The sequence below is a fragment of the Moritella viscosa genome, assembly GCF_900120065.1.
In the GTDB taxonomy this organism is placed as follows: Bacteria; Pseudomonadota; Gammaproteobacteria; order Enterobacterales; family Moritellaceae; genus Moritella; species Moritella viscosa.
Map to the genome: position 1 here is coordinate 1 of NZ_FPLG01000120.1, position 42,784 is coordinate 42,784.

At 37.2% G+C, this 42,784-nt stretch carries 40 protein-coding genes, 1 pseudogene and 1 riboswitch; of the genes and pseudogenes, 11 read left to right on the top strand and 30 right to left on the bottom strand.

Translation table 11 applies throughout. From position 1 onward, the window contains the following. On the bottom strand, positions 1 to 2,147 hold a 2,147-nt coding region (locus BT797_RS20190; RefSeq protein ID WP_075473277.1), incomplete at its 3' end, for a sensor histidine kinase. A 95-nt stretch (positions 2,148 to 2,242) separates the two neighbouring features. On the opposite strand from BT797_RS20190, the gene BT797_RS20195 reads away from it, so the two are divergent. Further along, positions 2,243 to 2,722, top strand: coding sequence for a hypothetical protein (locus BT797_RS20195; protein ID WP_075473278.1), 480 nt, complete (start codon positions 2,243 to 2,245; stop codon positions 2,720 to 2,722). Between the two features lie 3 nt (positions 2,723 to 2,725). After that, positions 2,726 to 3,778 (top strand): hypothetical protein, encoded by a 1,053-nt coding sequence (locus BT797_RS20200; RefSeq protein WP_075473279.1) that lies wholly within the window; start codon positions 2,726 to 2,728, stop codon positions 3,776 to 3,778. A gap of 98 nt (positions 3,779 to 3,876) precedes the next feature. On the opposite strand, the gene BT797_RS20205 is transcribed toward BT797_RS20200, so the two are convergent. Continuing rightward, positions 3,877 to 4,533 carry a hypothetical protein gene (locus BT797_RS20205; RefSeq protein WP_075473280.1) on the bottom strand — a complete coding sequence of 219 codons (657 nt, stop codon included), beginning with the start codon at positions 4,531 to 4,533 and terminating at the stop codon, positions 3,877 to 3,879. 8 nt (positions 4,534 to 4,541) lie between these two features. After that, a complete protein-coding gene (rluF, locus tag BT797_RS20210) occupies positions 4,542 to 5,738 on the bottom strand; it encodes a 23S rRNA pseudouridine(2604) synthase RluF (RefSeq protein WP_075473281.1) in 1,197 nt (398 codons plus the stop codon). A 262-nt stretch (positions 5,739 to 6,000) separates the two neighbouring features. On the opposite strand from rluF, the gene BT797_RS20215 reads away from it, so the two are divergent. After that, positions 6,001 to 6,849, top strand: a complete 849-nt coding sequence (locus BT797_RS20215) for a CvfB family protein (protein WP_045110290.1) — start codon at positions 6,001 to 6,003, stop codon at positions 6,847 to 6,849. Between the two features lie 112 nt (positions 6,850 to 6,961). Here BT797_RS20215 and BT797_RS20220 read toward each other — a convergent pair whose 3' ends face one another. From BT797_RS20220 to clpS, 3 genes are all read right to left on the bottom strand, one after another. Beyond that, positions 6,962 to 7,327 carry a hypothetical protein gene (locus BT797_RS20220; RefSeq protein ID WP_045110289.1) on the bottom strand — a complete coding sequence of 122 codons (366 nt, stop codon included), beginning with the start codon at positions 7,325 to 7,327 and terminating at the stop codon, positions 6,962 to 6,964. 87 nt (positions 7,328 to 7,414) lie between these two features. Next, positions 7,415 to 9,691, bottom strand: coding sequence for an ATP-dependent Clp protease ATP-binding subunit ClpA (clpA, locus tag BT797_RS20225; RefSeq protein ID WP_075473282.1), 2,277 nt, complete (start codon positions 9,689 to 9,691; stop codon positions 7,415 to 7,417). Positions 9,692 to 9,739: 48 nt separating this feature from the next. After that, positions 9,740 to 10,054 (bottom strand): ATP-dependent Clp protease adapter ClpS, encoded by a 315-nt coding sequence (gene clpS / locus BT797_RS20230; protein WP_045110287.1) that lies wholly within the window; start codon positions 10,052 to 10,054, stop codon positions 9,740 to 9,742. A gap of 263 nt (positions 10,055 to 10,317) precedes the next feature. Here clpS and cspD point away from each other — a divergent pair, with 263 nt between their 5' ends. Next, positions 10,318 to 10,539, top strand: coding sequence for a cold shock domain-containing protein CspD (gene cspD, locus BT797_RS20235; protein WP_045110286.1), 222 nt, complete (start codon positions 10,318 to 10,320; stop codon positions 10,537 to 10,539). A 66-nt stretch (positions 10,540 to 10,605) separates the two neighbouring features. On the opposite strand, the gene tamB is transcribed toward cspD, so the two are convergent. The 3 genes from tamB to BT797_RS20250 all read right to left on the bottom strand — a co-directional run bounded on the left by tamB (position 10,606) and on the right by BT797_RS20250 (position 16,907). Continuing rightward, the gene (gene tamB / locus BT797_RS20240; protein ID WP_244534261.1) at positions 10,606 to 14,376 is read right to left on the bottom strand and encodes an autotransporter assembly complex protein TamB; all 3,771 of its coding nucleotides are present in this window, start codon (positions 14,374 to 14,376) and stop codon (positions 10,606 to 10,608) included. A 26-nt stretch (positions 14,377 to 14,402) separates the two neighbouring features. After that, the gene (locus BT797_RS20245) at positions 14,403 to 16,136 is read right to left on the bottom strand and encodes an autotransporter assembly complex protein TamA (RefSeq protein WP_075473284.1); all 1,734 of its coding nucleotides are present in this window, start codon (positions 16,134 to 16,136) and stop codon (positions 14,403 to 14,405) included. A gap of 132 nt (positions 16,137 to 16,268) precedes the next feature. Further along, positions 16,269 to 16,907, bottom strand: coding sequence for a deoxynucleoside kinase (locus BT797_RS20250; RefSeq protein ID WP_045110283.1), 639 nt, complete (start codon positions 16,905 to 16,907; stop codon positions 16,269 to 16,271). Between the two features lie 208 nt (positions 16,908 to 17,115). On the opposite strand from BT797_RS20250, the gene BT797_RS20255 reads away from it, so the two are divergent. Beyond that, positions 17,116 to 18,456, top strand: a complete 1,341-nt coding sequence (locus BT797_RS20255) for a DEAD/DEAH box helicase (protein ID WP_075473285.1) — start codon at positions 17,116 to 17,118, stop codon at positions 18,454 to 18,456. A 124-nt stretch (positions 18,457 to 18,580) separates the two neighbouring features. On the opposite strand, the gene BT797_RS20260 is transcribed toward BT797_RS20255, so the two are convergent. Next, entirely contained in the window at positions 18,581 to 19,444 is an 864-nt protein-coding gene (locus BT797_RS20260) for a LysR family transcriptional regulator (protein WP_045110281.1), read from the bottom strand. A gap of 168 nt (positions 19,445 to 19,612) precedes the next feature. Between BT797_RS20260 and gshB the strand changes: the two genes are divergently transcribed. Together gshB and BT797_RS20270 are read left to right on the top strand one after the other, a co-directional pair. After that, positions 19,613 to 20,641 (top strand): glutathione synthase, encoded by a 1,029-nt coding sequence (gene gshB / locus BT797_RS20265; protein ID WP_075473286.1) that lies wholly within the window; start codon positions 19,613 to 19,615, stop codon positions 20,639 to 20,641. Then, complete coding sequence (locus tag BT797_RS20270; protein WP_075473287.1) at positions 20,625 to 22,604, top strand: flavohemoglobin expression-modulating QEGLA motif protein; 1,980 nt, start codon at positions 20,625 to 20,627, stop codon at positions 22,602 to 22,604. Before gshB ends, BT797_RS20270 begins: the two co-directional genes overlap by 17 nt. Positions 22,605 to 22,703: 99 nt before the next feature. Here the strand turns inward: BT797_RS20270 and moaE are convergent, their stop codons facing one another. From moaE to moaA, 12 genes are all read right to left on the bottom strand, one after another. Further along, positions 22,704 to 23,159: a molybdopterin synthase catalytic subunit MoaE gene (gene moaE / locus BT797_RS20275; protein WP_067048730.1), complete on the bottom strand. Its 456-nt coding sequence runs from the start codon at positions 23,157 to 23,159 to the stop codon at positions 22,704 to 22,706. Further along, the gene (gene moaD / locus BT797_RS20280) at positions 23,160 to 23,405 is read right to left on the bottom strand and encodes a molybdopterin synthase sulfur carrier subunit (protein ID WP_045110277.1); all 246 of its coding nucleotides are present in this window, start codon (positions 23,403 to 23,405) and stop codon (positions 23,160 to 23,162) included. Between the two features lie 18 nt (positions 23,406 to 23,423). Continuing rightward, positions 23,424 to 23,900 (bottom strand): cyclic pyranopterin monophosphate synthase MoaC, encoded by a 477-nt coding sequence (gene moaC, locus BT797_RS20285; protein WP_045110276.1) that lies wholly within the window; start codon positions 23,898 to 23,900, stop codon positions 23,424 to 23,426. Positions 23,901 to 23,930: 30 nt separating this feature from the next. Continuing rightward, positions 23,931 to 24,437 carry a molybdenum cofactor biosynthesis protein B gene (gene moaB / locus BT797_RS20290; RefSeq protein WP_045110275.1) on the bottom strand — a complete coding sequence of 169 codons (507 nt, stop codon included), beginning with the start codon at positions 24,435 to 24,437 and terminating at the stop codon, positions 23,931 to 23,933. Between the two features lie 159 nt (positions 24,438 to 24,596). Then, positions 24,597 to 25,115, bottom strand: a complete 519-nt coding sequence (locus BT797_RS20295) for an RNA methyltransferase (protein WP_045110274.1) — start codon at positions 25,113 to 25,115, stop codon at positions 24,597 to 24,599. A 148-nt stretch (positions 25,116 to 25,263) separates the two neighbouring features. After that, a complete protein-coding gene (locus BT797_RS20300; protein ID WP_065826298.1) occupies positions 25,264 to 25,398 on the bottom strand; it encodes a TIGR02808 family protein in 135 nt (44 codons plus the stop codon). Between the two features lie 21 nt (positions 25,399 to 25,419). Next, positions 25,420 to 25,992, bottom strand: a complete 573-nt coding sequence (locus tag BT797_RS20305; RefSeq protein WP_045110273.1) for a NapC/NirT family cytochrome c — start codon at positions 25,990 to 25,992, stop codon at positions 25,420 to 25,422. Between the two features lie 28 nt (positions 25,993 to 26,020). Beyond that, positions 26,021 to 26,488 (bottom strand): nitrate reductase cytochrome c-type subunit, encoded by a 468-nt coding sequence (locus BT797_RS20310; protein WP_045112512.1) that lies wholly within the window; start codon positions 26,486 to 26,488, stop codon positions 26,021 to 26,023. 89 nt (positions 26,489 to 26,577) lie between these two features. Continuing rightward, on the bottom strand, positions 26,578 to 29,064 hold the full coding sequence (napA, locus tag BT797_RS20315; RefSeq protein WP_075473288.1) for a periplasmic nitrate reductase subunit alpha: 2,487 nt from the start codon (positions 29,062 to 29,064) through the stop codon (positions 26,578 to 26,580). Continuing rightward, entirely contained in the window at positions 29,061 to 29,333 is a 273-nt protein-coding gene (locus tag BT797_RS20320; protein WP_045110271.1) for a chaperone NapD, read from the bottom strand. Before BT797_RS20320 ends, napA begins: the two co-directional genes overlap by 4 nt. A gap of 46 nt (positions 29,334 to 29,379) precedes the next feature. Beyond that, positions 29,380 to 29,862, bottom strand: a complete 483-nt coding sequence (gene napF, locus BT797_RS20325) for a ferredoxin-type protein NapF (protein WP_045110270.1) — start codon at positions 29,860 to 29,862, stop codon at positions 29,380 to 29,382. Between the two features lie 347 nt (positions 29,863 to 30,209). Beyond that, complete coding sequence (moaA, locus tag BT797_RS20330) at positions 30,210 to 31,187, bottom strand: GTP 3',8-cyclase MoaA (protein WP_045110269.1); 978 nt, start codon at positions 31,185 to 31,187, stop codon at positions 30,210 to 30,212. Then, a riboswitch (molybdenum cofactor riboswitch) is annotated at positions 31,175 to 31,320 on the bottom strand. Its footprint overlaps the gene before it by 13 nt. Positions 31,321 to 31,476: 156 nt before the next feature. On the opposite strand from moaA, the gene narQ reads away from it, so the two are divergent. The 4 genes from narQ to BT797_RS20350 all read left to right on the top strand — a co-directional run bounded on the left by narQ (position 31,477) and on the right by BT797_RS20350 (position 35,593). Beyond that, a complete protein-coding gene (gene narQ, locus BT797_RS20335) occupies positions 31,477 to 33,195 on the top strand; it encodes a nitrate/nitrite two-component system sensor histidine kinase NarQ (protein WP_075473289.1) in 1,719 nt (572 codons plus the stop codon). Then, positions 33,188 to 33,835, top strand: coding sequence for a two-component system response regulator NarL (gene narL, locus BT797_RS20340; protein WP_045110267.1), 648 nt, complete (start codon positions 33,188 to 33,190; stop codon positions 33,833 to 33,835). Before narQ ends, narL begins: the two co-directional genes overlap by 8 nt. Positions 33,836 to 33,958: 123 nt before the next feature. After that, the gene (locus BT797_RS20345; protein WP_045110266.1) at positions 33,959 to 34,534 is read left to right on the top strand and encodes an LON peptidase substrate-binding domain-containing protein; all 576 of its coding nucleotides are present in this window, start codon (positions 33,959 to 33,961) and stop codon (positions 34,532 to 34,534) included. A 147-nt stretch (positions 34,535 to 34,681) separates the two neighbouring features. Continuing rightward, positions 34,682 to 35,593 carry a gluconeogenesis factor YvcK family protein gene (locus tag BT797_RS20350; protein ID WP_045110265.1) on the top strand — a complete coding sequence of 304 codons (912 nt, stop codon included), beginning with the start codon at positions 34,682 to 34,684 and terminating at the stop codon, positions 35,591 to 35,593. On the opposite strand, the gene BT797_RS20355 is transcribed toward BT797_RS20350, so the two are convergent. From BT797_RS20355 to BT797_RS20390, 8 genes and pseudogenes are all read right to left on the bottom strand, one after another. Then, positions 35,565 to 35,909 carry an Hpt domain-containing protein gene (locus tag BT797_RS20355; RefSeq protein WP_045110264.1) on the bottom strand — a complete coding sequence of 115 codons (345 nt, stop codon included), beginning with the start codon at positions 35,907 to 35,909 and terminating at the stop codon, positions 35,565 to 35,567. The two genes, BT797_RS20350 and BT797_RS20355, sit on opposite strands and share 29 nt — an antisense overlap. A 34-nt stretch (positions 35,910 to 35,943) precedes the next feature. Further along, positions 35,944 to 37,434: a SpoIIE family protein phosphatase gene (locus BT797_RS20360; protein WP_045110263.1), complete on the bottom strand. Its 1,491-nt coding sequence runs from the start codon at positions 37,432 to 37,434 to the stop codon at positions 35,944 to 35,946. Beyond that, a complete protein-coding gene (locus BT797_RS20365) occupies positions 37,434 to 38,153 on the bottom strand; it encodes a tyrosine-protein kinase family protein (protein ID WP_045110262.1) in 720 nt (239 codons plus the stop codon). The genes BT797_RS20360 and BT797_RS20365 overlap by 1 nt, the downstream gene beginning before the upstream one ends. Then, positions 38,150 to 40,246: an SLBB domain-containing protein gene (locus BT797_RS20370; RefSeq protein ID WP_075473290.1), complete on the bottom strand. Its 2,097-nt coding sequence runs from the start codon at positions 40,244 to 40,246 to the stop codon at positions 38,150 to 38,152. The genes BT797_RS20365 and BT797_RS20370 overlap by 4 nt, the downstream gene beginning before the upstream one ends. Further along, a complete protein-coding gene (locus BT797_RS20375) occupies positions 40,243 to 41,376 on the bottom strand; it encodes a hypothetical protein (protein ID WP_045110260.1) in 1,134 nt (377 codons plus the stop codon). Before BT797_RS20375 ends, BT797_RS20370 begins: the two co-directional genes overlap by 4 nt. A 22-nt stretch (positions 41,377 to 41,398) precedes the next feature. Next, positions 41,399 to 41,734 (bottom strand): STAS domain-containing protein, encoded by a 336-nt coding sequence (locus BT797_RS20380; protein ID WP_045110259.1) that lies wholly within the window; start codon positions 41,732 to 41,734, stop codon positions 41,399 to 41,401. A gap of 427 nt (positions 41,735 to 42,161) precedes the next feature. Next, a complete protein-coding gene (locus BT797_RS20385; protein ID WP_075473291.1) occupies positions 42,162 to 42,359 on the bottom strand; it encodes a hypothetical protein in 198 nt (65 codons plus the stop codon). 1 nt (position 42,360) lies between these two features. Next, positions 42,361 to 42,784 (bottom strand): annotated as a pseudogene (locus BT797_RS20390) (hypothetical protein); the annotation flags it as partial.

Below are 42,784 nucleotides of genomic sequence, written 5' to 3' on the forward strand. Positions count from 1 at the left end.
ATTCTTAGTGGTTCTATACAATGTGACTGCACTAAAATAAAAGTATGTTTAAGCGCTAATTTACCTAAAGAATCTATGTCTTTTAGTGTTAATTGAACGCTATTCTGGCAATAAATGATTAACGGATTAAGGTTTTTTTCCGTAGAATCATTCATCGTCACGTTATTCGCGAGATCTTGTGTATAGACTACAGTTGTTATATCAGAAAAATTATTACGTGATAGTTCTGTACAAATGTCATGACTAAAATCCATTTCATTCGTGATAACTATTACATTCGTATTTATAGGAACCACCTGCTGAACGCGAATATCAGCAAATGACTCTACGTAAATAGTAAAATAGAAATTACTCCCCTCACCTTTTACGGAATCAATATCGATTTTTCCACCCATTAATTCAACTAATTGGCTACTAATCGCTAACCCTAATCCAGTCCCACCGAATTCTCGTGTAATTGAACCATCTTCTTGAGTAAAAGGTTCGAAGATTTTCTGTTGTTTATCATCTTCGATACCAGTACCAGTATCAGCAACAGAGAACGACAATTCCCATCGCTTATTTGAGAGTAATGTACAACTAAGTGACAAACTAACTTGACCACTATTGGTAAATTTAACAGCGTTGGATAATAAGTTCATCAAGACCTGACGTAATCTATGCTCATCTAATAATAAGTCTGTCGGTAATTCAGAGGAAATATTGACGATAAGATCTAAGTTCTTGGATGCTGCAGTTGGGATGACAATTGCCACAGTATCGTAAATAACTTCTCGTAAATTACAGCTATGATTAGAGATGGTAAGGTGACCGGATTCAATTTTAGAAAAATCCAAAATATCATTAATTAATATGAGTAATGTTTGCGAGGAATTTTCAATAATAGCAAGATGCTCCTGCTGTGAAGGTGTTAACTTCGTGCTAGCTAAAATATCGGACATGCCAATAACACCATTCAACGGGGTTCTAATTTCATGTGACATATTCGCTAAAAATGAACTTTTCGCAACGTTTGCCTGTTCGGCTAACTCCTTCGCCTGAATTATCTGACTTTCGTTTGTATAACGTTCTTCAATTAGCTTATTTAACATTTTGGCGAACGCACTAAATTCATCGTTACCATCGATTTTCACTTTTAGTGAATAATCATGGGTATCTTCAATACGCGTTAACGTGGCGATAATTTCTTTTAAGTTGCCAAGAATACGTTGAATCAGCATCCAACCTAAGTAAGATGCACAAAGTAATAATGCAGTAATGAAAATGCTCGATGCTATTACATGCATTTTAGCTTCAGCAACCTTTGTTTTAATCTTGACTGATAAGTTCGCACCTACATTTGACACAACTTGACTAATTAATGCTAAACGTTTGTCTAACACTGATATGTCATAATTACTTGCATTCATTTTGAAGTGCTCATTTTGAATCAAATTACGTAATGCATAACTGTCTATAAATGCCTTATCAGAGAATGTACTTTGCAAAAGAGATATTTGGCTGTTATCAGCACCAATCGCAATGAATCGTTCAATAAACAGCTGCTGCCTTTCAACAATGGCGGGTAATAAAGATTTAGCATCAACACCAGTATCTGAAACAATAAGGTTTATATACCAATTTTCTTCATTAGCCCAAAAATAAAGCCACTGTAATTGATACAAAACCTCAATATTAGTTTCTATGGCTTTATCATTAATATCAAGATTGTTTTTTTCTAATATAAGGAGTAATTGACTCGTTGTATCCGAGATCCAGCTAGACCAATCATTAACATCTTCAACGTTAAGACTAGTAAGTTCTTCAGCTGCACCTTCTAAATCCGATAATAAATCAATCGCGTTGTTACTATTTTGTAAGGCTAAAGGTGCTAATTCTTTTAATTTATTTACAGCGTTCGTGAACGAAGTAAGTTCATCTTCATTTGCTACTGTGTTATTCGAGAGTTTGTTGACTCTTATACTATGCAGTAATGAATTTAAGTGTAACGACTCAGTAAGCAGCTCAATTCTATATTTAAGCTTATTTAATTGATTTAACGTAAACACAGAATCACTGACTCGATCTCCAACCAACAACGTGAGTAACAATAATGGGCATAATAATAAAATTATTAGTCGTTTTTTGATCGATAACGTATTAAGCATAAGTTTTTGACTTCCATGTAAAAATTAATTTGTTATTTGCTCTTTTTCTTACTAACTTGAATGATAGGTAACAGAACTGAAATTAGCAGGTAAACATGTTTAAAGGATTAAACTTACGTAATTTTTGCGTTGGACTACTCATTTTTTCACTCTCCCCCCCATTTTATACCTCAGCTAAAGAGGAAACGGGAAAAGATGAAGGAAGACGTTTTGCCGTATTTTCATTAAATGATTCTTTTCCTAAGTTAAGTAAAAGCAAGGTAAGAATGATATATAAAGGAAAGGTAAAACGTATTAATAATAAAAATATTGAACTTATTGATTTAACAGAAGATAACGATGACAAGGCCTGTTTTTATCGAAAACTACTTGGTAAATCGCTCTCGCAAATGAATGGTTATAGAGCAAGTTTAGCATTTTCGGGAAAAGGGAATCTACCAGTCACCATATCAAATAATGATATTGCATCCATACTCGATTGGTTGGAAGAAAACCCAAACGGTATTGCTTACGCCACCATAAAGTCATTACCAGAAGATGTTAATGTTTTATTCGTTTTAGATTCGGAGGAATAAAGCATGTATATATCAAAGATTTGCTTTATAGCAACAACACTATCAATAAGTACATCCGCAGTAAATGCAAAACTAAACCTTACCGATAACATTTCGTTAAGTGGCTTTGGCTCGACTTCCATAACCCAGTCTAACAATGCAACACCACTCTATGTCAACCGAGAGATCACAGATAACACTTGTTACGATTGTGATACAACTTTAGGGTTACAAGGTGATATCCGCTTTAATGATAACTTCAATACTTCGATTCAGATCGTAAAACGCCCTCAAGATAGCTGGTCATCACCAAGGTTAGAATGGGTCTACGTAGGTTATAGCGTATCCGATTTCAACTTAAAAGTTGGACGATTACGGTTACCCTTGTTTCTAAGCTCTGAATACTATTATGTTGGACAAGCATATACGTCAGCCAGACCTCCACAAGAAGTATATAACTCGACCTTAGGCCTCACGTCTTATGATGGACTTTCTGGGACTTGGGATATCGAAATAAATGATGAGAGTTATTTAGCGGTAACACCCTATGTTGGTATAGAAAGTAATGGTGAGGTTGACATAGGTGACAATCAATATGGTTTTAATATAGAGAAAACTGTAGGTATACACAGTGAATTAAGCGGATTTGATTATCGCATTATGTTTAATTATGCGTATTTCGAATATGTCGTCGATGTAACAACACCACAAGGAACTATGCAACTCCCTGCAGACAACATTAGTATTTACACATTAGGCACAGAATACTCACTTGACCAATGGCTACTGACGGCTGAAGTACTTATCGATACGATGCATTTCAATTGGTATTCAAGCTTAGCCTATAATATTGATAAATATACCCCTTACGTAACCTATGCTGAATCACACCATAGCCAAAAAAATAATTCTCTGTTAATCGGACTACGTTATGATTTAACGACAACGGTATCACTTAATGCTGAATGGAAATATACAAATGCAAAAGATGGTAGTAATGGTGAGTTGATCAGTGCTCCTACCGATGGGGATACAGATGCTCAACTGTATACTATAATGCTTAATGTTATCTTCTGATAAACAGTGTAATTTGAATAGAGGACTGAATAACTCAAAGTCGTTATGAAAAAGGATCAAGCACGGCTTTGAGTTATTATAATTATTAACAACAGAAATTAGGACTGGTTTTCTACTATATCGGCGATTATCTGCGTTCGCTCTGCTGGCGATATATTTAAATAAAGACGACTAACGCGAACAGCATAACCAAACTTATCTGTACCCAATAATTTAACGAGTTCGGGTAATAAAGCATCGTCAAGATGAAAGGTTTTGATGTAATGTTCAATTGCGTGTTCAACACTGACAAACTCTGTACCATCAAACGTAAATCCACCAGCTTCATCATCGGCAGCAAGTGGAACCCCTTCAAGACATAAAGGCCAACCAGAGTAGTTAACTCTTTCCTTTGCAATGGTAAACATCATCCACGCACTACGTTTAAAACCTTCAAACGCAGCGCCTTCAAACTCAGATTCTTGCAATTCTTGTTCTGTCCAATTTGAACCAATACTTAATGCTTTTTGATATTTCCGTGTTAACGCTGCTTTTACGGCATTACGATATTGATAGATAGAGTGGCAGCGGGCTTTTTTTACAAAAGACAGGCACTCTGTGCATGCTGGTACAGATAAAGGCTCATGGGGAGCTTTATTCATATCATCCACAGAGAACGGTATGTTGATCGTAGCATCTGATGGTTCGCCACAAAATAAACAGGTGTAGCGAACATCAAAAGGTATATCGATCTGGGGGTAATTATCGACAGACATTTATCGAATTACTTCTTTTTCAACGAAAGAGTACCTTTAACACGAGGCGCAGTTGGGCTAGCCTTGGCATTAGCCAGTTTCGCTTTTTCGCGTTCAGCAATAATACTAAGTCGAGTAGCCGGTTTTTTTCGTTCTTTTCTCTTTTCTGCAGAGTCGAAACGTGCTCTTGATGAAATTTGTTCATCAGAAAAAGACGCCGGTTTATCTTGCTGAACCTCATCTCGTGAAACATCAGCATCAGACGATGCTGTATTTTGCGTCCAGAAATTAGATGTCGGTTCATCGTCCTTATCTAGATCAGCGGTTGTTTCATCTTTATCCCAAACATTTGAACTCGCTTCTTCATTCAAAACTTGTCCAGGTGTTGCTGCATAGTCACCGTAGCCGAAACGCTTCTGACGTGCAGCACTGTTAACACCACGTTTTGAATGTACACCTTTTGTTTTTGGCTTTTCTTGACCATAGTCAGACGCTTCTTCTGTACTGCTTGAGCCTTCAACCATACTATTGATTGCAGCCATTTCTTTATCAGTCAGTAAACGCCATTGACCCGTTGCTAAACCTTTCATATCAATATTCATAATACGCGTACGTGTTAGTGATTTTACTTGGAAACCAAAATGCTCACACATGCGTCGAATCTGCTGATTTAGACCTTGTGTTAAAATAATTTTGAATTCAAAGCGACCTTCACGCGTGACTTTACACGGTTTAGTCACAGTGTCTAAAATTGGAACACCGCGTGCCATACCCGTTAAGAACTTATCTGTTACCGTGCTATCAACTTTAACAATATATTCTTTTTCATGCGCATTACCAGCACGTAAAATTTTATTAACAATATCACCGTCATTGGTTAAAAAGATAAGCCCTTCTGATGGTTTATCAAGACGACCTATCGGGAAAATTCGAGTGTTGTAGTCAATCAAATCAATCACATTACCTTGAATGTGACGTTCTGTCGTACAGGTAATACCCGCTGGCTTGTTTAGGGCAATATAGATACGTTTTTGTTTTTCTTTAACGGGTTTTCCATTAACAGAAACCATATCGCTATCTGACACTTTTGTTCCCATTTCTGGGATTTTACCATTAATGGTTACGCGACCTTGCTCAATCAAGCGGTCTGCTTCGCGGCGAGAGCAGTAACCTGTATCGCTGATATATTTATTAAGTCGTGTTAGTTTGATGTCTTGTTGCGTCATGATAATTTATACTAATATTAAAGGAATTAGGAATTGCGAAAAGGTTTTGAGAATTTATACTTCAGAAATACCGCAATTAAGTGGCCGGAGTATAACAGAAGGCATTATTATCAAGCAATATTAGTGCATATTTTTAACCTTTCAAGTAATTAATATTAATTCACCCGCAAATATTGGGTTTTTTTCACGCTTCGTGGTACATTGCCCACATTATTGGGTTAACTATAATAACCCTCATTATTTCAATACAGAGCAAAGAAACATGGCAGAATTAGGTAAGTTAAATACCTTAGAAATTATCAAAGAAACTGGATCAGGCTTCTACCTGGACGGTGGTGTATTAGGTGAAATACTTTTACCTTTTACAAACTCACCATTAAATGCAGAAATCGGTGAAGATCTTGAGGTATTTGTCTACCTTGATTCAGAAGACCGTATCATTGCAACAACGCAAAAAGTATTTGGTGCAGTTGGCGAATTCGTCATGCTAAAAGTAAAACAAGTAAACAATGTGGGTGCATTCCTTGATTGGGGCTTAGACAAAGATCTTTTAGTTCCATACAGTGAGCAACGCATCCCATTACAAGTGGGTCGTGAATACCTTGTCGCTATTTATTTAGATCGTATTCACGGTCGTATTACAGCAACAACAAAACTAGATCGTCATGTGGATAACATCCCTGCGCGTTACAAAATACACGAAGAAGTTGAGATCACCCCTGTAGATCCAACAGATCTTGGTTATAAAGTAATTGTAAATAACAGCCATTGGGGCGTTGTTTACAAAAATGAAATGTTTAAGAAATTAAACCGTGGTGAAAAACAAAAAGCATACATTCAAAAAGTACGTGAAGACGGTAAAATTGATATCTTACTTAATGAACCTGGACATGGAAAAGTATCCGACTTTAGCCAAGTACTACTATCAGAACTGAATAAAAATGGTGGTTTCATGGCAGTTACAGATAAAACTGATCCTGAAACAATCTCGCGTTTATTTGGTGTGAGTAAAAAGACGTTCAAAAGCGCTGTAGGCCAACTATTCAAGAAAGGTATCATTGATATCGTTAAGACTGGCAACGTTGGCTTACAAGTTAAAGACAGCGAGTAATACATACTATCAGTAGTTGATTACCATCAATAAGATATAGAGAATCATCAAACTAATAGTAATAAAAATGGAAGCCAATTGGCTTCCATTTTTTATGCTTAGTCATTTTAGATTAATGAACAATTTGCGAGATAGCAACATTAGCTTGTTTATCCATCTCAGCAGAGCCCAACATCATAATTAACTCATCGTCAGAATAAGCAGATAAATCGTTAGCTTGTTCAATAATATCTTCCATGACTGCGTTGATGTCACCATTCTGAACTCTGTGCCACTGATAAAAACTGATAAGTAATACTTGTAATACATAGTCTTCATCTAATAAAGCTACATCAATACCACTTTCTAATGCCACTGCTTCCAATGTTTCAATATCAAAGGAAATACTGCCATCATCATCAAGTTCAAGTCCTAATGAATCAAAACTAATCCCATCTGGGATGCTAATTTCGACCCTAGTTAATGCGGAAATATCCATTTTGCATTCCCTCTTTAAGTCAAGCATAGATACAAAGTAACACTAATACGAAAAAAAACAACCTTCTAACACTATTCAAAAATTAACTTATTCTGTTTCTGTCGCTGTCACTTTCACATCAGTAAACGTAAATGCGAGCTCATCACCCTTCAATTGAATATCAACAGCGCCACCATTTAACAATTTACCAAACAAGATCTCATTGGCAAGATTACGTTTAATTTTATCTTGAATAACACGTGCCATTGGTCTTGCGCCCATTGTTTTATCGTAGCCTTTGTCAGCTAACCATTTACGAGCATCGTTTGATACATGCAAGGTAACTTGTTTGTCATCTAGCTGTGCTTCTAATTCAACCAAGAATTTATCAACAACCATATGGATAACACTCATATCAAGATGATTAAACCAGATAATGTTATCAAGACGATTTCGGAACTCAGGCGCGAACAGTTTATTGACTTCGCCAAGCGCATCACTGTTATTGTCTTGTTCTTTAAAACCAATGGATTGACGAATAGTTTCAGTAGCACCAGCGTTAGTTGTCATCACTAAAATAATATTACGGAAATCTGCTTTACGACCATTATTGTCCGTTAATGTACCATTATCCATGACTTGTAATAACAAGTTAAATACGTCTGGATGGGCTTTTTCAATTTCATCTAATAGTACAACAGCATGTGGTTGTTTGATAACCGCATCCGTTAACAGACCACCTTGATCATAGCCAACATAACCAGGAGGCGCGCCAATCAAGCGAGATACTGTATGACGTTCCATGTATTCCGACATATCAAAACGGATCAGATCGACACCCATGATTTTTGCTAAACGCTGAGTCACTTCTGTTTTACCAACACCTGTTGGGCCAGCAAACAAGAAAGAACCTATTGGTTTTGTTTCAGCGCCTAAACCAGAACGTGATAAACGAATTGCATCAGTAAGAACTTCAATCGCAGGGTCTTGCCCAAACACAACCATTTTCAAGTTACGTTCTAAGTTTCGCAGTACATCACGATCATTAGAAGAAACTGATTTTTCTGGAATTCGAGCCATTTTTGCAATGATAGATTCAATTTCACCAATGCCGATCGTTTTCTTACGTTTATTTGCCGGCAGCAAGCGCTGTTTAGCCCCCGCTTCATCCATGACATCAATCGCCTTATCAGGTAATTGACGTTCATTAATGTACTTAGCAGACAACTCTGTCGCAGCTCGTAGCGCTTTAGCCGTATAACGTACATCATGATGATCTTCGTAGCGTGACTTCAAGCCTTGCAGAATTTTAACCGTATCATCAATAGAGGGTTCAACAATATCTACTTTTTGGAAACGGCGCGCTAACGCACTGTCTTTCTCAAAGATTTGGCTATATTCAGAATATGTAGTCGAACCAATACAACGTAACGAACCATTACTTAATAATGGCTTAATTAAATTTGCTGCATCAAGTTGACCACCTGACGCTGCACCAGCCCCAACAATAGTGTGTATCTCATCAATAAATAAAATCGCATCGTCATGTTTTTGTAACTGTTTCAGTAATGATTTAAAACGTTTTTCAAAATCACCACGGTACTTAGTGCCAGCAAGCAGAGCACCTAAATCGAGTGAGAATACCTGCGTATTTTTCATCACATCTGGTACTTCTTCATTGACGATTCGGTATGCAAGGCCTTCTGCGATTGCCGTTTTACCCACACCAGCTTCACCAACTAATAATGGGTTATTTTTACGACGACGACATAATATTTGAATTGTACGATTTAGCTCTTCATTGCGTCCAATTAATGGATCAATTCGCCCTTCGACAACAGATTTATTGAGATTAGTAGAAAAGTTCTCAAGTTGAGTTGATTGATCTTCACCATCATTAATTACTTGTTCCGAAGCGTCATGACTGTCTTCAACACCCGGTTCTTCATCATTTTTACGAATCCCGTGCGAAATGAAATTAATTACATCTAATCGACTCATACCTGCTTTTTTCAATATATAAGCAGCTTGTGATTCTTGTTCACTGAAGATAGCAACAAGTACATTAGCACCTGTCACTTCGTTATTACCTGAAGATTGCACATGGAACACAGCACGCTGTAACACACGTTGAAAGCCGAGCGTAGGCTGTGTTTCTTTCTCTTCATCTGATTCTGGTAAAATAGGTGTCGTTTGTTCTAAAAAAAGCAATAGTTCATCGCGAATAGCATCGATATCACCTGAACAGCCTTTAATCGCTTCGCAAGCAGATTTATTGCTCAATAGTGAAACCAATAAATGTTCGACCGTCATAAACTCATGGCGATTTTCACGTGCAGTTTTAAACGCTTCATTTAGCGTTACTTCAAGATCTTTGCTTAACATAGGCATCTCCCTATAACTACGTGTTGCGTAATATTGTCAGCATTACGTTTATGCTTGTTCCATGGTACATAATAAGGACTGTTCGTTGTCTTTTGCATATTGCATTACCTGTGATACTTTTGTCTCGGCTATATCAGCCGTAAATACGCCACAAACACCTCTGCCCCGATAATGAACAGTTAGCATGATTTGGTTAGCCTTATCTATATCCATAGAAAAAAACTTTTGTAATACATCTACAACGAAATCCATTGGAGTATAGTCATCATTATTCAAAAACACTTTGTAAAACGAAGGCGGTTTAAGTTCTTGCTCACTTTCTATACTTGTTTTGAAATCAATCAGTTCATCTAACTTACTCATAATTCTATCTTAGTACCTATCACAGATTTGGGCTAATAACTTTCAACCTTTCGTCTAAGTTTACCTCATTTTAATCATTTTTAGGAATATTAACTTGACTATAGTAGCGAATAAACTAAATTTATTAACAAGATGCGTTGAAATGATTAACATTTCAGTTACCTTGGTATGTATTATTCTAACCATCTTATAACCCATGAGTTAAATGGGTAATGTAAGTTCAGTAATCAAACAATTTGCAATTACAGAAAGGATGCAGAGGTATGGCAACCGGTACGGTTAAGTGGTTCAATAACGCGAAAGGATTCGGCTTCATTTGCCCTGAATCTGGTGGTGATGATGTGTTCGCTCATTTTTCAATTATACAAATGGATGGATATCGTACATTAAAAGCAGGACAAGTCGTTGACTATGAAATAGACGAGGGCCCAAAAGGCTCCCATGCTGTTTCTATTTCAGCTCATGAAACAAGCGAAATAAAATAGCTTGTCAGCCTATTTGATAAAAAGCAGCTTAGCTGCTTTTATTTTTATGGCGATTAATTAAAGATCTTAACGACTAAATTTATAATATAAATCGACTGCACTATCAACACCAGTTGCTAATTCTATATAGAGTTTCGGAATAATTTCATATCGCACCACAACCTCACTCAAAGCCGAGAATAAACCAATACCATAACGGATTTGAACACCTGGTAATACATAGCCACTCACTTCAACTCGAGTATCATTTCCCTGTCCTCTCGTATCGATGGCAAAATCTTTAACTCCGAGTGTATCACCTAAGAAACTAATGACATCTTTACCTTGACCAAGACTAGAACCAACAAGCATTGTTGTTATCACAACGTCTTGACTTGTTTCATCTTCCGAATTTATATCTCGCCCACGTAATAAATAGGAGATCATACGAGTTTGCGGCATTTCAGGCTCTGAAAATATCGTAAATAGTGGTTTTTTAACTGGGCCAATTAAACGAACGCCGACAATAACATTATCTTCGGTTAGCTCAGTATTACGGATTGCTTCTACATTTATGTAAGGGTTATCGATTGAACCAGAAAATATAATCTGTCCTTTTCGGATATAGAGATCTTGGCCAAACGAACGATAACGGCCCTCTTTAAATTGCAGCATACCATCAGAAAATAAATTGCCATCTTCATCAAGAATTAGATTTACATCACCTATAATATTCGATTCAAGACCAAAGGAGTCAATTTTAACATCATCTAATAGTTTTATATTCACTTCGACATCGAGTGGGTAGTTCTGTTTTTCGTTGACATGCTCAGCATCAACAATAATAACATCTGTTGAAACTTGGATTGCAGTTTGTGGTAATTGTTCGACTTTAATTCGTGCATAAGGTATGACGATATCACCCGAAATCTTCGCGCCAACTTTGTTACCTTTAATTTTTATTTTAGGACTAAAATGTAATTTAACCCCCTTATTATCATCGAATTCGAAATTATCACCGTGAAAAAGCATTTCGTAGTAAAATTCATTACCCCAAGTAACATTACCGACAACTTTAGCGAGTCCTTTCCCCGAATTAGCACTACCTGTAATATTCGCTTTTTGGCCACTAGATTCAATATTAAATTGAAAATTTTCTAGCGTGACAGGAAGTTCATCTCCAGCTAAATAACCATTATTTACGTTGAACTGCCCGATGACCTCTGGCTTGTCTAATGTCCCATCCACAATACCTGCACCGGAAACAACACCGTTGAGTACATCAACCTGATAAATAAGCGGTTCGATAAACGCAAGATCAATATCAATAATGTGAATATCACCACTTAATTCTCGTTTACCAAAAATATCATCCACACGAATATCACTTGTCATTCCACCCAATTCATGAGAGTTGATATTAATATCCGCTATTAATCTCGATTCATCTAACCCTACATCCATTGTTAACGTATCAAAGTTAGCAATACTACTTTCTTCTTCATTATAAATAAGTAATGATGCATCGGTTATTTCTACCTTCGATGTTAACTGTAATGGTGTCCCCTTACGCCACGTTACTTTACTGATAATATTAAGCAAACCTTCAATCTCAAGGTTTTTTTCCTTTTCTAGACCTAATTTATTTATGTCATAATCTTGTAATTTAAATTCGAAATTGTCCGTTTTCTCAAGGTTACCTTCAAAGCCTAAGCACAGCGTGGCCACTTTTTCATTCCAGCAGTGCTGTGCAATAGAAAGATAATCATCTTGATTAGAGAACGTAAAATTCACATTAGGGTCAATTATCCAGTTACCATATTCAGAATTAATGCGCCCTTTAGTCACCTTTCCCTGCCAAATATTGTCTTGCAAAAAACTGTTTATTTCTAATTTCGCATTATTTTTTTCATTTTCAATATTTACACTAATACTATTGCTATTTAGGCCCGCAATATAATCCAGAGCAACCTTATTAATGACCTGTTCACCAATCATTAACTCTTCACCTGTGAGCGATATAGTACCCTCTGGACTTTCAGATAAGCTAATTTTCCCAGTAAGGTCTGCACGTTGCAATTTATTACCTTTAAATAAAACATCATCAATGAATAAATCAAAGTTAAACCAAGGTTTGGTTTTCTGTCCTATAATAGTAAAATAACCGAATGCACTGCCCTTACTCTCAGCAAGATAAGGCGTTAGGGCTTTAATATCAATTTCACCCGCGATCTTAAACTGTTCGTTAATAATACCATCAAGTTTGACAGCGTCGTTTCCACGAGAAAGTGAAAAACCATCTAAATTCCAATACAGATCCTGATCTAACGTTAGCTTGCCCTGTAAAGTAAGTGGGTAACCTTTAAAATCTGCGCCTACGTCAATATCGTAAATGGCAAGTTGCCAATCATTATCAGCTTCAGGCATAAGGTTAAAATCAACCGCAGCATTTCCATTTGGTTGTAATTGAATGTCTGGCCAAAATTTATCTAATTGTATGCCTTTTGCTGCGACTTTACTTTTTACCGTAATACCATCTGTCCATTTTAGTTGCCCAGATGCTGATACTTGTCCACTCAGCGTTTTAGCGTTAATCCGAGAGAATGATAAACCTTGTAGAGTCCCTTTTCCTTTTGCATCAAGATCCAACAGCGGTGTATTATTAATATCTAACAGCCCTGAAACAGCTATGGTGTAATCATCAAGATTACCTTGCATTGACAGTTTTCCATCCGCTAAATTGATATATGCCGGCGTCAGTAATGGCCAACTTAATTGTTGCCAATTAGCATTGATAGTAAAGGGTAAGGCTGGACGTAACGGCGCGAGTAATGCATCAACATGGGTATTAACCGGCCCTGATGTATCAATAGCTAAAGTCATACTATCAAGGCTACCCGTCGCGTTGACATCGACAGCAAGTTGCTTTAACAACGCTGGTTGTTTTAATGTTGTGTTAACCGTCGCATACAAGGGGTAATCTTTTTGTAATACAATTTGCCCTTTAATACTGGTATCAGCTTGTGGCATATCAACGATAAGCTTATCGATCCTCACTTCTCCAGAATCAATAAAACCGGTCAAATCTATGGAATTAAAATCAAGAGATAAATCATTCACGTGCAGTTTAGATTGAATAAGCTTTGCATCATTCACATCTACACGTAGTGGAATTGAAACCTGATAAAGTTCGAACTCATTTAAAAGATCAGTAACGATATCTAATTGTTTATTTGTTTCTTCAGCAGAGGTCATTGGTTGCGAGTTTATAACACCCTTTGTTACTTGTTTTCCTGATGATGCGGTAAGTACTTGAACATAAGCGTTATGCGTCACTAACTTGATAACCGTAATATCTCGCCCTGATAAATTAACCGCACCTTCAAGACGATCGACAGTCACGCTCGTATTAGCAACCACGACATTAATATCTCTAATATCAATATTTGAAACACTAATTAAACCAAGGATATCTAATTGCTCGTTATTCTTGGAAGTACTATCATCGAATTTCGCAATACGTGTTAGAGCCTCACCCAAATCGATACCAAGCAGTGTTTGAGGTTTATTGTCCAGCGCCATAGAATAACTGACAGAGCTTGCATTCAATTTATTGACACAAACCTCAGCACTCAATAAACAAGTGAGATCGATATCATAAGCTAAATCCGTAATCGAAAACTGAAACAGCTCTCCTTGCCAGTCAATTTTTTGCCAACGCGCTTGATGAAATAAAGAACCTTCTTCTAGCACTAAGTGTAGCGGTAATTCAGCATTATTTAGTTTCTTAATTATGTACTGGTTGCCAACGTGGCTACCGAGTAAGGCAATAAAAGCACCAATAATAAAAATAAACAAAATAAGACAACATTGAAAAAACCGCATTACAATTCAGGTCCAATATACAAATGAAAAGTATACTTAGTATCTCTATCTGAATTTACAGGTACAGCAAAGTCAACCTTGACAGGGCCAATAGGTGTCATCCAACGGATACCAGTACCAACACCGACGCTGAGAGGTTCAGAAAAATCATTGGTTGATGTACCCGCGTCAGCAAATAGCCCAACACGCCATTTTTCAGCAAATTGATAACCGTACTCAAACGAACCAACCGTTAAATACCGACCACCTATATATTTTTTATTGTCATCAACAGCTGTCACAGTTTCATATTGATAACCACGAATACTTTGACTACCACCAGCAAAAAAACGCATTGATGCTGGCACACTCTCGATTTTATCGACATAAATAGCGCCTAAATCAAAACGCGTTGTGAAAAAATGAGTTCTATCGATAGAGCGTAGATACTTTGTCCGGCTCTGTATTTTAGCCATATTAATGTCAGCCCCCCAATCACGATTCGCAGCCTCAAAACTAAATAGCTGTTGATTCCCCCAATAAGGATCAACTCCCCCACGTTGCTTCGTCTTTGCAAAACTAACCCCAGGTAATATCATTACACTATTACCGACTTGACTCGCCTGTACAAAATTTTCTTGTTCTACTCTAATAAACCAAGTGCGCAGCCACTTAGATTCAAGCTCAAACTGACGTTGTAACTGCAAAGTAAACAGCCGACTCTTCGTATCTTTATTCTCTTTACGCTGAAAACCAAATTGGATTTTGGCAACATTCGTAATTGGGTCTTCAATAGGTATGTCATAGTTAAAGGTAAACTCTTGTTGTACTGTTGAATATTCAAACTCAGCAGAAACACTATCACCACGATTGTTAATCCAAGGTTTTTTCCAGCCTAATGTACCTCTAACACCAACATCACTGAGATAACCAACACCGACTTCATACGTATTGCTAGGATGATTTATAACTGTGATTACCATCGGTATTTTACCATCGGATCTACCATTAATATTAGGCACAACAGATGCAGACAGGAAATATCTACTATTAAATAATGCTAAACTATATTCAGCGACCAAGTGGGACTCATACGCTTGCCCTTTTTCAAATGTTGCTAGCTCAGAAACTATCAATGCCGATTTAGTTTGGTTGGATAAAACGGACTCACCAAATACATAGCGCTGTTTACTATCAAAGATAAGATCGATTTCTGCACTATTTTTTTTAACACTAACCCGGACTTCACTTTTTAGCCATTTACCATCAAAGTAACCCCGTGCTAACGCAAGTTTACTGATATCAGCTTTAAATTTGTCGTAGTCCGCATGTGATAAATAGTTACCTCTGTGCAATGGTATTTCATTCAATAAATGAATAAAATCCGTATCATTTTTTGCATCACCATTAATTTCAACATGAACAACGGATAACGTTACCCTTTCCCCTAATTTAATATCAATAAATACGAGAAGTTCATCATCATCAACGGTCAAGTGAACCGTGATTTCGGGGTGATAAAAACCAAAAACTTGAACTGATTCGATAAGATTTTTACGAACCTTGGATTCGAAATAACTGTAATTCTTACCTTTAGGAGGAGAAATCGTCGATAAATAAGCACTGACGTTGTCTTCGATATCACCTGAGACGCCTTTAATTTCGAAATCAATACTTGAAACAGCAAACACGGAAGGAGAGAAGATTGAAGAATATAAAAATAGAATAAATGTGAATAAAACGGGTAATTTCACTAACTGATACCTTACTTAGCACAGTTCAAATATAGAATCGTACTTTCCATAAAAGAAAATGATGAATAACAGATTAGTCTAATTAGAATCGAAATTCAATGACGCAGTATCTACCACGCCATTGAATAGCAACTAAATACCTTCGCTAATGATACGTTTCGCTAATGTCGTTGGGCAGCCAAAGTCCGTCCAATCTTCAGTTAATAAAACGGTGTTATATTTACGGCAAATATGCGGTAAAAATGTATCGTGGCAGTCCGATATTAATTGTAGATAATCACGAGGTGTACCTTGCTCTGCATCACGAGCACGTGAAAGCATACGTGTATACGCCGTTTCCGCATCGGAACGTAAATAAACAACGGCAGATACACGTGGGTAATCTTTTAATTTAGTTTGAATATCATAATAATAATCAAGATCTTTACCATCTGGGCGGCATGCTTCAGCTAAGTTGGCTTGACAGAAAACAAGATCAGAGAACAACGAGCGTTCAATAATGTAATTAAATTTAGGATCTAAATCTTTACAGATATCCGCTCTTTTATTGGTAATGTAGCGTTGGAATTCAATACGGCGTGTCGAGTCTACCGTAAACGCTTGTAACAATCGTTTAAACTCAGGATCTGAATCAACATCTTCTAAAATTAATTGCCACTCAGAATTATCATGTTCAGTTAATTTCGCAGCGAGTAAGGGCAGTAATGTTGACTTACCAACACCAATATTGCCTTCAATTGCGACTAGCTTAAACGTTTGCTTATTACTCATTATGAAACCTATGATGCTAATAAAAGCAGACGATTATAGCATATTGACCGCTCTATCCAAGATCAGGCGCGTTTAAAATATAAGCAATTTAATAAATTAAGTCTTATTTTTTTACCTGTTAACGTAAATCATACATTCACCTAAGTTATTTATTACTGTATAATATGCCGCCTTAATGAGGCATATTGCCGAACTGCTAGGATATCCAATGAAATTTTCATCATATAGTTTTACTCCCGAAATTTTACGCGCGCTAGATGCTTGTAATTATGACCAAATGACGCCTGTACAACAGCAAGCTATTCCAGCAGCTGGTCGCGGTAAAGATATTCTAGCAAATGCACAAACAGGTACTGGTAAAACAGCTGCGTTTGCTTTACCTATCTTGCAACAAATCGCAGATACACCAAAAGACATTCACTCAGGAAGCGTGCGCGCACTAATCTTAGTACCAACGCGTGAGCTTGCAGCGCAAGTAACAGAGAACATTCAAGCGTACAGCCAATTCATGTCGCTTAACATAGTGAGTGTATACGGCGGCGTTAAAATGGAGACGCAAACTAAACAGCTTAAACAAGGTGTTGACGTTTTAGTTGCTACGCCAGGTCGTTTATTAGAACACCTACAGCTTAACAATACCAACCTTGCTAACGTTGAACACTTAGTACTAGACGAAGCCGATCGAATGCTAGATATGGGCTTTATCACCGATATTCGTAAGATCTTAGAATCGATATCGAATGATTTCCAAACAATGCTTTTCTCTGCAACGTTATCTCAACAAATGAAGCACCTAGCAAATGAATTACTGTCTAGCCCAGTGATTGTTTCTGCTTCAAAAGAAAACTCGACAGCGTCAACAATTAAACACGTTATTCACCCTGTTGAGCAGCGCCGTAAACAAGAATTACTTTCTGAGTTAATCGGTACTAGAAACTGGAAACAAGTATTAGTTTTTGTTAACACTAAAGAAGCGGCTAATAACATCGTTAAGGAATTAAAACTTGACGGTATTAAAGCTGACGTTTGTCACGGTGATAAAGGCCAAGGCGCACGTCGTCGTGCATTAGGTGAGTTTAAAGAAGGTAAAATCCGCGCGCTAGTTGCAACAGATGTTGCTGCACGTGGTCTTGATGTTCAAGGTCTTAAGTATGTAGTTAACTTTGATTTACCATTCCTAGCTGAAGATTATGTTCACCGCATCGGTCGTACAGGCCGTGCAGGCGAGACAGGTAATGCTGTATCATTTGTATCGCGTGAAGAAGAACATGGTTTGGCTGATATTGAAGCGATGATCGGGTATAAGATTGAACGCCAAGTTGTTAAAGGCTATGAAGTAAGTAACCGTGATCGTCTAATTGCAGACATTAGTGGTCGTGCTTCGCATGAGCGTCGTCAGCCTCGTCGTAACAAAGCGGTTGGTGAAGAAAAAGTTGAGCATAAACCAAAAACAACTGCGCCATCGAAAAAAGCAAGTAAAGGTAAGCACCGTAAAACAAGTGCTAAGCTACACCGTAAAGGTAATGTAGCAGCGCCAAAACAAAAATAACAATTAGCTTAGCTATTCGTTAAAATAGCAAAGGCCCTATTAAAAACCAACTTGGTTTGTTTAAATAGGGCCTTTGCTATATCTGTAATGACGCCATTAACTCGGCTATTTAAATACCATATCGTTAATCAATACCTTCAATAATGTGATTGAAAGGTACTGCAAGTAAGCTATCAATAATATGTTGTTTTTCATGATCTGCACGACATACAATATATAATGCTTGCTCCATTACTGGCGCACCTTTCACTAAATACAATAGACCACTATCAATACTCTGTGCAATAACCGGTGATGGTAAATACCCGACACCGCCATTACCAATAATATGGTCCAATGCAAGACGACAAGAGTCGGTATGTATCACTGCGGTTCGTTGTAATGCCTCAATTTTATTGTGTTGGATTGAAAATCGAGTGCTCCAGTCCAAATAAATTAGAGGCAAATCATTGATATTATCCATATCACGATTCGGCTTATGAGTAACTAATTGTAACTGATAATCACGTACTTTTGTCGTATTTAAAAGTTCATGAATTGGCGGTTCACTGGTAATTGATATATCAATACTCTTATCAATTAGACGCTTAGACATATTTTGACGCGGTACTGATTCTAAACGTAAAGCAAGACCAGGGACAGCTGTAGAAATTCGATTAATCCAGTCTGAAATACCATCAAACTCCCAAAATATTGCCGATGCACCTAGGGTTATTTGCACCACCAAATTTTCAGATAATGCGATATCATGTTTAGCCAGACCCCACATTTGTAAAATAGATTCAGCATAAGGTAGTAAACGTTCTCCAGCACTTGTCAGCTGCAAATTACCACGCTGACGTGAAAACAGTTGATTAGCTAATTGTGATTCTAAATGACGGATCCTAAAACTTACTGCAGATTGTGTTAAAAACAAATTATCTGCCGCACGACCAAAATGTCGAGTTTTAGTAACCTCTAAAAATGTTTTAAGTAGTTCAGTATCCAAGATTTAATCTTCATTTGATAAAAATAAACACTCATATAATACAATATTATTCATATTTCCAATAACAAAATTTTCTTATCGTCATCACCAAAATTGTTCGTTTTACACAATCTCATTCTCCCCCTACCATCGCCGAAAAATAACCTCTAACCATATTGGTAAATGACGATGAAAATTTGTTTTATTATGTACCCATGGGAAAATATTTCCCCAGAAACAGATTCAACATTACGTATAATTCATGAAATTGCTAATCGTGGACATACTGTAGCTTTAACAACGCCAAATAATTTAACCATGCGTGACAGTATGTCGATCGCTTTTTGCAAAGTGCTAAAAAAAGACAACGTATCTCAAAATATTCCTATTTTTTATCGTAATGCTAAGTTTAGTGAAGCACAGCTACCACTGGCAGGTTTCGACGCAATTATTATGCGTGCAAACCCACCACTAAACACAATGGCATTAAACTTTTTAGACTCTGTCCGTAATGATACTTTTATCATGAATGACATTGATGGTTTACGTGTGGCAAATAACAAACTTTATACCGCATCACTACCCGACACTAATAATGAGTTTATTCCAGTTACCCATATATCAAAAAAACGTGATTACTTAGAGTCAGTATTCGCAGAAAACCAAAATCAATGCATGATCCTTAAACCATTAAATGGCTACGGGGGGAAAGGCGTTATTCTGTTAGATAAAAGTGCAAAATCGAGTATTAAATCATTACTGGATTTTTATATTGGAGAAGACCAAAACTATGTAATTCTACAAGATTATATTGAAGGTGCAGAACAGGGAGACGTTCGCATTATTATGCTAAACGGTCAACCGATTGGAGCAATGAAGCGAGTTCCAGCTGAAGGAGACATACGTTCAAATATTCACGCTGGCGGTAAAGAAGTAAAACATGTATTAACTAAGCAAGAATTACGGTTATGCAAATATATTGGGCCTAAGTTAGTTCAAGACGGTTTATACCTAGTTGGCTTAGATGTAATTAATGGAAAGTTAGTCGAAGTAAACGTATTAAGTCCAGGTGGCATCACCCGAATTAACCGTTTAAATCGAACTAAGCTACAAGTTGAGATTATTGATTTTGTTGAAAGTGTTGTAAACGCTAAAAATATCAGTGTTGCCCGTAAAAATGATTTTCGTAAAGAAATTGAAGATGCAGAGGCTTACTGAGAAGGCAATACTCAATAAAATTCGTAAACAGATCCCATTCACAGCACAATTAGAAGATGGGAGCTTAACATTACGGATCAGTGAGTATCAGCCACATATAGCAACAGCGATTCATCATGGTCATCAGTTACGTGAATCATTAAATGCACATATATTACTAACAGAGGAAGAACGCTACTTCGAGGAAGATCCATTTACAGGTGACTTTATTTCTTCGCAACCAATTGTTTTGCAAGTTGAAGATTCACGTTATGAATATGATCTTAACCGGCCATTAATTCATTGTGTCTATAAGACTGCGTGGGGTAAAGATATATGGTCTCCATCCTTACCTGAAAGCGAAATTGCATTAAGTAAAGCAAAGCATAATCGTTACTATCGTATTTTAAAGTGTTTAATTAGCACAATTGAAGCAAAATTTGGACTGTGCTTACTCTATGATATTCATGCTTATAACTACCAGCGGATTGAAAAGAAAACACCGACATTTAACATTGGAACGGAACAGCTTAACAGTCGACACTGGCGAAAAGAATTAGATAACCTACAATACCAATTAAAGCATATTGAGTTACCTAATCTATCGGTATCAGTAGCAGAGAACGTTGTTTTTAAAGGCATGGGTTATCAAGCTAGTTTTGTGACTAAACACTTTCGTAACACATTAATTATGCCGATTGAGATCAAAAAGGTATATATGAATGAAATTGGTGGTGAGCATTTCCCACTTGTTATCGAAAAGCTAAAAGAAGGTATAAAAAAGGCCATAAATGAACATGCCGCGGCTACGATCACACGCTTTACAAAAGGAAATCATAAACTAGTAACCCATGTTTTATCTTCCGATTTACCAGCTCAAGTTGTTAAGCTGGATAAAGATCTATACTCACTAGCTCGTGGAATTAATACACTTAATTATATTACACCGAAAAACTTAAAACAGGAAAAAAAGCGTTTCTTACATAATTCGTTTTCATATAAACCCAGATTTACGTATCGGCAATTAGACATTGATCCGTATAAGTTCAAGGAACGCTTATACCGATTACCTGTTGAAGATGTGCTAGATGTGGATATTCAAAAATTATATCGCACCGTTATCGAACAGCTAGCTATGCGAATTGAGTTATTAACGAGTATTGGTACGGACAAATTTTTATATAACTCTCTACGTTATTATGGGGCGCCAAATGAAGAAGATATTAGCAATGCAAAATTCATTTTACATGCAAGTGAATACTTTTCTACTGTAAGTACGACCGTTGATGCAACAAGTGCGGTAATGTCATTCCAACAAGCCGCCTCTGAATATGGGGTAAAATGTAAAGTTGTTGAAGCTAAAAATATGATTGCCAGAGCAATGGTAAGTGGGCGTACAATTAAAATTAATACGAACTGTGTATTTAATCAAACGGACCTCAATGCACTTATTCATCATGAACTCGGCGTCCATTTGCTAACAACAGCAAATGCAGAGGTGCAACCACTGAACATATTTAGACTAGGTTTACCTGGTAATACTCATGCACAAGAAGGCTTAGCTATTTTATGCGAATATTTATCCGGTAATTTACCACTACACCGGTTAAAAACACTCGCACTGCGTGTGATTGCAGTGGCAAAAATGGTGGCTGGTGAGTCATTTAACCAGTGTTATCTTGATTTGGTTAATGATTATACGGTTACGAGTGATGATGCTTTTACTATTACACTAAGAGCATATCGAGGTGGTGGTTTTACAAAAGATTTCTTATATTTAAGAGGTTTAAAAGAAGCACTACATATCTATAAACAAGGTGATATTAGTAGCTTATTTATTGGTAAGACTGGATTTGATTCAAAAGGATTATTAGATGAATTAATCGCCAGAGGAATTCTTAAAAAGCCAATGTACTTACCTAAAGCGCTCAATATGAAAAATAAGGAAGATCCAGTAATGAATTTTATTCTTAGTTCTATTTAACCTAAATTAACAACAGCAACGGTGTTTCAATAACAGCCATTTCCGTCAATATACAAAATGTACATTGACGGTTATTATTACCAACCCACGCTGGCTATGCTATTTCCAACGATCAGCAGCTGTAGTGTCAGTTTCTCGAGCATCGACCCAATGAGAACCCGCTTCCGTTGCTTCTTTTTTCCAGAATGGTGCTTGGGTTTTTAAATAGTCCATAATGAACTCGCATGCTTGAAACGCATCACCACGGTGCATACTTGCCACACCAACAAAAACAATCTGGTCACCTAATGCTAATTCGCCAACACGGTGAATAACTTTAACACCTTGAATTGACCAACGAGTTTCAGCTTCAACCAATATCTTAGCCAGTGACTTTTCAGTCATGCCAGGATAATGCTCAAGTGTTAAACCGGATACGCTATCACCTTGGTTAAAATCGCGAACCTTCCCGATAAAAGTAACAACAGCACCAGTACTGTGACTTTTACCTAATGCCGCATACTCTGCTGCGAGGTCAAAATCTTCAGTTTGGATCTGAATCATATCTGTATTCATTTAACCTCCAGTAACAGGTGGAAAAAATGCGACCTCGACACCGTCGTTAAGTGGTGAATCTAAACTACAAATTTCTTGATCAATAGCCACCAGCAATTTATCAGAATCAAGCGCTAGCGCCCACTTATCGCCTTTAGCAGCGAGTTCGGCACGTAATGCATTCACAGACTCAAACTGGCCAGCCACGTCTAACTCCGCGCATTCAACCAATTCTCTAATTTGTGCAAAAAATAATACTTTAATCATCATAATACCCTGCGCAATCTAAACTTTAAAATGACCTGACTTGCCACCTTTCTTCTCAAGCAGCTTTACACCATCAATAATGATATCTTTTTGGACTGCCTTGCACATATCATAAATCGTTAATGCAGCAACAGATGCGGCTGTTAACGCTTCCATTTCGACGCCAGTTTTACCCGAAAGCTTACAACAGGTTTCGATACGTACGAGGTTATTTTCAGGCTCGGGCGTTAATTCAACCGTTACCTTAGTTAACATTAGCGGATGACAAAGTGGGATTATATCGGATGTTTTCTTTGCAGCTTGGATGCCAGCAATTCGCGCTGTTGCAAATACATCACCTTTATGGTGGTCGCCCGACATAATTAGCGCAAGCGTGTCCGCAGACATCCGCACAATAGCTTCAGCTCTTGCTTCACGTTGCGTTACTGTCTTTTCGGTAACATCAACCATATTTGCTTCACCAGAAGCATTTACATGAGTAAATTGTTGAGACATTAATAATTCCTATTACTTAAATACTATAGCTTAAATATGTGGCATGAAATTGCATGGGCGATGAGAATTATTTAACTGCTCACGTAAAATCTTATTCCAACCCGTTTTGCACGCACCAGTTGATCCTGGCATACAAAAAATAACAGTTTTGTTTGCAAAGCCACCAACAGCACGACTTTGAATTGTCGACGTTCCAATCTCATCATATGAAACCGCACGAAATAATTCACCAAAACCTTCAATCGCTTTATCAAACAATGGCTGTACCGCTTCAGGCGTTGTATCGCGTGCAGTAAAGCCTGTGCCACCGGTAATTAGAACACCTTGAATATCTTCGTCAGCAATCCATTGAGATACAATGGCACGGATCTTATATTTATCATCAATGACGATCTTTTTATCTATTAAAATATGACCGTCAGCAACAAGAGCTTCTGCAAGAAAGCGCCCTGAAGTATCTGTTTCTTCATTACGGGTATCAGATACGGTTAATACGGCAAGTTTTGCGGCTTTAAACCCTGATTCAGCATGGCTCATTATCTTTCCTTTCAATTCAGTCATGTTAATTAAGCAATTATAAGACATTGAGCTCATCGTTCGTTGATCTTGATCAGCTAGTAAATAACGTAAGTGCTAGCTGCACCATAATTAAACAAGCCCAACGCTAAGAAGATGTTTACACGTCGTTATTAATTGTTATTTACTACTTACAGCCACTTTTACTTTGTTGTTATTATCACGGCTGTCGCGTATCAACGCATCATTAGCAATAGTATCTGCAGATTTAGCAAGACGATCGTATAAAAGTACATTCACAGTCGCAGCAAGATTCATACAGCCAACGGTAGGCACATAAACAACCGCAGATGCACGATCAATCACTTTTTGATCTATGGTGCCGTCTTCAGGACCAAAGATATAGATAACGTTATTTGGATGCTCAAACGCGGGTAACGGGATTGCGCCTTCAGCTAATTCAACACAAACAATATTGGTTGATTCAGGAATACTATCAAGCCAATTATCAACACCCGTTAATGGTGTTTTAGCCGCGATGTTCTGGGTGTCGGTTTGAAAGGCTGAAGCACGATCATATCTTAAACCAGTATAATAAACCGCATCCGCTTGATAACAACCAGCTGCGCGCATTACGGCTCCGACATTAGTAGGACTTTTAGGATTGGTTAAACCAATAGATACATTTTTATTTTTCATTCAATGCTTATTTTTATCAATAATAAACGGGATCTTGTCGGGTTATAATACAGGGATATGTGCTCTACCTCAAGGCTACACTAGAGAACAAAAAAGGCCGCATTATATAAATACGGCCTTAACATTACTCATTTAGTTTACGCAGCTATTATTTATTTTTATCTGCAGTAAGCGCCAATGCCCATACCGAAAACCCTGCTACTCCAAGAAAACCAGCAAGTAAAATAACCGGTATTGCTGTGTAGCCTAGGATATGCCAAATAACGTATTCTAACGTACTCATAATCGTGTTTCCTTTTTCTATCTACCAACCAGGTACATCAGACATATCTGGTAGTTGATGGGCAATACCCTTATGGCAATCTACACATGTTTTTTCACCATTCGCTAATGCTGTAGAGTGTTGCTTTCTACTACGCGGGCCTTGCTCAGAGAAATCCATGTATTCAAAGTTATGACAATTACGACATTCCTGTGAATCATTTTCTTTCATTCGTTGCCATTCGCGAACAGCTAAGTGTTTACGACGCGCTTCAAATTTTTCTTGAGTAGAAATTTTACCCATTAAGAACGCAACAATTTCATTACTCGCTTGTACTTTACGTACAATTTTGTCTGTCCAATTATGTGGTACGTGACAATCAGAACAGATTGCACGAACACCTGAACGGTTCGAATAGTGAATTGTTTCCCTTAACTCTTTAACAATAGGCGCGTGACAAGCAGAACAAAACTCTTCTGTATTTGTCGCTTCCATCCCCATGTTAAAGGCACCCCAAAAAATAATACCACCGATAAATCCCATCGCGAGGACAGTACCAACAGCCGCTTTACTTGGTGTAGTTAATTTACGCCAAAAATTTAAAATTAGTTTCATTTTATCGCCTCTTTTTGTTTAGGCTAAATTAGCGCAATGAATCTACACGTTTAAAATCATTGTCGATTAACGGTGATGCGTCTGCTTGTGTAACATGGCACTGTAAGCAGAAGTAGCGACGTGGTGACACATCAGATAATACTTCGCCTTCACGTGATTGATAATGCGTTACACTAATTTTAGTCGCTCCCATTTCACCCGCGTATTTCCAGCTATGACACGACAAACATTTGTTCGCATTTAAAGACACTTCATAATGGCGTGTTTGATGCGGGATCAGTGGTGGTTGGTATACATAATCACGATCGATCGGACTACGATCTTTGATCACTCGTTTCAACTCATCCGCTTTACGAGTGGTGTCTAATTCAGTGATACCACGTAATGATGCAACACCACCGTTATTTACATTTTCAATTACAGCAGTTTCTGTACTTTGTGCTGATACAGAGAATAACGTCCCTGCAGTTAGCAGCACAGCCAATAATTTTCTCATATTATGTTCTCCGCCTATTGGCAAATAAATCTGTTGTTTACCAGTATCATTTACTGGCAAACTCATTCAGTAAGATATGCAATTTTTAATTACACTTTGGTAATTTTAATTGCACATTTTTTATAATCCGTTTGTTTTGATAACGGATCCGTAGCATCTAGACATACTTTGTTAATTAATACTCGCGCATCAAACCAAGGTACAAATACTAAGCCTACTGGAGGGCGGTTACGGCCACGTGTTTCCACACGACAGCGCACTTCACCACGAACAGATTCAATTAGAACTTCATCACCACGACGAACATTACGTTTTTTAGCATCATCGGGATGGATATAACAAAGCGCGTCCGGCATTGCACGGTATAATTCAGGAACACGACCTGTCATCGTACCTGAATGCCAATGCTCTAAAACACGGCCTGTACATAACCACATATCGTATTCTTCATTCGGTTCTTCAGCTGCTGGTTCATAAGGGGCAAAAATAATGTTTGCTTTACCATCCGGTTTTCCATAGAACTCAAAGCCTTTACCTTTGCCTACATACGGGTCACTACCTTCAGCAAAACGCCATTTTGTTTCAACACCATTTACAACAGGCCAACGTAAACCACGCACTGTATGGTAAACATCATAAGGGGCTAGATCATGACCATGACCACGACCAAAACTAGCATATTCTTCAAATAAGCCTTTTTGTACGTAGAAACCTTGATCATGTGCATCATCATTTAGCTCTTGCGCTTCGCTTAATGGGAATGCATCAACATTACCGTTACGATAAAGCACATCGTACATCGTCTTACCACGATGCTCTGGCATTTTAGCTAAAAGATCTTCACCCCAAACTTCTTCAATTTTGAATCGTTTAGCAAATTCCATTAACTGCCAAAGATCCGATTTCGCACCTTCAACAGATTTAACTTGCTGGTACCAAGCTTGCGTACGACGTTCTGCGTTACCATATGCGCCCTCTTTTTCTACCCACATTGCTGTTGGTAAAATAAGATCAGATGCTTGAGCAGTTACCGTTGGGTATGGGTCAGAACAAACAATAAAGTTAGCTGGATTACGGTAACCTGGTAAGCCCTCTTCCATTAGGTTTGGTGCTGCTTGCATATTGTTATTGCACATGGTCCAGTACGCATTTAAGGTACCGTCTTTTAATGCTCGATTTTGAGCAACGGCATGCAGACCTGGCTTAGGTGGAATAGTCCCTTCTGGAAGTTTCCAAATTTTTTCTGCAATAGCACGATGCTTAGGATTTTTAACCACAAGATCAGCTGGCAGACGATGTGAGAATGTTCCCACTTCACGTGCAGTACCACATGCCGATGGTTGACCCGTTAGCGAGAATGGGCCATTACCCGGTTGTGATATTTTACCAACAAGTAAGTGAATGTTATAAACAAGGCTATTCATCCACACGCCACGAGTGTGCTGGTTCATACCCATTGTCCATAAAGACATTACTTTGATGTTTGGATCTGCGTATTGCTTCGCTAGCGCAATCAGTTTTTCAGCTGGTACACCTGAAATTTCAGATGCTTTTTCAACCGTATATTCAGCAACAGACGCTTTGTACTCGTCAAATGTCATTGCAGACAATTTACCCGAGTTAGGATTTTTCGCTTTTTGTTGTAGCGGATGCTCGTCACGTAGACCATAACCGATGTCAGTTGCAGTACGTTTAAAGTGAGTGTGTTTGTTAACAAAATCCCAGTTTACTGCATCGTTTTGGATAATGTAGTTAGCAATAAAGTTAGCCATTGCTAAATCAGATTGAGGGTTGAAAACAATCCCCATATCAGCAAGTTCGAAAGAACGATGTTTATAAGTAGATAATACATTAACTTTAACATGCTGATTACTTAAGCGGTGATCAGTAATACGCGTCCATAAAATCGGATGCATTTCTGCCATGTTTGAACCCCAAAGTACAAACGAATCTGCATTTTCGAAGTCATCATAACAACCCATCGGCTCATCAATACCAAATGTACGCATAAAACCACCAACAGCAGAAGCCATACAGTGACGTGCATTCGGGTCAATATTATTTGAACGGAAGCCTGCTTTCATCAATTTAACTGCAGCATAGCCTTCCATAACAGTCCATTGACCAGAACCAAACATACCAACAGATGTAGGACCATTAGCTTTTAGTGATGCTTTCCATTTATCAGCCATGATATCAAACGCTTGATCCCATGAAATTGGAGCAAACTCACCGTCTTTAGCAAATTTACCATCTCGCATACGCAATAAAGGCGTTGTTAAACGATCTTTCCCGTACATGATTTTAGATAAGAAATAACCTTTAACACAATTAAGGCCTTTATTTACAGGTGCTTCAGGATCACCTTGAGTTGCAACGACTTTGCCTCCTTGTGTTCCCACTAATACAGAACAACCTGTACCGCAAAAACGGCATGGCGCTTTATCCCATTTAATTTTAGTCTCATCACTACTTGCAATCAGGTTTGTTGCACTTGCAGGAAGAGTAACGCCAGCAATTGCAGCCGCAGAGACTGCAGCATTTGCTTTAACAAACGCACGTCTGGTTAATTTCATAGATCATCCTCACATGATAGATCGATAGTTTCAATTTGGTGAAAAACAAGAGAAGTACTTAAGACATGTTCGAAATTATTAATTTTATCAATAATATCGGTAACAAATTTTTGATTACTGGTTTCTAATACGACGATAATTTTACCCTCTTCACTATCACCGTAAATTTCAGCATCTGGGAGAGCTGAAATTTTATGCTTCACGTCGACCAAAGACTCTGGTTTTACGTGAATAATTAGACTCGAGATATGAACTTCTTGTTTTGCCATTTTATGACCTTATAATTATTATAAAACGTATTCTTAATAGCTAAACCTAACGGTTAGGGCTTACTGTTATCGCACTTACAGGGCAAATCGATACACACGCACCGCAACCGTTACAATCATCAAATAAAACATCCGGGCTCACGAACGTTGTATTAATGAAATTAAATGCTAAAGCTTCTGATTCACATGATTCAGCGCAACTTCGGCAATATACAGATTCAATATTCAAGCATTTATCTGACACAACAGCTTTATTAGCCCATGCTTGTGATTGATTTAAATCGAATAAATCTTCTTTACAGTGATTTACACACTCTTTACAAAAATTGCATTCTGATACGCTAAAATCAATTTCAGGAAACCCGCCATCACCGACTATTATTATTTGCTCTGGGCAAGCGGCAGTACAATCACCGCATCGAGTGCATTTATCTGTAAATTCTAAATCTGCTTTTAACCAAGGTAGACGTATAACGTTGTCTTGCTCTTTACGACGAAATAACGAACGTCGCGCTAGATTAATACTCATCAAAACTACCTTATGAAAATAACTTTTTTAATGTGAAAAATTAAGGCGCACACCACTCTATAAAGATATTCTATTCATAATGATATATATAATACACGCCTAAAATACTCACAAATAGGTAAGCTAAACAAAACTTATTTTAGATCAATAAATAAAGGTGAGGGATGTCACATTTTGTGTTTGTACTAGGTTGAATCGACCTATTGAATCAATAGGCAAATATTTCTAATATTATAGACAACAGCAATAATATGTGCATATTTGAAACGAGATTAGATATAACGTAGTAACTCACTACGTTATATTTTTAGAGAAGGGATTAATATTTAAGCTTGTATGACTTTGAATTAGCCGCCAATAGAAGCTAAGTGGGGTGTATTTGCAGTGATGCCTTGCTGAAGAAAATGAGTCGATTTTTTATCAGACATATGATCGAAAACACGCGAAATTAATTCCGATTGTTGGTTATCTTCTTGTAATAAATCACGTAATTCAACACCTTCTTCACCAAACAAGCATAAATGTAAACGTCCTTTAGTCGATACACGTAAGCGGTTGCACGTTAAACAAAAGTCCTTTTCATAAGGCATAATCAAGCCAATTTCACCGATATAGTCAGGATGGACAAAAACTTGTGCGGGACCGTCAGCTTTACCTCTCACTTTGCTCACCCACCCTTGTAATCTTAACTTGTCACGAATACTCACACCTGATACATGGTGCTTATCAAATAACACTTGATTATCCCCGGTCTGCATCAATTCAATAAACCGTAACTGAATAGGCCGGGTTTTTATCCAATTTAAAAAATCACCAAGTTCAATATCATTTAAATTACGCATTAACACCGTATTCACCTTTACGGTTTCAAACCCAGCAGTAAAAGCGGCATCAAGACCACCCATTACTTTATGGAGCATATTTTTACCGGTAATTTGACGGAACATGCGAGCATCTAAACTATCAATACTCACATTTAATGCATCCAACCCTGCATCACGCCATTCTTGAGCATATTTTTCGAGGTTGAAACCATTTGTTGTCGTGGCAACTTTATTAATTTTGGGGATAGACGATATATCTGAAATAATATCAGTAAAGTCTTTTCTTAGTGAAGGTTCACCACCTGTAATACGGACTTTTTCAGTGCCCATTTCAGCAAAGCCTGTCACTATGCGCCTTAGTTCATCACGCGCTAAAAATTCAGGTTTGCCTTCCGATTTATAACCATCAGGTAGACAGTAGTTACATTTGAAATTACAGACATCTGTAATTGATAAGCGTAAATAATAAAATTTACGCGAAAATTGATCTTGAAGTTGCATAAACACCTTTCCAAATACGGGAGGCCTAATCATTTCTGATTAAACCCTTATAGCAATGACGAATGCTATGAGTCCTTAAGATCATATCTATAACAATAAATTTAGATCGTAAGGATCGGAGTTTGATTTATATTAAATTTTAGAGTCCTTAAACTTAAACTATTTTCAAAAAAATTTAAAGGATATATAGTCGTTATTATAGTGGAAAATGATAAATCATTGATCGAAATTAAATTGCCATGTAAATTGTTGGCTATTAACAGCTCAATTCATCAACAGTAAAGTTAACATGATAAAAAATATAATCCCTTCCCACCAGTCTATTATCATTTTAATCGGCCGTGGGATGTTCAGTATATTAGCGCTAGCCTCAATGCTAACATTTATTTCCTTAGTCGCATTATCACTCAGTCTTTCTGATGCGGCTTCAATTAACAAAGCGGGTGCATTGCGAATGCAAAGCTACCAAATCGCTTACAATTTATCTAGGGGCGAATCTGAAGTATTACGTCAACAGCATATTGATACATTCAATCAATCACTTGCGCACATTAAAAATAATATTGTCGATAACTGGGATATCACATCAAAACTAAAACGAGAGTTCATGGATGTTGATGCCCAATGGCAAGCGCAATTAGATATATTATACAGTAATAACCCCAAAGAATTCTTAAATAATGTCGACAACTTTGTATTAAAAGTTGATAGTTTTGTACAAAATTTACAAGATCATTCCGAATATAAAGTTAAAATAATTACTTTAATTAAAGGACTCGGGATCGGCCTCATTTTTGCGGTATGTATTATCACTATACGTTTAATGCAAGTGCAGGTATTAAAACCATTACAGCAAATATTCGCCGCCTCAAATCAAATAAGAAAAGGTGAGTTCGATGTCTCGTTTGATTTCTTCTATGAAAATGAAATAGGCTCGTTAGCGAGCAATATTTCACACATGGCCCTAGATTTAAATAAATTATATAGCACGTTAGAGCAACAAGTTGATGCGAAAACAAAACAATTAAAAGAAGCAAAAGATAAGATTAATTTCTTATACACGACCTCACAAAAATTACATGTTACTCAACTTAATGCCGACATGCTTGAACAAACACTCCAAAGTGTATCCGAACTCAATGGCCTTAATTTCTACAAACTTGTATTAACAGGATCTGAAGTTGAAACTATTTACCTTAATTCAGGTGTTGATAATAGTGAAGAAACTATTGACCTAAAATTAGAACTAGAAGAACAATCATTTGGTACCTTGACCGTACTCAAACGTGAAGCAAATGATCAAGAGCACTTACGCAGTTACTGCCGAATTATTTCTCGTGCTCAGCACCGTTCTCAAAGTAATTTAGAGGCTCAACGCTCCTTATTAATGGAAGAACGCGCCGTTATTGCACGGGAATTACACGATTCACTTGCACAAGCGCTCTCTTATTTAAAAATACAAGTTGCGTTATTAAAACGTCATTTAAAAAATCAAGAGATCACACCACCGACCAATGATATTGTGGATGAAATAGACACCAACCTGAAAGTATCTTATACGCAGCTAAGAGAATTATTAAATACTTTTCGTTTGACGCTTAATGACGCGAACCTTTCTGAAGCCATTTCGATCATGCTCGCACAGCTGCGTCAGCGCACAAAATCCAAAATTCATTTAAGCTACGAATTAGAAGAACATTTATTTAAACCCAACCAACACATACATATATTACAAATAATTAGAGAAGCTGTACTAAATTCAATCAAACATGCGAACTCAAACGAAATAATGATTGACTGTGTTACGAATAAAAATGGTACTATTAATGTGTCTATTTCGGATGACGGTGATGGTATTCCAGCTAATCCAACGAAATCCAATCATTATGGGCTAAACATAATGGATGAACGCGCTTCAAAACTAGGTGCTAAACTAGAAATTAAAAATAATATAAAAAAAGGCACCTTGGTATTACTTACCTTCGACAGGGAAAACAAACATGCTTGACAATAGTTACACAATTTTAGTTGTTGATGATCATCCGCTAATGCGTAAAGGGATAGTTCAACTTCTTACATTAGAAGAAAAGTTTAATGTTATTGGTGAAGCCAGTGATGGCGTGGAAGCTATCACGCTTGCTAAACAGCATGAACCAGATCTTGTTCTACTTGATCTGAACATGAAAGGCATGTCAGGCTTAGATACGTTAAAAGCGCTTCGCTCTGAAGAGTTGAGCTCTCGCGTTGTTATTTTAACAGTGTCTGATAACAAACAAGACGTGATTAAATTAATCAATGCGGGTGCTGATGGTTACCTATTAAAAGATTCAGAACCTGATCTGCTACTAGAGCAATTACAAGATGTATTATCTGGCCAACAGGCTCTTTCTGAAAGTTTACTTGGCTATTTAGACTGCCTGCATGAAGATAATAACTTCGAAGAAAAGCTAGCTAAGCTAACTAAACGCGAAAACCAAATCTTACTTGAAATCTCAAAAGGCTACAGCAACAAACATGTTGCAAGTAACCTGCATATTTCAGAAGGGACTGTAAAAGTTCACGTTAAGAGTTTATTGAAGAAACTAGAAGCAAGTTCACGTGTTGAAGCTGCTGTTATGTATCTTGAATTTAATAAAACTAGCGCGTAATCAAATAATAGGAGTAAAAATATAAGCTTTATTATATTTTTACTCCTATCTCTCAATCAAAAATGCAAACTTTTTAAACAACACTATTATTAGTTATATATCCAATGACTAATGAGTCCACTCTTGCAATCAACTCAACTCGCATTATTCCCATTACCCTCTCATATATTGCCTAATGGTCGACTTCCTTTACGTATTATTGAAGATCGCTATATACGCATGATCAAAGACAGCACTAAATCAATGATAGGGTTTGGTATCGTTATGATTGATTCTAAACAGATAGGAGCATTTGGGCATATATCACCGATCGGCACACACGTTAAAATTGTTGACTTTTACCCTCTCGATGATGGTTTCCTTGGTATTATTGTTGAAGGTGTAGATCGTTTCATCATCGATAATATAGCTATCGAAGGTGATGGACTAAAAATAGCTGAAGTCCATTACATATCGAATTGGCCAGATCAAAACATCACTGAACAAGATCGCTACTTAACCGACAAACTAACGGATATATTCAATCAACACCCAGAACTGGATGAACTATACAGCTCAAAAGAAATGGATAATGCAAGTTGGATATCACAACGCTGGTTAGAGCTATTACCAATATCAGTTGAGCAAAAACAATTTTTGTTGCAACAACCTAATTGCACCCGTACGCTACAAGTCTTAAAAGAACTTATGCCCATATAGGTACACTCATCCCCCATTGTGAGCTATAACTCTAAATAGCTATATTGTTGTTTATTAATTCAACAAAATAATAGAAGTTAATTGTCAAAATAATTTATTTCAAGATATGATGTGACTCTGTCATCCACACAAATTTAGTATTGAAATATGTTGAAAAAATCACTTTCAGATCTCGATAAAGTTGTCGCTATTGGCGGTGGCCATGGATTAGGCCGTGTACTCTCTTCCCTTTCTTTTTTAGGGTCAAGGTTAACAGGCATAGTAACAACAACTGATAATGGAGGTTCAACAGGACGACTTAGACATTCAGAAAACTGTATCGCTTGGGGTGATGTCCGTAATTGCATTAATCAACTAGTAACCCAACCTGATATTGGTTCTTTATTGTTTGAATATCGCTTTCAAAACGAAGGTGAGCTCAAGAACCATAACTTAGGTAACCTTATGCTAGCTGCTTTAGACAACCTTTGTGTGCGCCCGCTAGACGCTGTAAACCTTATTCGTAATATGCTACATATCGAATGTCAACTGATCCCAATGTCAGAGCAACCGAGTGACTTAATCGCAGTCACACCTTGTGGTAATGATGTGCATGGTGAAGTGTCTGTCGATAAAATGCATGAGTTTCCAAATCAATTAATCGTACACCCAAATGTTGCAGCAACATTCGAAGCTGTGCAGGCAATTGAGAAAGCTGATTTAATATTATTAGGCCCAGGATCGTTTCTAACCAGTATTATGCCTCCACTGTTGCTTAAAGATATACAAAAAGCGTTACGTAGAAGTAATGCAAAAGTGATTTACTTAGGTAATTTACAGCAAGAGATTGGTCCGGCATCAAAGATTCCCCTGGAAGAACGCTTACGGTGGTGTGAAAACAAACTTGGTTTTCCAATCATTAATGCAGTTATACAGGATATAGGAAAACAGTCAGAACTAACCTACCCTACCTATACCCATGACTTACGTGAAGACGCTAATAAGCACTATCACGATCGCGTTAAATTAAAAGAAGCAATTGAATCGGTTGTTAATCACATCTTAACGCCAGCGCATTAATTGCATCTTCTAGACTATGTATTAGTAATGGCAATTTCGCTTGTACTTCTTCGGTATGATTCGACTTTGCCATAATCTCTAACTCTTCAGCATGCTGCTGCACTAATAACGCCCCATATGTACCTGCACTACTTTTTATACTGTGACAACTTTGTGCCACTTTATTATTATCAACATCAACCATTAATGCTTGTAAGTCATTAATACGCTCAATGGTTTCTTCATTAAAAACAGCGACTAACGCAGGTAACATGTCTTCTCCTACGTCAACCAACAATTGAGAGAATACCATTTCATTTATAACTGTGTTTTCCATTTCATTACCTCATATCTTCAATTTGAACTATCAATCACTTATTGTTTAGATCAATAACAATTGCAGTGGCATCATCCTGTAATTTACCGGGTAAAAGTGATTCAAAACGTAGCCATAGTTGATCTAATACATATTGAGCGGTAGTTCCTTTAATACCATCAAGTATATTGTCAATACAATCACAATTCCTATCTATATTCTCAAAAATGCCATCTGAATAGAAAAAAAGTTTTTCTCCTGCTTTTAGTTGTACTGTCACAGCAGAATACTCTTCGTCAGGTAAGAGCCCTAATACAGTACCTTTACAATCAATTACTTTGTATCCAGCGTCATTTAATAGATAAGGCTGTGGATGCCCCGCGGTGGCTATTTCACATTTGTTCCCTGTCAATTTGATAACAATACACGTTAACATACTGGTCTCTAATAACTGATTCAGGTATAACCTACTGGATAAGCCAGCCAATAAAATACCAGGACAAGTGGGTATAGATGTGATTAGCCCCTCTAAATAACCCATTATCGCAAAGCTATGAAATTTAGCGACAGGCCCATGCCCCATAATATCGCCTAAAATAAGTAATTTGCTTTCACCATAGTCATGAAAAAAAACAAAATCACCACCTCCTTCACTTGCTGGTGTATGAGCAAGTGAAAAATTCCAGTCACCAGACTTTGATGGTAGTGACGGTTTAAATGGTCGACTGAGTGACTCAACAATGCGCTGCTGATAATGTAATGCCAGTTGATTTGTACGACGTATTACACGATTACAAACTGCGAGTAACGGTGTTTTAGTAATAGGTTTAATTAAATAATCATCAATAGAAACTTCCGTGGCTTGTTCTTGCACTGATAGGGCATCATCACCCGTTAAGAATACAAACGGTGTCAATGCTCCTTTCTCAAAAGACTCAACTTTCAGTCTAAACTCAAATCCTGACATTTCCGGCATGTGAATATCGGCAATAATAAGATCGCAGCCTTCATGTTGAATATATTTAAGTGCCAATACTGCCGCTGAAAAAATGTGTACTACAAAATCATTTTGCAAATAGCCTTTATATGCCCATAATAGAGTTTGATCATCATCAACAATAACGACGTCTAGATTTTTTTCCTGTTTCCTTAAGGGGCAAGTGAATTTGTTAATTCCATTTTCACTCTCGTAATGACCATTATGGTTATTTTTCTGAATTAAAGCTAACCCCATGCCACTCGTTAATAACTCACCATTAAAAATATCGTTAACATTGACTTTATAGGGATCAAAACTATCACCACTATCTGATACTTCAAAATACCAGCTACTTTTAACTCCTGCGAGCTCAATTCTGAACCAATTAACAGAACCTTGATTATGAAAATAGAGATTAGAAAGATATTCTGCTAACACTAACGTTACACGGTCAATTTCAGTTTGCTCAAGAGCGAGTTGTTGGCATAATGTCGTTAATAGACGCCGAACCTCACTGATTGAATCCAGTTTTAATGAATATTGCTTTGCAAAAAGTTGTGTTTTCATCAGCGGCCAAATTTACCTTTTAATAATTCCACATTTGAAATTCGATTGAGCAACCACTGTTTGAATATCGGAAAGCCATTTAATCGCCTGCGCACTGAATTTCTTAATTGCATATCCAATGGTGGACATTTGACATCATTAATCACGGTGCCAATCAACTTAACATTATTATATTTAAAAATTTTTATTGTTTTTACTACCGCACTTTCGAGCGAGATACCAGGAGCAACAACAAGCAAACTGGCATCACATCCTCTCGCAATAACTTCACCCGGTATATTAGAAAAATTAGTTCGCGTGATTGCACATGTATCAAATATAATAAAATTATAGTGCTGCAACCAGTATTCAATAGCATTTTTTATCTTCTTCTCATCCCGGAAGCTAATATTTTGATCCTGTTCACTTTTTGGTGCAGGTAAAATATCAATCATATCAATAAACTTTGCTATACAAGCGGTTTGTGAATCCATATCGTCGAGAGACCATGATTTTTTTCCGTTAATATAATGATTAGTAATTGCAGGTTTAAATGTATTAAGATCCACAATCAGCACCTTACTCCCCGCCACTTTATGACGCCGAGCTAATGCAAGCACTAACTCTGTTCCGCCTTCTTTTCCTTGAGAACAATTTATTGCTAATGACTTAATATTTTCGTTCGTAATTAATTGATAGATCTGTTCAATTTCGACAAACGTTTCCGGTAAGATATTCATAACGAAGAGCCTACAATGAAGAGTGTAACAACGCTTAACGCACTACCTAATATATCCAACAACTGGCTCCAATTAGATTCTTTCTCATTAGGGATATATATCGTGTCACCAGCATGTATAATCGGAATATCCCGATAATCGGGTTGAGTAAGATAATGCTTCATATTAAAAATACGTGCGCTATGCTTCATTTCTCCACGTTTAGTCAAAATGACAATACGATCAATATAAGCTTCTGTGGTAGGTCCTCCAGCCATTGTTAATATACCAACAACATCCAGTGAAGAATCATATTTGTAACGGCCAGGGTTATGCACAGCACCTAATACCTGCACAATATTAACTGTATTATTTAATTCCCCTTGCTCACTCTTAGCTGGAATATAAATCGTATCTCCTGGTAATACTTGCGGTAAAAGACTTTCGTCCCCGGTCTCAAAATACATGTCGAGATCCAGTGTTGATGACTTTGCATAACGTTTATTACGATGGGTTACTTTTATATGCTTTATGTCTGCATTATTAGTCGGACCATCTGCTGCAGATAATAAATCTAAGAAATCTAACTGACTGTTAAATGCATATCGGCCTGGCGCACCGACTTCACCAAGAATATATATAGAAGATTCAGATTCTTGCTTTATCCACTTTGATTTATTATCTGTCGGATCATCCGGTAACTCCGTGAACATGACTGTATCACCCGCAGATAACTGCGGTAGAATTAAATAATCACCACCGACTTTCATAAACTGTTCTAAATCGAAAAATAGACGTTCACCTAAACCATCATTACCAATAATCATTACTTTTGATAAATCAGCCTTCTCGGTTGGTCCCTCTGCATGGCCAAGTAGATCAAGGAATGTCATATCATCATCCCATTGATAACGCCCCGGATTTTTGACCGCTCCAATAATTTTTATTGCTTCATCGTGTGCTTCAACGAGCCATGATTTTTCAATCATATCGGCTTTTTCTGGTAAGAAAATCACATCTCCCCCTTCAATAACGGGAAATGGGTTGTTTTCAGGATCATCTGAATATTTTTTTAAATCAAAGCGAAACGTTTCACCATTTTCTTTAAGAACTCTAATCTGCTGAGTATCAGCATATCTATTCGGCCCGCCAGCATTTGCTAACATGTCCATAAAGGTGATCCCCTTACGTCCTTCAAAAGCGCCCGGTTTATTCACTTGCCCCATCACGTACACGACCTGTAAGCCAACTTTGATGTCTTCAACCTGAATAGGCACAAAAATAGTCGTACCAGGGTTTATCTTAGGTAACTTAGACATATCGCCTGTATCAAGATATAATTTTAAATCAAACGTTTGTGGAGCCTTACTCCCCATGACTCTAATTTTACCAACATTCGCATAACGCGTAACACCATTCGCTTTCATTAAACTTTCAATAATTGTCATATCCGGCACATAGGAAAATGTGCCAGGTGCATTAACCTCACCGAAAACAGTCACGGCTTTTTGAGTATCACTTGCGTCCCCACCCTGTTTTAATGACCTAGCATCAAAAGTCATCTGCACGTTACCGGTCAATGGCGATGATGGGACAAATATAATATCTCCAGATTTCAATGCTGGAAGTTCATTATCATCTCCTGTTTCTAAATAACGTTTGAAGTTAAATATGATGACTTCAGCGCCTCGTTGCAGTTGCATATTATCAAGCTGTGCGCCAGCCAACATTCCCCCCGCTTTATTCAATGCCATTTGTACGTTACCAAGTTCTGGTAATACAACTTCACGAGGATCATTCACATAACCTAACACCGTGATTAATTTTTCTCGAGCTCTAAACTCAATATATAATTTTGATATATCTCGGAATACGACACTAAGAGATTGCTTTAGCTCCTCTAATACAACAGTTAAAGTTTTACCTTTTACATGTACCTTCCCAACTTCAGGTAATTGGATAAAACCACTTGCGTCGACTTGAAATGGTTTTTCAAAATCCTCCTCGCCAGACATAAAAATAAACAATTGATCACCCGAATCAATGAATTTATTTTCACCAAAAGCGATTGAAGATGTGAATAATAAAGCAAAACAAAATAATACTATTTTCATAAAGCGAATCCTTTCGGCAATTCCGCATCACTAAACAGCTCACCCTCAGTCAGTAAGAAACGCCAATTTTTTACCTTATGGTTAACCTTTTTATTACTCTCTGATTGCCACATAAGTGTTGATATTACAGGAGCTTTTGGTGGTGTAACATCAAGCCTTAGGTCTTCATAAATAACATTATTTTTTTGTTCATTCGCCGTAAGATCTGAGACATAATTTAGAATCGTATCTGTACGTAAATTAAATAATGCAACATCATCTAAATTTGTCGCATATTCAACGTCAGGATTATATTTTTGCTCATGGTTAACATCACTGGAGGATTGAATTTCATGGACGAGTGCAGGAGTATGTTCTTCCTCTATATTAAATTCTAATTTAGATAGTTGTTGAACACTCACACTTGGTACTTGCTCAAAGATTAAATATTTACGCATTAGGTCATTATAAGCTTCATCGTTACGATTATTTAATGTATCTTTAAACTCATTATTTACATCGACAGTCGTACTAACATCATGAAAAACGATGCCTTGATTGTAATTTATGTTTGGATCCTCAGCTATTGGTTTTCCCCTACTTTCAAACAACTTATATTTAGTATATTCAATCACAACATCAGGGTTATCTAGTAATAAAAGGCTAACCTGACGAAGGCACACTTTATATAGCTCAGTTAAAACAGCGCTATCTACTTCAAATTGTGGGGCACAGTACAACAAGAGGTCGAGTTGGTAAGTTAAAGGATGAACAAAGTTCGAGGTAAATAAACGTGGCGGTTGTGCGCAATTAGTACTAGCACTAACTCGATTAAGATTAACAACTAAATCCGTTATATGGCGTTCTAAAATAGCCATTTCAATTTTTATATCTCGCGGGTCTTCTACGGCAATTACTTTTTCAACTCGACTATTAATATTTTCGACCACTTTAACATAGGCTGGTGTACATTTTTTGGCACCCCGCAGGTTCGCTACTGCAAAGTGCAAATTCAAATACGAATAATGTTGTTTAAATTCAACTCGTACCTCTGTATCTGTAATCGTATTTTCAAAATAGCCTTCTTGTGGCCAATTTGTACAAGCAGAAAAAGAAACGCATATAGCTACCCATAGCATTAATTTATTCATTTAATACCTTACGGCCTTGTACTTATGCCGAGCGACTTGCGTCACATTCAGTTATGTTTTCAATAAAAGGAATTGCGTTTTCTACACGTAACATCGTCATCAATTTGTAAGGTTGGCCTGAAACTTTAAGTAGAGAAAGAGTTCGGCGTTGTGAGGTCAATCTTTTAAATAAAAAAACAATTGCGCCAATACCGGTTGAGTCAATAAAGTGGACTTTTGAAAAATCTAAAATAATATTTTCAGCATACTCATCAACTAAGGCTTCTAATTTCGGCTGAATACTAACTACGTGCTCGGTGTCGAGATCGTTAGCTATCTGCAAAACAATTATTCCATCATGAGGCCGTGACATTTCCATTATTAACACTCCTAAAGAATACAAAGTAAATCTTGAGGCGCAATTTGAACGTAAATAAAAACATTAATTTTTCGACCTCATATTAAAAATATAGACTCAGAAGGTATAAAATGCACAAATAAAAAAGCCACCCGAAGGTGTTTTTATACTACATTCAAGTACTTGAATATAATGACTTATTATTTATAAGTGACCACATGTCGACCACATGTACGTTAATAAGCTAATAAAAAGACCTCATTGAGGTCTTTTTATTTACAAATACTTACCTCTTTTTTAGCTAATGGGGAGTGAATTCTTGAATTATCCTTTCTTTGCATATAGCCGCATGCGTTATGCTATAGTCGCCAGTTGGCCGCTATTTAATCGTCTTGACTCAATCTAAACCTTGTCATCGATAATAGACATCGACGTCTATTCTGCAACGTTAATTAATCTTGTGTTTTCCAGCCGAACTACCGCCCATTACATTTGCTTCAGCATTCTCGGTTATCTCATCAACAACCGCATTTGCGATCGCTTCAGCAAATTTACCAGCCATTGCAAACTCACCATCAAGTACAAAACCTTGGGCTTTAAGCTCTGTTTCCAACTTTGCTTTTAATGATCTCTTACTTAGTGCCATATTATTTCCCCGCAAATACTGTTGTTGAACCGTCCACATGTGGTTTACCCATAAACGGGCAAATACTGGCGCAGTTAATCACTCCGGTACCACCATTTAATTTAATCGTGTCTGCATCTTCGGTTATATTCTTGGCTTTAATGATCAGTGATTTTGCACTGTCGAGATGCATGTCTTCTGCGCTTTGTATTTTAACTTCTTTGTTACTGCCTAAAAGCAGGTTATCCAACGAGGTAATAATCGCCTTTTCACCGACGAGTATTTTTAATGCCCCCATGATTTCATTTACTTGGTTACCGTCTATTTTATTAATATCGTGCGTAGCGACCTTAGTGCTGCGTTCGTGATAATGCTGCTCACTGGTTTGGGCTTCAACAATTGATTTCTGACTGGCCTGTTTTATTTCACCATCTGTCTGCAGCTGC

Coding starts and splice junctions, on each gene's coding strand:
- moaC (WP_045110276.1), bottom strand. CDS start 23,900: ATGTCTCAACAATTTACTCATGTAAATGCTTCTGGTGAAGCAAATATG.
- BT797_RS20205 (WP_075473280.1), bottom strand. CDS start 4,533: ATGTCTGTCGATAATTACCCCCAGATCGATATACCTTTTGATGTTCGC.
- BT797_RS20355 (WP_045110264.1), bottom strand. CDS start 35,909: ATGGAAAACACAGTTATAAATGAAATGGTATTCTCTCAATTGTTGGTT.
- BT797_RS20320 (WP_045110271.1), bottom strand. CDS start 29,333: ATGGCAAAACAAGAAGTTCATATCTCGAGTCTAATTATTCACGTAAAA.
- BT797_RS20365 (WP_045110262.1), bottom strand. CDS start 38,153: ATGAATATCTTACCGGAAACGTTTGTCGAAATTGAACAGATCTATCAA.
- cspD (WP_045110286.1), top strand. CDS start 10,318: ATGGCAACCGGTACGGTTAAGTGGTTCAATAACGCGAAAGGATTCGGC.
- napF (WP_045110270.1), bottom strand. CDS start 29,862: ATGAGTATTAATCTAGCGCGACGTTCGTTATTTCGTCGTAAAGAGCAA.
- moaE (WP_067048730.1), bottom strand. CDS start 23,159: ATGAATACAGATATGATTCAGATCCAAACTGAAGATTTTGACCTCGCA.
- moaD (WP_045110277.1), bottom strand. CDS start 23,405: ATGATTAAAGTATTATTTTTTGCACAAATTAGAGAATTGGTTGAATGC.
- BT797_RS20360 (WP_045110263.1), bottom strand. CDS start 37,434: ATGAAAACACAACTTTTTGCAAAGCAATATTCATTAAAACTGGATTCA.
- BT797_RS20305 (WP_045110273.1), bottom strand. CDS start 25,992: ATGAAACTAATTTTAAATTTTTGGCGTAAATTAACTACACCAAGTAAA.
- BT797_RS20255 (WP_075473285.1), top strand. CDS start 17,116: ATGAAATTTTCATCATATAGTTTTACTCCCGAAATTTTACGCGCGCTA.
- napA (WP_075473288.1), bottom strand. CDS start 29,064: ATGAAATTAACCAGACGTGCGTTTGTTAAAGCAAATGCTGCAGTCTCT.
- rluF (WP_075473281.1), bottom strand. CDS start 5,738: ATGACGCAACAAGACATCAAACTAACACGACTTAATAAATATATCAGC.
- BT797_RS20250 (WP_045110283.1), bottom strand. CDS start 16,907: ATGAGTAATAAGCAAACGTTTAAGCTAGTCGCAATTGAAGGCAATATT.
- BT797_RS20370 (WP_075473290.1), bottom strand. CDS start 40,246: ATGAAAATAGTATTATTTTGTTTTGCTTTATTATTCACATCTTCAATC.
- BT797_RS20195 (WP_075473278.1), top strand. CDS start 2,243: ATGTTTAAAGGATTAAACTTACGTAATTTTTGCGTTGGACTACTCATT.
- BT797_RS20200 (WP_075473279.1), top strand. CDS start 2,726: ATGTATATATCAAAGATTTGCTTTATAGCAACAACACTATCAATAAGT.
- BT797_RS20385 (WP_075473291.1), bottom strand. CDS start 42,359: ATGGCACTAAGTAAGAGATCATTAAAAGCAAAGTTGGAAACAGAGCTT.
- BT797_RS20310 (WP_045112512.1), bottom strand. CDS start 26,488: ATGAGAAAATTATTGGCTGTGCTGCTAACTGCAGGGACGTTATTCTCT.
- narL (WP_045110267.1), top strand. CDS start 33,188: ATGCTTGACAATAGTTACACAATTTTAGTTGTTGATGATCATCCGCTA.
- BT797_RS20295 (WP_045110274.1), bottom strand. CDS start 25,115: ATGAAAAATAAAAATGTATCTATTGGTTTAACCAATCCTAAAAGTCCT.
- BT797_RS20375 (WP_045110260.1), bottom strand. CDS start 41,376: ATGAATAAATTAATGCTATGGGTAGCTATATGCGTTTCTTTTTCTGCT.
- gshB (WP_075473286.1), top strand. CDS start 19,613: ATGAAAATTTGTTTTATTATGTACCCATGGGAAAATATTTCCCCAGAA.
- BT797_RS20270 (WP_075473287.1), top strand. CDS start 20,625: ATGCAGAGGCTTACTGAGAAGGCAATACTCAATAAAATTCGTAAACAG.
- BT797_RS20350 (WP_045110265.1), top strand. CDS start 34,682: ATGTTGAAAAAATCACTTTCAGATCTCGATAAAGTTGTCGCTATTGGC.
- moaA (WP_045110269.1), bottom strand. CDS start 31,187: ATGCAACTTCAAGATCAATTTTCGCGTAAATTTTATTATTTACGCTTA.
- BT797_RS20380 (WP_045110259.1), bottom strand. CDS start 41,734: ATGGAAATGTCACGGCCTCATGATGGAATAATTGTTTTGCAGATAGCT.
- clpS (WP_045110287.1), bottom strand. CDS start 10,054: ATGAGTAAGTTAGATGAACTGATTGATTTCAAAACAAGTATAGAAAGT.
- BT797_RS20215 (WP_045110290.1), top strand. CDS start 6,001: ATGGCAGAATTAGGTAAGTTAAATACCTTAGAAATTATCAAAGAAACT.
- clpA (WP_075473282.1), bottom strand. CDS start 9,691: ATGTTAAGCAAAGATCTTGAAGTAACGCTAAATGAAGCGTTTAAAACT.
- BT797_RS20220 (WP_045110289.1), bottom strand. CDS start 7,327: ATGGATATTTCCGCATTAACTAGGGTCGAAATTAGCATCCCAGATGGG.
- narQ (WP_075473289.1), top strand. CDS start 31,477: ATGATAAAAAATATAATCCCTTCCCACCAGTCTATTATCATTTTAATC.
- BT797_RS20300 (WP_065826298.1), bottom strand. CDS start 25,398: ATGAGTACGTTAGAATACGTTATTTGGCATATCCTAGGCTACACAGCA.
- moaB (WP_045110275.1), bottom strand. CDS start 24,437: ATGAGCCATGCTGAATCAGGGTTTAAAGCCGCAAAACTTGCCGTATTA.